The 56,102-nt window shown below is 70.1% G+C and carries 55 protein-coding genes (2 of these 55 running past the window's edge); 27 read left to right on the forward strand and 28 right to left on the reverse strand.

Going from position 1 to position 56,102, the window contains the following annotated elements; all coding sequences use genetic code 11:
* Positions 1-171 carry the start of an MFS transporter gene (locus N1032_RS08190; protein WP_259538534.1) on the reverse strand. 1,302 nt of this gene lie to the left of the window's left edge, so the window shows 171 of its 1,473 coding nt (coding positions 1-171); its start codon is at positions 169-171; its stop codon lies beyond the left edge, outside the window.
* 2 nt (positions 172-173) lie between these two features.
* Positions 174-905: a helix-turn-helix domain-containing protein gene (locus tag N1032_RS08195; RefSeq protein ID WP_259538535.1), complete on the reverse strand. Its 732-nt coding sequence runs from the start codon at positions 903-905 to the stop codon at positions 174-176.
* A gap of 161 nt (positions 906-1,066) precedes the next feature.
* On the opposite strand from N1032_RS08195, the gene N1032_RS08200 reads away from it, so the two are divergent.
* On the forward strand, positions 1,067-2,482 hold the full coding sequence (locus N1032_RS08200) for a dihydrolipoyl dehydrogenase family protein (protein WP_259538536.1): 1,416 nt from the start codon (positions 1,067-1,069) through the stop codon (positions 2,480-2,482).
* 6 nt (positions 2,483-2,488) lie between these two features.
* Here the strand turns inward: N1032_RS08200 and N1032_RS08205 are convergent, their stop codons facing one another.
* Positions 2,489-2,977: a hypothetical protein gene (locus N1032_RS08205; RefSeq protein ID WP_407933015.1), complete on the reverse strand. Its 489-nt coding sequence runs from the start codon at positions 2,975-2,977 to the stop codon at positions 2,489-2,491.
* A 146-nt stretch (positions 2,978-3,123) separates the two neighbouring features.
* Between N1032_RS08205 and N1032_RS08210 the strand changes: the two genes are divergently transcribed.
* The gene (locus tag N1032_RS08210; protein WP_259538537.1) at positions 3,124-3,342 is read left to right on the forward strand and encodes a hypothetical protein; all 219 of its coding nucleotides are present in this window, start codon (positions 3,124-3,126) and stop codon (positions 3,340-3,342) included.
* A gap of 99 nt (positions 3,343-3,441) precedes the next feature.
* Here the strand turns inward: N1032_RS08210 and N1032_RS08215 are convergent, their stop codons facing one another.
* Entirely contained in the window at positions 3,442-4,479 is a 1,038-nt protein-coding gene (locus N1032_RS08215; protein WP_259538538.1) for a cell wall-binding repeat-containing protein, read from the reverse strand.
* A 169-nt stretch (positions 4,480-4,648) separates the two neighbouring features.
* A complete protein-coding gene (locus N1032_RS08220; RefSeq protein ID WP_259538539.1) occupies positions 4,649-5,464 on the reverse strand; it encodes an AraC family transcriptional regulator in 816 nt (271 codons plus the stop codon).
* 157 nt (positions 5,465-5,621) lie between these two features.
* Here N1032_RS08220 and N1032_RS08225 point away from each other — a divergent pair, with 157 nt between their 5' ends.
* The 8 genes from N1032_RS08225 to N1032_RS08260 all read left to right on the forward strand — a co-directional run bounded on the left by N1032_RS08225 (position 5,622) and on the right by N1032_RS08260 (position 16,251).
* A complete protein-coding gene (locus N1032_RS08225) occupies positions 5,622-6,692 on the forward strand; it encodes an ABC transporter substrate-binding protein (RefSeq protein ID WP_259538540.1) in 1,071 nt (356 codons plus the stop codon).
* Positions 6,693-6,721: 29 nt separating this feature from the next.
* A complete protein-coding gene (locus N1032_RS08230; RefSeq protein ID WP_259538541.1) occupies positions 6,722-7,813 on the forward strand; it encodes a FecCD family ABC transporter permease in 1,092 nt (363 codons plus the stop codon).
* On the forward strand, positions 7,810-8,865 hold the full coding sequence (locus tag N1032_RS08235) for a FecCD family ABC transporter permease (RefSeq protein ID WP_259538542.1): 1,056 nt from the start codon (positions 7,810-7,812) through the stop codon (positions 8,863-8,865). Before N1032_RS08230 ends, N1032_RS08235 begins: the two co-directional genes overlap by 4 nt.
* Positions 8,866-8,939: 74 nt before the next feature.
* Positions 8,940-9,869, forward strand: a complete 930-nt coding sequence (locus N1032_RS08240; RefSeq protein WP_259538685.1) for an ABC transporter ATP-binding protein — start codon at positions 8,940-8,942, stop codon at positions 9,867-9,869.
* Positions 9,866-11,725 carry an ABC transporter transmembrane domain-containing protein gene (locus N1032_RS08245; RefSeq protein WP_259538543.1) on the forward strand — a complete coding sequence of 620 codons (1,860 nt, stop codon included), beginning with the start codon at positions 9,866-9,868 and terminating at the stop codon, positions 11,723-11,725. The genes N1032_RS08240 and N1032_RS08245 overlap by 4 nt, the downstream gene beginning before the upstream one ends.
* Positions 11,722-13,464, forward strand: a complete 1,743-nt coding sequence (locus tag N1032_RS08250; RefSeq protein ID WP_259538544.1) for an ABC transporter ATP-binding protein — start codon at positions 11,722-11,724, stop codon at positions 13,462-13,464. The genes N1032_RS08245 and N1032_RS08250 overlap by 4 nt, the downstream gene beginning before the upstream one ends.
* Positions 13,465-13,557: 93 nt before the next feature.
* On the forward strand, positions 13,558-14,898 hold the full coding sequence (locus tag N1032_RS08255; RefSeq protein WP_259538545.1) for a cell wall-binding repeat-containing protein: 1,341 nt from the start codon (positions 13,558-13,560) through the stop codon (positions 14,896-14,898).
* Positions 14,899-15,468: 570 nt separating this feature from the next.
* Positions 15,469-16,251, forward strand: coding sequence for a hypothetical protein (locus N1032_RS08260; protein ID WP_259538546.1), 783 nt, complete (start codon positions 15,469-15,471; stop codon positions 16,249-16,251).
* Between the two features lie 37 nt (positions 16,252-16,288).
* On the opposite strand, the gene N1032_RS08265 is transcribed toward N1032_RS08260, so the two are convergent.
* The 4 genes from N1032_RS08265 to N1032_RS08280 all read right to left on the reverse strand — a co-directional run bounded on the left by N1032_RS08265 (position 16,289) and on the right by N1032_RS08280 (position 20,505).
* Entirely contained in the window at positions 16,289-17,290 is a 1,002-nt protein-coding gene (locus tag N1032_RS08265; protein WP_259538547.1) for a LacI family DNA-binding transcriptional regulator, read from the reverse strand.
* Between the two features lie 4 nt (positions 17,291-17,294).
* Positions 17,295-18,185: a carbohydrate ABC transporter permease gene (locus N1032_RS08270; protein ID WP_259538548.1), complete on the reverse strand. Its 891-nt coding sequence runs from the start codon at positions 18,183-18,185 to the stop codon at positions 17,295-17,297.
* Positions 18,185-19,114 carry a carbohydrate ABC transporter permease gene (locus N1032_RS08275; protein ID WP_259538549.1) on the reverse strand — a complete coding sequence of 310 codons (930 nt, stop codon included), beginning with the start codon at positions 19,112-19,114 and terminating at the stop codon, positions 18,185-18,187. The genes N1032_RS08270 and N1032_RS08275 overlap by 1 nt, the downstream gene beginning before the upstream one ends.
* Before the next feature lie 92 nt (positions 19,115-19,206).
* The gene (locus tag N1032_RS08280) at positions 19,207-20,505 is read right to left on the reverse strand and encodes an extracellular solute-binding protein (protein ID WP_259538550.1); all 1,299 of its coding nucleotides are present in this window, start codon (positions 20,503-20,505) and stop codon (positions 19,207-19,209) included.
* A gap of 207 nt (positions 20,506-20,712) precedes the next feature.
* Here N1032_RS08280 and N1032_RS08285 point away from each other — a divergent pair, with 207 nt between their 5' ends.
* On the forward strand, positions 20,713-22,737 hold the full coding sequence (locus N1032_RS08285) for a beta-galactosidase (protein ID WP_259538551.1): 2,025 nt from the start codon (positions 20,713-20,715) through the stop codon (positions 22,735-22,737).
* 118 nt (positions 22,738-22,855) lie between these two features.
* Positions 22,856-23,884, forward strand: coding sequence for an aldo/keto reductase (locus N1032_RS08290; RefSeq protein ID WP_259538552.1), 1,029 nt, complete (start codon positions 22,856-22,858; stop codon positions 23,882-23,884).
* A 30-nt stretch (positions 23,885-23,914) separates the two neighbouring features.
* Here the strand turns inward: N1032_RS08290 and N1032_RS08295 are convergent, their stop codons facing one another.
* On the reverse strand, positions 23,915-24,925 hold the full coding sequence (locus N1032_RS08295) for a LacI family DNA-binding transcriptional regulator (RefSeq protein WP_259538553.1): 1,011 nt from the start codon (positions 24,923-24,925) through the stop codon (positions 23,915-23,917).
* A 67-nt stretch (positions 24,926-24,992) separates the two neighbouring features.
* On the opposite strand from N1032_RS08295, the gene N1032_RS28285 reads away from it, so the two are divergent.
* Positions 24,993-26,186 (forward strand): epoxide hydrolase family protein, encoded by a 1,194-nt coding sequence (locus tag N1032_RS28285; RefSeq protein ID WP_310795932.1) that lies wholly within the window; start codon positions 24,993-24,995, stop codon positions 26,184-26,186.
* 288 nt (positions 26,187-26,474) lie between these two features.
* Positions 26,475-26,771, forward strand: coding sequence for a hypothetical protein (locus N1032_RS08305; protein ID WP_259538554.1), 297 nt, complete (start codon positions 26,475-26,477; stop codon positions 26,769-26,771).
* 30 nt (positions 26,772-26,801) lie between these two features.
* Here N1032_RS08305 and N1032_RS08310 read toward each other — a convergent pair whose 3' ends face one another.
* The 6 genes from N1032_RS08310 to N1032_RS08335 all read right to left on the reverse strand — a co-directional run bounded on the left by N1032_RS08310 (position 26,802) and on the right by N1032_RS08335 (position 34,541).
* On the reverse strand, positions 26,802-27,491 hold the full coding sequence (locus N1032_RS08310) for a DUF4190 domain-containing protein (RefSeq protein ID WP_259538555.1): 690 nt from the start codon (positions 27,489-27,491) through the stop codon (positions 26,802-26,804).
* A gap of 90 nt (positions 27,492-27,581) precedes the next feature.
* Positions 27,582-29,237 carry an ABC-F family ATP-binding cassette domain-containing protein gene (locus N1032_RS08315; RefSeq protein ID WP_259538556.1) on the reverse strand — a complete coding sequence of 552 codons (1,656 nt, stop codon included), beginning with the start codon at positions 29,235-29,237 and terminating at the stop codon, positions 27,582-27,584.
* A gap of 94 nt (positions 29,238-29,331) precedes the next feature.
* Positions 29,332-30,141, reverse strand: coding sequence for a methyltransferase domain-containing protein (locus tag N1032_RS08320; RefSeq protein ID WP_259538557.1), 810 nt, complete (start codon positions 30,139-30,141; stop codon positions 29,332-29,334).
* Positions 30,138-32,096, reverse strand: a complete 1,959-nt coding sequence (locus tag N1032_RS08325; protein WP_259538558.1) for a hypothetical protein — start codon at positions 32,094-32,096, stop codon at positions 30,138-30,140. The genes N1032_RS08320 and N1032_RS08325 overlap by 4 nt, the downstream gene beginning before the upstream one ends.
* Positions 32,097-32,184: 88 nt before the next feature.
* Positions 32,185-33,936: an ABC1 kinase family protein gene (locus N1032_RS08330; protein ID WP_259538559.1), complete on the reverse strand. Its 1,752-nt coding sequence runs from the start codon at positions 33,934-33,936 to the stop codon at positions 32,185-32,187.
* A gap of 5 nt (positions 33,937-33,941) precedes the next feature.
* Positions 33,942-34,541: a PadR family transcriptional regulator gene (locus N1032_RS08335; RefSeq protein WP_259538560.1), complete on the reverse strand. Its 600-nt coding sequence runs from the start codon at positions 34,539-34,541 to the stop codon at positions 33,942-33,944.
* Between the two features lie 172 nt (positions 34,542-34,713).
* Between N1032_RS08335 and N1032_RS08340 the strand changes: the two genes are divergently transcribed.
* Complete coding sequence (locus tag N1032_RS08340; RefSeq protein WP_259538561.1) at positions 34,714-36,474, forward strand: MFS transporter; 1,761 nt, start codon at positions 34,714-34,716, stop codon at positions 36,472-36,474.
* Here N1032_RS08340 and N1032_RS08345 read toward each other — a convergent pair.
* Together N1032_RS08345 and N1032_RS08350 are read right to left on the reverse strand one after the other, a co-directional pair.
* Positions 36,461-36,946 (reverse strand): 6,7-dimethyl-8-ribityllumazine synthase, encoded by a 486-nt coding sequence (locus tag N1032_RS08345; protein WP_259538562.1) that lies wholly within the window; start codon positions 36,944-36,946, stop codon positions 36,461-36,463. The two genes, N1032_RS08340 and N1032_RS08345, sit on opposite strands and share 14 nt — an antisense overlap.
* 97 nt (positions 36,947-37,043) lie before the next feature.
* The gene (locus tag N1032_RS08350; protein WP_259538563.1) at positions 37,044-38,696 is read right to left on the reverse strand and encodes a DUF4407 domain-containing protein; all 1,653 of its coding nucleotides are present in this window, start codon (positions 38,694-38,696) and stop codon (positions 37,044-37,046) included.
* Between the two features lie 139 nt (positions 38,697-38,835).
* Here N1032_RS08350 and N1032_RS08355 point away from each other — a divergent pair, with 139 nt between their 5' ends.
* A complete protein-coding gene (locus tag N1032_RS08355; protein ID WP_259538564.1) occupies positions 38,836-39,408 on the forward strand; it encodes a TetR/AcrR family transcriptional regulator in 573 nt (190 codons plus the stop codon).
* A gap of 90 nt (positions 39,409-39,498) precedes the next feature.
* Positions 39,499-39,909 carry a VOC family protein gene (locus tag N1032_RS08360; protein WP_259538565.1) on the forward strand — a complete coding sequence of 137 codons (411 nt, stop codon included), beginning with the start codon at positions 39,499-39,501 and terminating at the stop codon, positions 39,907-39,909.
* Between the two features lie 43 nt (positions 39,910-39,952).
* Here N1032_RS08360 and N1032_RS08365 read toward each other — a convergent pair whose 3' ends face one another.
* Positions 39,953-40,432 (reverse strand): MarR family winged helix-turn-helix transcriptional regulator, encoded by a 480-nt coding sequence (locus N1032_RS08365; RefSeq protein ID WP_259538566.1) that lies wholly within the window; start codon positions 40,430-40,432, stop codon positions 39,953-39,955.
* A gap of 114 nt (positions 40,433-40,546) precedes the next feature.
* Between N1032_RS08365 and N1032_RS08370 the strand changes: the two genes are divergently transcribed.
* Complete coding sequence (locus N1032_RS08370; protein WP_259538567.1) at positions 40,547-41,509, forward strand: alpha/beta fold hydrolase; 963 nt, start codon at positions 40,547-40,549, stop codon at positions 41,507-41,509.
* On the opposite strand, the gene N1032_RS08375 is transcribed toward N1032_RS08370, so the two are convergent.
* Positions 41,506-42,141 (reverse strand): MBL fold metallo-hydrolase, encoded by a 636-nt coding sequence (locus tag N1032_RS08375; protein ID WP_259538568.1) that lies wholly within the window; start codon positions 42,139-42,141, stop codon positions 41,506-41,508. The genes N1032_RS08370 and N1032_RS08375 overlap by 4 nt on opposite strands.
* Positions 42,142-42,198: 57 nt before the next feature.
* Here N1032_RS08375 and N1032_RS08380 point away from each other — a divergent pair, with 57 nt between their 5' ends.
* Positions 42,199-42,630 carry a MarR family winged helix-turn-helix transcriptional regulator gene (locus tag N1032_RS08380; RefSeq protein WP_259538569.1) on the forward strand — a complete coding sequence of 144 codons (432 nt, stop codon included), beginning with the start codon at positions 42,199-42,201 and terminating at the stop codon, positions 42,628-42,630.
* 132 nt (positions 42,631-42,762) lie between these two features.
* Here the strand turns inward: N1032_RS08380 and N1032_RS08385 are convergent, their stop codons facing one another.
* Positions 42,763-43,197 carry an Hsp20/alpha crystallin family protein gene (locus N1032_RS08385; protein WP_259538570.1) on the reverse strand — a complete coding sequence of 145 codons (435 nt, stop codon included), beginning with the start codon at positions 43,195-43,197 and terminating at the stop codon, positions 42,763-42,765.
* Positions 43,198-43,331: 134 nt separating this feature from the next.
* Entirely contained in the window at positions 43,332-43,832 is a 501-nt protein-coding gene (locus N1032_RS08390) for a MarR family winged helix-turn-helix transcriptional regulator (protein ID WP_259538571.1), read from the reverse strand.
* Positions 43,833-43,955: 123 nt separating this feature from the next.
* Here N1032_RS08390 and N1032_RS08395 point away from each other — a divergent pair, with 123 nt between their 5' ends.
* Positions 43,956-44,894: an NADP-dependent oxidoreductase gene (locus tag N1032_RS08395; protein ID WP_259538572.1), complete on the forward strand. Its 939-nt coding sequence runs from the start codon at positions 43,956-43,958 to the stop codon at positions 44,892-44,894.
* 98 nt (positions 44,895-44,992) lie between these two features.
* Here the strand turns inward: N1032_RS08395 and N1032_RS08400 are convergent, their stop codons facing one another.
* Positions 44,993-45,658: an FMN-dependent NADH-azoreductase gene (locus N1032_RS08400; RefSeq protein WP_259538573.1), complete on the reverse strand. Its 666-nt coding sequence runs from the start codon at positions 45,656-45,658 to the stop codon at positions 44,993-44,995.
* A gap of 75 nt (positions 45,659-45,733) precedes the next feature.
* Between N1032_RS08400 and N1032_RS08405 the strand changes: the two genes are divergently transcribed.
* Positions 45,734-46,069, forward strand: coding sequence for a winged helix-turn-helix transcriptional regulator (locus N1032_RS08405; RefSeq protein ID WP_259538574.1), 336 nt, complete (start codon positions 45,734-45,736; stop codon positions 46,067-46,069).
* A gap of 56 nt (positions 46,070-46,125) precedes the next feature.
* Here N1032_RS08405 and N1032_RS08410 read toward each other — a convergent pair whose 3' ends face one another.
* Positions 46,126-47,769, reverse strand: a complete 1,644-nt coding sequence (locus N1032_RS08410; protein ID WP_259538575.1) for a hypothetical protein — start codon at positions 47,767-47,769, stop codon at positions 46,126-46,128.
* A 124-nt stretch (positions 47,770-47,893) separates the two neighbouring features.
* On the opposite strand from N1032_RS08410, the gene N1032_RS08415 reads away from it, so the two are divergent.
* From N1032_RS08415 to N1032_RS08425, 3 genes are read left to right on the forward strand one after another with little or no spacing between them, the layout of a single operon-like run.
* Complete coding sequence (locus N1032_RS08415; protein WP_259538576.1) at positions 47,894-49,036, forward strand: LLM class flavin-dependent oxidoreductase; 1,143 nt, start codon at positions 47,894-47,896, stop codon at positions 49,034-49,036.
* Complete coding sequence (locus N1032_RS08420) at positions 49,029-49,772, forward strand: NADPH-dependent F420 reductase (RefSeq protein WP_259538577.1); 744 nt, start codon at positions 49,029-49,031, stop codon at positions 49,770-49,772. The genes N1032_RS08415 and N1032_RS08420 overlap by 8 nt, the downstream gene beginning before the upstream one ends.
* Complete coding sequence (locus N1032_RS08425) at positions 49,769-50,242, forward strand: hypothetical protein (RefSeq protein ID WP_259538578.1); 474 nt, start codon at positions 49,769-49,771, stop codon at positions 50,240-50,242. Before N1032_RS08420 ends, N1032_RS08425 begins: the two co-directional genes overlap by 4 nt.
* 52 nt (positions 50,243-50,294) lie before the next feature.
* Here N1032_RS08425 and N1032_RS08430 read toward each other — a convergent pair whose 3' ends face one another.
* Entirely contained in the window at positions 50,295-51,062 is a 768-nt protein-coding gene (locus tag N1032_RS08430) for an SDR family NAD(P)-dependent oxidoreductase (protein ID WP_259538579.1), read from the reverse strand.
* Complete coding sequence (locus N1032_RS08435; RefSeq protein WP_259538580.1) at positions 51,059-51,493, reverse strand: nitroreductase/quinone reductase family protein; 435 nt, start codon at positions 51,491-51,493, stop codon at positions 51,059-51,061. Before N1032_RS08435 ends, N1032_RS08430 begins: the two co-directional genes overlap by 4 nt.
* A gap of 85 nt (positions 51,494-51,578) precedes the next feature.
* On the opposite strand from N1032_RS08435, the gene N1032_RS08440 reads away from it, so the two are divergent.
* Together N1032_RS08440 and N1032_RS08445 are read left to right on the forward strand one after the other, a co-directional pair.
* Positions 51,579-52,133: a TetR family transcriptional regulator gene (locus N1032_RS08440; protein WP_259538581.1), complete on the forward strand. Its 555-nt coding sequence runs from the start codon at positions 51,579-51,581 to the stop codon at positions 52,131-52,133.
* Between the two features lie 97 nt (positions 52,134-52,230).
* On the forward strand, positions 52,231-52,449 hold the full coding sequence (locus N1032_RS08445) for a hypothetical protein (RefSeq protein WP_259538582.1): 219 nt from the start codon (positions 52,231-52,233) through the stop codon (positions 52,447-52,449).
* 36 nt (positions 52,450-52,485) lie between these two features.
* Here the strand turns inward: N1032_RS08445 and N1032_RS08450 are convergent, their stop codons facing one another.
* Positions 52,486-52,686: a hypothetical protein gene (locus N1032_RS08450; RefSeq protein WP_259538583.1), complete on the reverse strand. Its 201-nt coding sequence runs from the start codon at positions 52,684-52,686 to the stop codon at positions 52,486-52,488.
* A 13-nt stretch (positions 52,687-52,699) separates the two neighbouring features.
* Entirely contained in the window at positions 52,700-53,290 is a 591-nt protein-coding gene (locus tag N1032_RS08455) for a hypothetical protein (RefSeq protein ID WP_259538584.1), read from the reverse strand.
* Positions 53,291-53,455: 165 nt separating this feature from the next.
* On the opposite strand from N1032_RS08455, the gene N1032_RS08460 reads away from it, so the two are divergent.
* Positions 53,456-56,102, forward strand: the start of a protein-coding gene (locus N1032_RS08460; RefSeq protein ID WP_259538585.1) for a DUF4011 domain-containing protein. It continues 3,503 nt past the right edge of the window; only the first 2,647 of its 6,150 coding nucleotides appear in the window; the start codon lies at positions 53,456-53,458; its stop codon lies off the right edge, out of view.

Genomic DNA, 56,102 nt, shown 5'->3' on the forward strand with positions numbered 1-56,102 from the left:
GCGCTCGAGCGGCAGCAGCACGGTCAGCCCGAACACCACCCCGACGGGCAACCACCGGGTGGCGGTGAGGAGCGTCAGCCGCCGGCCGGCCTGTGCTGCCGAGAGCGGTCGGGGCGAGGAGCCGGTCGGGGGCGCCGCCCGGGAGCGCAGTGGCGGCATCCGGTCGCTCATCGTCAGTCACCGGCGTCAGCGCCGGAGAGGCCAGGGTCGCCCTCGCTGACTGCCGGCCCGGTCGACTCAAGCGGGGTCGACTCGGGCGGGGTCGGGTCGAGGGGGCTGGTGTGCGTGGTGACATGCAGCCGACGGGCTGCAGGCTCGCCCTCACCGATCGTGCGATAGCGCGCCAGCAGCGCGTCGAGCTCGTCGCGCAGGCGCAAGGCCTGCTGAGGCGTGACCGTCACGAACGTGTCGTTGAGGCCGACCGCGTCGACCCACTCGACGGGCCATTGGTCGACAACGTCTTGCCACCGTTCGGCGCGGGCGGCGAACTGGCGGATGTAGTCGCGCTGCAGCCAGTCCAGCGCCGTTCGGGCGTCGTCGTCGCCCGCGAAGTCGGAGTTGGTCCACGAGTGGTAGTCGCTCGACGCGCGCCACAGCCGCCGCTTTCCGACGCCGTCTCCGGTGTCGGTCACGAGACCCACCGACTCGAGCGCCCGCAGGTGATAGCTCGTGGCGCCGGTATTGGTGCTCAGGCGGGCGGCGAGCTCGGTGGCCGTCGCCGGCCCCATCACGCGCAACTGTCCGAGCAACCGCGACCGCAGCGGATGCGCCAGCACCCGCACCGCCCGATCGTCGAGGCGGATGCCGACGTAGCGATGGTGCGCGTCGGTCACGTCGCCTGCAGCGCCTATGTCGCTCGCGTCGACCCTGTCCTTCGAGTCGTCCTTCTCCCGTGATTCGCCCATGTGCCCATCGTGCCATGCACGCTTTCTATGCACAACTACTGTGCACACGAACTGTGCACCCTTCCGGCCGTACGCGCCCCGGAGTACCCTGCAAGCAGACGCTGCGGTGAGCATCCGGTGACGACGGGCGCCCCGCGAACCTCCCGAAGGGCCCCTACGCCGTGACCGATGCCTCCCCCACCCACTACGACGTCGCCGTGATCGGCGCCGGGCCCGCCGGAACCGCCGCCGCCCTTCGAGCCGCCGAACTCGGCGCGAAGGTCGTCGTGCTCGAGGCCGGCCGCGTCGGCGGCACCTGCGTGAACACCGGATGCGTGCCCACCCGCGTGCTGGCGAAGACCGCCCGCCTCATGCGCGAGTCACGGCTCGCCGGCGACTACGGCGTGGAGGTGGCGCGACCGTCGATCGACTGGCCCGCCACCGTCGCCCGGGTGAACGAACGCGTCGATCGGGTGCGCTCGATCAAGCGCGAGACCGAGCGGTTCGCCGAGGCCGGCGTCGACCTGATCCAGGAGGGCCGGGCCCGGTTCGCCGACGAGTCCACGCTCGTTCTCGACAGCGGCCGTCGCGTGTCGGCCACGTCGATCATCGTGTGCGTCGGCGGGCACTCCCGGCGCCTGCCGATCCCGGGCAATGAGCTCGCGACCGTGCCCGAAGACGTGCTCGGCCTGCCGTCGCTCCCCCGCCGGGTGGCCGTGATCGGCGCCGGGAACACCGGGGCCCAGCTGGTCACCGTGTTCAGTTCGTTCGGCTCGCAGGTCACGCTGCTCGATGTGGCGCCGCGGGTGCTGATGGCGTCGGACGAGCAGATCGCCGAGGTCGTGTCCGCCGCGTTCACCGAGCAGGGCGTGGACGTGCGCACCGGCATCGAGATGGTGCAGAGCCTGGAGCGCGGGCCGGACGGCGCGATCACGCTGCGGTGGATCGCCGACGGAGCCGAGCAGTCGCGCGAGGTCGACGCCGTGATCATGGCGACGGGCTGGCCGGCCGATGTCGACGATCTCGGACTCGAGAACGCCGGGGTCGACGTGGTGCGCTCGGCCATCCCGGCCGATCAGTACTTCCGCACCGCCGTGCCGCACATCTTCGCGGTCGGCGACGCGAACGGCCGGGACATGCTCGTTCAGGCCGCCCAGTTCGAGGGCGAGGCCGCGGCCGAGAACGCCGTGCTCGGCGCCAACCGGCGCACGCCGCACCATCTTCTGCCCGCGGGTGGGTTCACCGATCCCGACTATGCGGGAGTCGGCTTGACCGAGGCCCAGGCGCGCGACCGCGACCCGTCGTGCGTCGTGGCATCCGTCGCCTACGCGGCACTCGACCGGGCGGTGATCGACGATCGCGAGACCGGGTTCCTCAAACTCATCGCCGACCGGCGCCGCGAACTCATCCTCGGCGCGCACGCGGTGGGTGAGAACGCGATCGAGGTGATCCAGTCGGTGACCACGGCGATGGCGGCCGGGGTCGACGTGTCGACGCTCGCGAACGTGCGGTTCGCCTACCCCACCTACAGCGCCGTCATCGGGCTGGCCGCCCGGGCGTTGCTCGCCGAGAGCCGCGACCCGACCGAGCTGGAGTGACCGGCGTCACGGCCAGACGTGCCGCTCGTCGGGCCTGATCGGTCGCAACTCAGGCGGCGCCGGCCAGTCGAGCGTGTACTCGAGCAGCGGTGCGTCGATCGCTCCGAAGTCGTCTTTCTTCACCCGGATGCGCGTGGTGTCGACCTCGGTGATGCGCACGCGCAAGGGGCGGGCGCCGGCCTCGGAGCCGCCGTGCGTGCGCGCGCCCTCGAGCATGAACGGCTCGGCCAGGTAGCCCAGCCCCCGCTCCTCGAGCAGCTCTTCGGCGGCCAGCCAGTCGACCACGTCGCTCATCGGCCGCCCCAGCAGATCGATCACGACGAAGCCGTCGCCCTCGGGGCGCATCCAGCCGACGAGCTCGCCGTCGCCGCGGCGGTGCTCGATCCAGTCGCGGCGGTCGGCGGCGCCTGGCTCGCAGGCGGTGTCGGGCCCGGCGCTGCCTGCCCTGTCCGCGTCGTCCAACCCGTCGCTCGTGCCGTCGGTGCTCCGTTCCATGCCGCCGACGTTACCAAGTCGGATGCCGCGGCAGCCGCTTCGTGACGTGCTCGCCGGGCCCGCGCCCAGCCGCGACCGATAGTCTCCGAGCCACAACGATCCGAGCCACAACGATGCGGAGACCAGCGATGGACAGCAACTACAAGATGTCTCAGACCGATGTGCACGAGTTCGAGATCCGCGAGAAGCCGGGCGGGGTGTTGCGCGCCACCATCGCGCGCCAGCCCGACGGCAGTTGGACGACCCACCCCGAAGACTCCCCCGCCGGCGACCGGCCTCCCGCATTCGACGACCGCCCCACCCCGCAAGCCGCCTTCAACGCCTTCATCGAGTGGGCGAACGGCGGCCCCGCCGCGGACGAGTAGGCCTGGTCGCGGCGCGCACCGCACCGCGCTAGTCCGCGGTCGCCGTCGCTCGCGCTGCCACCCCACGAGGGCGTGAGACGCGCCGCAGCCGCCCGTGCTTTAGGGCGCACCCGGGAGCGACTCGCACGGAATCCCGTCCTTGTCGTTGCCGTCGAGCCCGGCGATGTCGCCGTAGTACGGGAAGTAGGTGTCGTACCACGCTTTCGCGGCCGCCCAGTTCGGAAAGTCGGAGCAGTTCTTCGAGTCACCCGGGTTCGCCGGAGGCCCAGGCGGCTGGGGCGGGTCAGGCACCACGACCACGGGAGGCGGAGGCGGGGGCGGGCACACGAACAACGACGCCACGGCGTCAGACACGGAGTTCGGTCCTCCCAGGATGACCCGTTGGGTCGAGCCGTACGAATTCACCCGGTCGGCGATTCCCTGCGTCACACAGGTTCCCGGCACGACGAACAGCGGGGCCGCGAGGGTGCCGGCGAGCACACCACCCGCCAGCGCGTCGGCGAAGGTCGAGCCGGTCGCGAGAAACACCTGGGTCGCGGTCGGAAAGGCTTCCGCGTTGATGTTGACCGATGCCTCATACCGATCCGCGCCTCCGATGCGGCTGGTGGGAACGAGGCTGCTCAAAGACGACTCCACACTGGGCGAGACGGAGTTCGGGCCACCCGCGACGATGGCCCGCTGCGGGTGCAGCAACTCGATGAGAGGGGGCACCGCGGAGTCAAGCCCGGATGCGCCGCCGTTCACGAGCAGCACCGCGCCGCCTAAGGCGCCGGCCGCCGAACTCGCCGACAGCGCATCGGGGAATTTCGCCCCCGTCGCGACGTAGAGCCGTGTCACACCCGATGGGAACGCGTATTGCACGAGGTTCCGCGACACCTCATAGCGATCGGCACCTCCCACGCGAACGACTTCCGCCTCGGGCAGGATCGCGGAGATCGTGTCGGCGACCGCGTCGCTCACCGAGTTCACGCCCCCGACGATCACGACCTTCTGGGGGTGCAGCCGCCCGAGTTCATCGGCGACGCCCTGCGGCATCTGGGCGGTCAGGGTCAGCAGAAGCGGCCCACCCTCCCTTGCCGCGGCCGGACCGGCACTCAACGCGTCGGGATAGTCGGTGCCTTTTGCGACATAGACCACCGGCACAACCGGCTGGGTCGTTTCGCCAGGTGCGGCGGCGGCGGGTCCACCGTCGTCGCGTGCGCTGGAGCGGCAAGACCGATCAGGGTGCCACTGATCAAAAGGGGAAGAGCAGCGGCGAGAAGCTTCGACAACCGTCGGCCCGGGACATCCCCCGTTCGGGGCGGCACTACGATCCGCTCGACACGACTCCATGCGCGTAGCGCGCGGGGGTGACGCCGAAGCGCGCCTTGAAGGCGGCGATGAAGCTGCTGACCGACTCGTAGCCGACCGCGCCCGCGACGTTCTGCACGGCCTGACCGCGGGCGAGCAGACCCGCCGCCGCATGCAGCCGAGCCTGGACGCGCCACTCACGGAAGGTGTTCCCCGTGTCGGCCACGAAGGCCCGCGCGATGGTCTTCGCACTTACTCCGAGGCCACCGGCCCACTCACGCAGGTCCCGGGAGTCGGCCGGATTCTCCAGCAGCGTCGTCGCGATCGCCCGGGCTCGCGGGTCGCGCGGCAGGGCCACCACGTCGTGCTGCACGGGCGACTCCTGCAGCAGATCGACCAGCAGCGCCCGGCAGGCCCGCCGCCTGGCGAGGTCGGGCACACCCTGGCAGAGGTGCAGCATGAGCGACGCGGCCAGGTCATCGGCGCGCAGGGTGCGCGGGCGGCCCCAGCGGTCGCCCTCGGGTCGCAGCGCCGGGTCGGCATAGACGCTGATCAGTTCGCCCGGCTCGCCGAAGCCCATCTCGTGCATCATGCCGGCGGGGATCCACGCGAAGTGCTCCCGGCGCAGGTGCCACCGCTCGCCGGCCACGATCAGCTCCATCGATCCGCTGCTCATCCAGGCCAGCTGATCCTCCTGGTGCTGGTGCAGGTCGAAGACCGTGCCCGAGTCGACCCGCGATCGCGAGGCGCTGAAATTCTCGGATGTCGCCTCAGCGGCATTCCCGGCCCATGAGGGCATCGCTACCAGGCCGGAATGTTCGGCACGGGACATGTCGGTGTCCTTCTCGAGTGATCGGTGTCCGCTCGCGGTGATGGCGCCGGAGTTTAGGCAAGGCTAACCTGACTGCGTCCTGCGCGCCACTCTCCGGGCGTGGCCCGCCACCCCCGCCTCCCACTCCGCGATCACCCACCAGCTCGACGAAGGAACCATGAACGTCACCTCTTCCGGCCGGCGCGGCGCAGCATCCGTCGCCGCCCGCCTGCTCGCCGTCACCGCCACCCTCGCCCTCGCGGGCGGAGCCCTCGCCGGCTGCAGCAGCTCGAGCGAGGCCGCCGCCGCCAACCCGGACTACACCACCGAACCCTCCGACAGCTTTCCCGTGACCGTCGAGCACCAGTTCGGTGAGACCACGATTCCGGCCGAGCCCCAGCGGGTCGTGGTGGTGGGCCTGACCGAGCAGGACATCCTGCTCGAACTCGGCGTGACCCCGATCGCCACCACCGAGTGGTATGGCGAGCAGCCCTACGCGGTGTGGCCCTGGGCGGCCGACCTGCTGGGCGACGCCGAGCCGACCGTGCTCGACCAGACCGACGGCCTCGAGTTCGAGAAGATCGCCTCGCTGAAGCCCGACCTGATCGTGGGCACCAATGCCGGCCTGAGCGAGGAGGACTACGAGAAGCTCAGCGACATCGCTCCCACCGTGACGAGCGTGGAGGGCTCCGGCCTCTACTTCTCGAGCTGGCAGGACCAGACCCGCCAGGTGGCCAAGGCCGTCGGCCGCTCGGCCGAGGGCGAAGAGCTGATCGAGGGCGTCGAGACGGCCTACGCCGAAGCCGCGGCCGCGCATCCGGAGTTCGCCGGGCTCACCGCGAGCTTCTCGCAGGGCACACCCTATGACGGCAACATGTACGTCTACCCCGACGGCCTCAACACCGACTTCCTCACCGACCTGGGCTTCGTGATGACTCCCGGCCTCGAGGAGTACGCCGTCGACGAGGGTCAACAGGCCCTCATCTCGCCCGAGAACATGGGCCTGATCGACGCGGACGTCATCGTGTTCGCCACCGAGACCGCCGAGGGCGTCGACGAGGTGCTGAACTTCGGCACCACCTCGAGCCTCGAGGCCGTGACCGGCGGCCACGCCGTCTTCACCGACCCCGAGCTGTCGGGCGCGATCTACTTCCTCACCCCGCTGAGCCAGAAGTTCGTGCTCGAGAAGCTGGTTCCGCGCCTGGTCGACGCCGTGAACGGCGACGCGCCGCAGAGCATCGAGGGCTGACCCTGCCTGACACCACGCCGCGAACGCCCGTGCCGCCGACCGCGCCGCACGGGCGTTCCGGGCTGTCCGCCGGCGACGCCGAAGCCGCCGCAGCCGAGGCGCTCGCGAGATCGACCACGCCCCGCTCCGCGAACCGCAGGCGGCTGGTGGGTCTCGTGATCGCGGTGGCCGCGCTCCTGGCCGCCATCGTGCTCAGCATCCTCGTGGGCTCGAACCACCTGGGCCCGGCCGAGCTCTGGCACGCCCTCACCGCCTATTCGGGCACGCTCGGCGACCAAGTGGTGATCGACCTACGGGTTCCGCGCACGGTGGCGGCCGTGGTCGTAGGAACGGGCCTCGGGGTGTCGGGGGCCGTCATCCAGGGCCTCACCCGCAACCCGCTCGGCGACCCCGGCATCCTCGGCGTCGACGCCGGCGCCGGGCTGTTCGTCGCGATCGGTGTGCTGCTCGGCGCGAGCACGCCCGTGCAGTACCTGCCGTTCGCGTTCCTCGGCGCGCTCGTGCTGACCGTGCTGGTCTACGTCGTGGGGTCGGCGGGCCGCGGCGCCCCCGATCCCGTGCGGCTCACCCTCGCCGGCGTCGCTCTGGCCGCCGTGCTGACGGGCATCACCACGGCGATGACCCTGCTCGACCCGGTGACGTTCAACAAGCTGCGGGCCTGGAACGCCGGCTCGTTCGTCGAGCGCGGTTTCGACGTCATCCTGCCGGCCCTGCCGTTCGTGGTGATCGGCGTCGTGCTGGCACTCCTCTGCGCCCGCTCGCTGAACGCGATGGGCCTCGGCGACGACCTCGCCTCGTCGCTCGGCACCCACATCCTGCGCACCCGGGTTCTCGCGGTGGCGGCCATCACGCTGCTCGCGGGCGCCGCCACGGCCATCGCCGGTCCGGTGGCGTTCGTCGGACTGATGGTGCCCCACCTCGCGAGATGGATCGTCGGGCCCGACCAGCGCTGGATCATCCCCTACTCCGTCGTCATCGCCCCGACGGTGCTGCTGGTGTCGGATGTCATCGGCCGCGTCATCCTGTGGCCGAGCGAGGTGCCGGTGGGCGTGGTGACGGCCTTCGTGGGCGCGCCCGTGCTGATCTACCTGGTGCGGCGCCGGAAGGCGAGCTCGCTGTGAGCGCCGCCGTCGACTTCGGCACTCGCACCGTGGTGCTGCGTCGCGGGCCGTTCTCGGTGCGGTTCCGGATTCGCACCCTCGTCATGTGCGCCGCCCTCGCGGTCGTGACCCTGGCCGTGGCGGTGCTCGCGCTGTGCCTCGGTGATCTGCCGCTGACCGTACCGGAGGTGGTGTCGGCGTTCGCCGGGCAGCAGAGCGGAATCGTCGAAACGGTCGTGCTCGAGTGGCGCCTGCCCCGGGTGCTCGCGTCGGTGGTGTTCGGCGCCGCGCTGGGCGTCTCGGGCGCGATCTTCCAGTCGCTCACCCGCAACCCGCTGGCGAGCCCCGACATCATCGGGCTCTCGGCGGGATCGTATGCCGGTGGGCTGGTCGTGATCATCCTCGCCGGAGCCGCGGGCGGTTCGCTGCCGGTCGCGGGCGGTGCGATCGTCGGAGGGCTGGTCGCGGCCGCGCTGGTGTATCTGCTGGCCTACCGGCGAGGGGTGCAGGGGTTCCGGCTGATCGTCGTGGGCATCGGCATCTCGGCGATGCTCGAGGCGCTCAGCATCTACCTGGTGCTGCGAGCGAAGCTCGAGGTGGCGATGGCCGCCGCCATCTGGGGCGCCGGTTCGCTCAACTCGGTGGGGTGGTCGCAGTTCGTGCCCGCGTTCGCCGTGATCGCCGTGACCTTCGTCGCCCTGGGCGCGCTCAGCCGCCCGATGCGGCAGCTCGAACTCGGCGACGACGCCGCGAGGTCGCTCGGCTCGCGGGTCGAGCCCGCGCGCCTCGGTCTCGTCGTGTGCGCGGTCGCCCTCACGGCGCTCGTCACCGCCGCCGCCGGACCGATCGCGTTCGTCGCCCTCGCGGCACCTCAGATCGCGCAGCGGCTCACCCGCACCGCCGGCATCGCGCTCGTGCCGTCGGCCTTTCTGGGGGCGCTCGTGCTGGCGGTGTCCGACATCCTCGCCCAGCACGCACTGCCCGCCCCACTGCCGGTGGGCCTCGTGACCGTCGTCATCGGCGGCGCCTACCTCACCTGGCTCCTCATCCACGAAGCACGGAGACGACCATGACCAGCCTCGACGCAATGAGCACAGGCGCGATGAGCACCGGCGCGACGAGCATCGACGCGAAGAGTGCCGGCGCGATGAGCACTGGAGCGACGAGCACCGGAGCCGCGCGGCTTTCGGCCGAGGGCGTCACCATCGGCTACGACCGGCGGGTGATCTCGCGCGAGCTCTCGGTCGAGATTCCCGCCGGATCGTTCACCGTCATCGTCGGGCCGAACGCGTGCGGCAAGTCGACCCTGCTGCGCGCGCTGTCGAAGCTCATCGCGCCGAGTGCCGGCCGGGTGGTGCTCGACGGCCGGTCGATCGCGTCGTACAAGGCGAAGGAGGTCGCACGCGTGCTCGGGCTGCTGCCGCAGACATCGCTCGCGCCCGACGGCATCACGGTGGCCGACCTGGTGGCGCGGGGGCGGCATCCGCACCAGCGATTCCTGCAGCAGTGGTCGCCCGCCGACGAGCAGGCCGTGGTCGCGGCGATGGAAGCGACCGGCGTCACGGCGTTGTCGGGCCAGCAGGTCGACGAACTGTCGGGAGGCCAGCGGCAGCGGGTGTGGGTGGCCATGGTGCTGGCGCAGCAGACGCCGCTGATGCTGCTCGACGAGCCGACGACGTTTCTCGACATCGCGCACCAGATCGAGCTGATGGAACTGTTCACCGACCTCAACGAGCAGGGAACGACGGTGGTGGCGGTGCTGCACGACCTGAACCAGGCGGCGCGCTACGGCACGCATCTGATCGCGATGAAAGACGGGGCCGTCGTGGCGCAGGGCGCTCCGGCCGAGATCGTGACAGCCGAGCTGGTGGAGGAGGTGTTCGGGTTGCGGTGCGTGGTGGTGCCCGACCCGGTGACGGGCACGCCGTCGGTGGCGCCGATCGGGCGCGACCGCGGGGAGCGGAGTCGGCGGCGCACGGCGGGCGCTGGTGCTGGTGCTGGCGCTGGTGCTGGTGCTGGTGCTCTGGCGCCGGTGACGGTTCCGGATGCCGCCGACTCACCGGCTCGCGCTCGATGACGTCATCGCGGCGGCGCTGGGTCGTGCCGATGCTGCTGCAGGCGCCGGCCGATCCCATCCGCACCCGGCCGCTGCCGTTCGACTCCCGCACCTCGCCCGCGCGCTTCACCCTGCGGGTGATGGCCGGGGCGCCGCGCTTCACGATTCCGTCGGTGCTGCTGACGATCGTGCACGAGATCGGCGAGGCACTCGTGCCGGTGCTGATGGGGCTCGCCATCGAGCGGGCGGTCAGCACGGGCGACCCCGGGCAGCTCGTGCTGTGGCTCGGAGTGCTCGCCGTCGACTTCGCGGTGCTCTCGTTCTCGTGGCGGTTCGGGTCGCGCATCGGGGAGCTCGGCATGCTCGCGGTGCAGCATCGGCTGCGCAGCACCGTGACCGAGCACCTGCTCGGCGACCGGCCGGGTCGCCAGGCGGCGGGCGCCGCCGGCGGCGGAGGGGGCGGCAGGGCAGGCGGACACGCGGGCGGCGGAGCGGCATCCGGCGTGCGCCGCGATCGGCCGGCCGATCAGCCGGGCGTGGCGCTGTCGCTCGCGACCTCCGATGTGAATCGGTTGTCGTATGCGGTCGAGATCGCCATCTATCCGGTGGGCGAATTCGCGGCGGCGGTGTTCGGCGGCGCGGTGCTGCTCTGGATCTCGTGGCCGCTCGGCCTCGCCGTGCTGCTCGGGGCTCCCCTCATCCTGTGGCTCACCGATCGCGCGGGTCGTGCCCTGCGCCGGCGCAGCGGCGACGAGCAGGAGGCGGCGGCCGCGGCCGCCGGTGAGGCGTCCGACCTGATGGCGGGTTACCGGGTGGTGCGCGGCATCGGGGCCGAGGCGGAAGCGTCGGTGCGCTATCGACGGGCGAGCCGGGCGGCCCTGGTCAGCACCCTGCACGCCCGTCGCGCCGAGGGCGTCTTCGGCGGAACGATGGAGGTGGTGACGGGCCTCTTCCTCACCGCGATCGCCATCGCGGCCGGGCTGAGCGCCCTGTCGGGGGCGCTGGGGCTCGGCGAACTGATCACGGTGATCGGCCTGACCCAGTTCTTGATCGCGCCGCTGCGAAACTTCGCCACCTACGCCGGCAGCGTCTGGGCGTCGGCGGTCGCGTCGGCGGCGCGGCTGCTCGCGCTGCTGCGCGAGGAGGGTGGCGTGGGCGCGGAGGGCGGCGTCGGCGATGTGGGCGATGAAGGCGGCGTGGGCGAGAGCCCGTTCGTGCGCCAGGAGGCAGCCGATCACGCCTCGGTTCCGCCGGAGCTGGGCGGTGACGGACCGAGCGTCATCGACTCGCTCGCGCCCGGCGAGATCGTCGTGGTGGCCACCGACGGGGTGACGGCCGACGCGGTGCTCGGCGCCCTGCGCCGGCGGCATCCGGCGGTTCTGTCGGCTCCTCACGCCGCCCACCTCTTCGCCGGGAGCGTGTTCGACAACGTCGCCCTACCCGGCATCGAGGCGTCGCGGGCGCACGCGGCCCTCGTCGCGGCTGGCTGTGACGAGCTCGTCGCGATGCTGCCACGGGGCTACGACAGCGGCGTGGGCGAGAACGGTTCGGCACTCTCGGGCGGGCAGCGGCAGCGGGTCGCGCTCGCGCGATCGTTGGCCCAGGATGCCCCGGTGCTCGTGCTGCACGACCCCACCACCGCGGTCGACGCCGTCACCGAGGCGGCGATCGCCGCCCGTCTGCGCGAGATCCGTGGAGTGGGCCGCACCCTGATCGTGACGCGCTCCCCCGCGCTCATCGCGGTCGCCGACCGCGTCGTGCACGTCGAGGCCGCGCCGCGACCGGCCGCCGCGTCCGCCGCGGTGGCCGAGGCTGGCGACACCGACGGTGCGACGACGGAGCCTCACGCGCCCGCGCGAGCGGATGCCGCCCGATGAGCACCTCGACGGCGGGCGCCGATCGACTGCCGATCGCCGACGGGCGCACGGTGCTGCGCGAGGCGCAGCGGGCCATCGGGCGACGGTGGCGGCAGCTCGCGCTGCTCGTGGTCGTGCTCGTGGCGGCGGCGACGGCCGGCCTCGTGTCGCCGCTCGCGCTCGGGTCGATCGTCGATGCGGTCGGCTCGGGGCTCCGCTCGGGCGACGCCTCGTTCGTCTGGCGGCTGGGCGCGGTGATGGCGGGGGCGATCGTGGTGGGGGCGGTGCTCACGGCCGCGGGGGTGGTGGCGGCATCCGTTCTGTTCGAGCGCATGCTGGCCGTGTTGCGCGAGCGGATGGTCGAGGCGGCGTTCGCGCTGCCGCAATCGAGAGTGGAGCGTGCCGGAACCGGCGACCTCATCTCGCGCGCGGGCGACGATGTGGCCGAGGTGTCGCGGGCCATTCCGAGTGTGGTGCCGGCCGTCGCCGGGTCGCTGTTCACCATCGCGGTGACGGTGGTGGGCATGGCCGTGATCGACGTCTGGTATGCCGTGGCGCTGCTGGTCGTGGTGCCCGTGCACATCGTGTCGCTGCGCTGGTATCTGCGTCAGGCGCCCGGCGTCTACGCCGCCGAGCGGGCCGCCATGGCCGATCGCGCTCAGCACCTGCTCGACTCGTTGCGGGGGCTCGAGTCGGTGCGCGCGTTCGGGCTCGGCCCTCATCACGTGAGCCGGATCGCGGCGGTGTCGTGGTCGGTGGTGCGGTGGACGATGCGGGCCCGCGGCATCCAGAACGCCCTCTATGCCCGGCTGAATCTCGGCGAGTTGCTGGGCATGGCGGGGGTGCTCGTGGTGGGCTTCGTGCTCGTCGCCCAGGGAGCGGGGTCGATCGGCGGCACGACGGCCGCGATGCTGCTCTTTCTGCGGCTGTTCGGGCCGATCAACCAGCTGCTGTTCGTCGTCGACGAGCTGCAGTCGGCGCTGGCGTCGCTCGGCCGCATCGTGGGTGTGATCACGGCGGCGCCTTCCGGAGGTCTGGCGGCAGCGCCTCCCGGGTCGCCGTCGCCCGCGCAGGTGGGCCTGCACCTGGAGGCCGTCTCGCACTCCTACGTCGACGGCCATCCGGTGCTGACCGGCATCGACCTCGCGGTGCGGCCCGGCGAGACGGTGGCGATCGTGGGTGCCTCGGGCGCGGGCAAGAGCACGCTCGCGGCGATCGCGGCGGGCGTGCACGAGCCGGCATCCGGCGCGGTGCGGCGCTCGGGCGCCGTGGTGCTCGTCACCCAAGAGGTGCACGTGTTCGACAGCACGCTGCGCGAGAATCTCACCCTCACCCGTCCGGGCGCGACCGACGCCGAGCTGCTGACCGCGCTGCACCGGGTGGGCGCCGAGCGGCTCGTGTCACGCCTCACACGGGGATTGAGCGAGCCGATCGGGGCGTCGGGCGCGACGCTCACCCCGGCCGAGGCGCAGCAGCTCGCGCTGGCACGAGTGCTGCTCGCCGACCCGCCGATCGTCATCCTCGACGAGGCCACGGCCGAGGCCGGATCAGCGGATGCCGGCCGGCTCGAGCACGCGGCGGCGGTCGTCGGCTCGGGTCGCACGGTGCTCGTGATCGCCCACAGGCTGAGCCAGGCGGCGGCCGCCGACCGCGTCATCCTGATGGAGCGCGGGCGCATCGAGGAACAAGGCACCCACGCCGACCTGCTCGCGGCCGGCCACCGCTACGCGCGCCTGTGGGCGGCCTGGAGTCGCGCCTGACGGGCGCGTGCCGGTGGGTAGAAAGTACTCATAACGTCACGACCCGGATCGCTGGCACGATCGAGCTTCGCCGTTCACGAGAAAGCTCATTCCATGCCCTCTGGCCGATCCCGCCTGTTGTCGAGTTGCATCGCCGCTGCCGCGCTCGTCGCGGGAGCCGTGGCTCCCGCCGCCGTCACGTCGGCGTCGGCCGCAGCCGCAGCCGTAGCCGTAGCCGCAGCCGCAGCCGCAGAGGGGCTTGTTCCCGCTCCCGTCTGCCCGCAAGAACAGGCGATCGTCGGGTTCCCCATCACCCCGAAGAATTTCATCGAGCGCCCACCCGTGGGGCTGCCTTACACGATCTCCCTCTCCGGCGCGCTGCCCGACGGCCTGCGCGTCGTCTCCCAACCGAACGCCCCTGTCGCGCTCGGCGTGCCCACGACGTCGCAGAGATCGACCTTCACCGTCGTCGCGGTGTTCCGGAAGGGCGACGGCACGACCGAGACGTCGTCGACGGATTGCACGACGGTCGTCCAGCCGTCTCCGGTTGTGAACCGCATCGCGGGCATCGATCGTTACGACCAGAGCGTCGAGGTCTCGCGGGCCGGATTCTCGGCGGCATCCGTGGTCTACCTCGCCAGCGGCGAGAAATTCGCCGACGCGCTCAGTGCGTCGGCGGTGGCCGCCGAGCATCACGCGCCGCTGCTGCTGACTCCGGCCGCCGGCATCTCCTCGGGAGTGATCGGCGAGATCGCGCGACTGAAGCCCGCCGATGTCGTCGTCGTCGGCGGTCCCGCTTCCGTGTCCCCGGCGGCGCTCAGCCAGCTCGGCACGGCGACCGCGGCGACGATCACCCGCATCGACGGAGCGGATCGTTACGCGGTCTCGCGCAACCTCATCGCCCATCCGGCGTTCGGCATCCCTCGTGCCGACGACGTCTACCTGGCCACGGGGGCGAACTTCCCCGACGCCTTGACCGCGTCGCCCGCGGCCGCGCAGTCCGGTGCTCCGGTGCTGCTCGTGAACGGCGCCGAGAGCAGCCTGACCGGGGAGGAGTCGTCGACACTCGCGCGTCTGGGGGCCGAGAACGCCTTCATCGTCGGCGGTGAGAACTCCGTCAGCAAAGCGCTCCAGACGCAGCTCGAGACCTCGTACACGACGACCCGATTCGGCGGTGCCGATCGGTTCGAGGTCAGCCACACCGTGAACGACGCCGTGTTCCCGGCAGCAGACGACGTCTATCTCGCCAGCGGCACGGCGTTCGCCGACGCGCTCAGCGGCGGGGTGGTCGCGGGGCTGGCGGGCGATCCGCTCTACCTGACGCGCCAGACCTGCATCGACGCCGGGGCTGCCTCCGGTATCGGCCGACTGCTGCCGCATTCGTTGTTCGTCTTGGGAGGCACTGCGACCCTCGACGGCGAGATCGACGCGCTCACGATCTGTCCGGCCGAGTAGTGCCGGTGACCGCTTCATACGACGTCGTCGCCTTCCACCGCACCACGGAGCCGGTCGGCTCGCTGCGCGTGATCGCCGACTCCTCCGGTGTGCTGGCGCTCGTGCGCGCCGAGGCGCGATTCGGCGGCAACTTCGACGACCCCGACGATCACACCCGGTCGTGGTACTCCTACAGCGTCGAGTGGTGCCGATCGGGCACCATCTACCCCGGAGGCCTGCGCTCGAGCGACCTCGAAGCGACGTGTGCCGCCGTCGCCGCCTGGGAGAACAGCGTCGATGCCGATCGACGAGCGCTGATCGACGACTACCGGATCGCTGCGGAAGCGTGCCGAGCTGGCCGCGGCGGAGGCGGTTCGAGACGACCCCGATGGGGACTACGACCGTGCAACGGTCTCGCAGAAGCGTGCGCTGCACTTCCTGGCCGAGAAGCAACATCTCGCCGGTCGCCTTCGCGACGCCCTCGACGCGGCAGGACTGCCCCAGACGCATCGAGTCGCCGACACCGGCGTCGCGCACGCCCGGGATGTTCCGCCACCGGCGCCGGATCGTCATGCGGCAGATCGTCAGGCGGTGGATCGTCAGGCGGTGGATCGCCGGGCGGTGCTCGACGAGGCTGTCGACGTGATCAACCGCAACGGGGTGCTGCTCGGCATCCGGCCGTCACTGCTCTCGACGGTGGCGGCCAAACTGCATCGCTCCGAACGCGAGGTGTCGTCGCTCTGGCCCAGCTCCGAGGCCATGCGCGGTGACATCCTGCTCGCGCTGGCACGGGAGGGCCTCTACAATCGCGCCGACGATGCGACGCTGATCTCCACCTGGAACTTCCTCGCGTCGCACGCATCCGACCTGGCGACCGGCGACGGTCGCCGCGACGTGCTGACGAGACTCATCGCTCTGGTCGCCCAACACAATTTCGAAGCGGTCACCACCTCGATGCCCTGGCGCAATTACGTGGTCTGCTCCGTCGGCGCTGCGGAGAGCGAGGCGCTCAGCGAGACGCTGACAGCTGAACTCCGGCGGTCGGAGAACTCCTTCCTCACCCACATGGCTCATTTCTACGAGAACGTGCTCGGTCAGATCGGGTTCCGGCTCAACGACCGTCTGCGACACAACCACCGGGCGTTCGCCGTCAGCATGGCCGCCGTGATCGAGGGCCTGGGAATCGTGCGGCGAAGTGTTCCCGACATCCTCGCGGCGACCTACGGCGGAGCCGATGACGCCGATCTCTCGATCGCCTCCCTTCTCGTCACCGTGCTGCTCGACGGCCTGATCGAAGAAGACCCGCATTACGACGCAGAAGCGGCGATCCGCCGGCTGACCGAGGGACTCGAATTCGAGAGCGTCGAGCCCTGACGCTCGAGCCGATGGCCTGCTACGAGCCCGGTCGCGATCACGCACTCCCCCGCACCACGAGCGACGTCGGCAGCGTGATGGCCGACGGCTCCTCACCGCCGATGAGTTCCATCAGCACTCGCACCATTTCCGAACTGATGCGCGGAAACGGCTGCCGCACGGTCGTGAGCTCCGGGGTCGAGCGCGTCGCGAAGTCGTTGTCGTCGAAACCGGCGACCGCGACATCCGTCGGCACCTGGCGGCCGGCCGCCTGGAGCGCCTCGATGGCTCCGACGGCCATCGCGTCGTTGGCGGCGAAGACCGCGTCGATCGCCGGCTCACGGGCGAGCAACGTTCGCAACGCCGCCGCCCCGCCCGCGACCGTGTAGTCGCCCTCCACCACGAGCGCCGGGTCGAACCGCGAGGCCAGCACGCGCCGGTAGCCCTCGAGGCGCGCGATCCCGCCCGGGGTGTCGGGCGGCCCCGCGATGGTCGCGATGCGTCGACGGCCCTGCGCCACGAGGTACTGCACCACCGACACCGCACCGTGCGCGTCGTCGGCCGAGACGCTGCCGATGCGGCCCTCGAAGCCGCCCACCGGCATGCCGCACGACACGATCGGCACCTGCGCGTCGAGCAGCCGCCGCACGAGCGGGTTGCCGCCCGACGAGGTGAACGCGAGCAGCACCCCGTCGACGTGGCCTGCCGAGATGTAGGACATCGCCCGCGCCTGCTCCGCGGCATCCCCCGCCATGATCAGCACACTCGACACGTCGCGATCGGCGAGCGCCTGCGTCGTGCCGCGCACGAGCGCCGCGAAGTTGGGGTCTTCGAACAGCACCTGTTGCGTCTCGGTGAGCAGGAAGGCGACCGAGTTCGACTTGCTCATGGCGAGGTTGCGGGCGTGCGGGTTCACCCGGTAGCCGGTCGACCGGATGGCGGCCTCCACCGCGACCCGGGCCTCGGGGCTGACCCAGTTCTTGCCGTTGAGCACCCGCGACACCGTGCCGCTCGAGACACCCGCCACCACGGCGACGTCGCGGATGGTGGGGCGCTTCACACCCTCACGCCTTCACGGCGCCGGCGCCCAGGTCGACCTTCCAGAAACGCTGCAGCACGAGGAACAACGCCACCAGCGGGATGATCGACAGCAGCGCCCCCGTCACCACGAGCGAGTAGAGCGCGGGCACGCTCGACCCCTGGTTGAGCAGTCCGTTGAGGCCCACCGTGATGGGGTAGAGCGAGTCGTTGCCCAGCATGATGTAGGGCAGCATGAAGTTGTTCCAGATGCCGACGAACTGGAACAGAAAGATCGTCACCAGCGCGGGCGACATCATCGGGATGGCGATGCGCCAGAAGATGCGGAAGTCGCCGGCCCCGTCGGTGCGGGCCGCCTCGATCACATCGGTCGGCACCGAGGCCGACGTGTAGATGCGGGCGAGGTAGATGCCGTAGGGGCTCACGATCTGCGGCAGCAGCACGGCCCAGTAGGTGTTGGTGAGCCCGATCTGCGCGAGCAGGAAGTACTGCGGGATGGCCAGGATGACGCCAGGCACGAGCACGCCGGCGAGCAGCACGGTGAACACCGTCGCCTTGCCCTTGAACTCGTACTTGGCGAGCGCGAATCCGGCGAGCGACGACACGACGGTCGAGAGCAGGGCGCCGACACCGGCATACAACGCGGTGTTGAGCATCCAGCGCCAGTAGAGACCGCCGCGGTACTGCGTGAGCTCGACGATGTTGTCCCACAGGTGGGTGCTCGGCACGAAGGTGTTCGTGGTGAAGAGCTCGCCGCCGTCTTTGGTGCTCGCGAAGAGCACCCACACGATCGGCAGCAGGCAGTAGAGCGCGCCGATCAGCAGCACCGCGGTCGAGAAGAAGCTCGACCGCTCGCGCGGCGAGACGGTGATCGCTCGCGAGGGGCGGGTACGGGCGCTGACGAGCGTGGCGGCCATCAGTTCTCACCTCCGAAGGCGCGGCGCTGAACGACGCGAAGGAACAGGAAGGACAGGGCGAAGATGGCGACCGCGATGATGATGCTCGTCGCCGACGCCGAATAGACGTCGTTGCGGGTGAAGGCGTCGCGGTAGACCGTCATCAACGGCGTGAAGGTCGACGAGATCGAGTTGCTGAGCGGCTTCAGGGTCACCGGCTCGGCGAACACCTGCAGCGTGGCGATGATCGAGAAGATCGCGGTCATGATGAGCGACGGCATGATGATCGGGATCTTGATGCGCAGAGCGACCTGCACCTCGCTGGCCCCGTCGAGCTTGGCCGCCTCGTAGATGTCGGTGGGAATCGCCTTGAGCGACGTGTACATCACCACCATGTTGAAGCCGACGCCGCCCCAGAGCGCGATGTTCGCGATGGCCACGATCACCGCGTCACCCGACAGCAGGTCGGGCAGCGTGATGCCGAACCGGTTCGCGATGTCGAAGAACGGGCTCACCGACGGCAGGAACAGAAAGCCCCACAGCAGCGACGAGATGACCGCCGGCACGGCATAGGGAAGGAAGATCGTGACCCGCGAGAAGCCCTTGGCCCTCGTGCGCTTCGAGTCGAGCAGAAGCGCGAACAGCAGGGCGAGGCCGAGCATGGTGGGGATGAGGATGAGGCCGTAGACACCGACCCGGGCGACGCTGGCGAGGAAGTCGGCGTCGGTGAGGGCCGAGACGTAGTTCTCGAGGCCGGCGAACACGGTCGAGCGGCCGCCCGAACCAAGGCCGAGCCCCTTCACCTGCGACTTCTGAAAGCTCAGCACGAGCGTGTAGACGATCGGCGCGGCGAAGAAGAGCACGAACAGCACGATCGCAGGAAAGAGCATCAGCCACGGTGTGGCGAGGCCCCGGCGCGCTCCGGGCCGGCGGGTGGTGACTGTGGTCATGGATCGTCTCCTCAGGACGTCGAACGAGTGGGAGGTCACGCGGCGGCGTCACGGATGCGAGGGGCCGGGCGAACCCGGCCCCTCGGCTACCGCTACTTCGTGGTGAAGCCGCTGTCTTCGAGGTCAGCGAGCGTGACCTTCTGCATCTGCTCGACCGCCGCGGCGAACTGGGCCGCGGACTTCGACTCGGCCGCCTTGCCGAACTCGTCGTTGAACGCGCTGTAGGCGACGTTCACGTTCGGTCCGTAGGTGAAGGGCTGCACCGTGTCGGCGATCTCGGCCGCGGTCTCGTAGAAGTCGGGCTGGTTGCTGAAGAACTCGAACGGGGTCTTCAGGGCATCCGCCGACTCGACGGTGTCGGCCGGGTAGAGGCCGCTGACGCTGACCAGCTGGTCGACCGCGTCTTTCGACGTGTTCAGCCAGGTCGAGAACTCCACCGCGGCGTCGACGTTCTTCGACTGCGACGACACGGCGAGCGCCGAACCGCCCCAGTTGCCGGTGGCGGGAGCCGAGGCATCCCACTGCGGCAGCGGTGCCATGCGCCACTTGCCCGCGGTGTCGGGGGCGTTGCCGGCGAGCACGCCGGGCGCCCAGACCGAGCTGACCCAGCCGATCTGGCTGCCGTCGTTCAGGGCGGCGTTCCATTCCGGGGTGTACTGCGGCTTGTTGTCGATCACTCCCGACTCCACCAGGCCGCCCCAGTAGTCGGCGACCTTCTTCACCGGGTCGGAGTCGATGTCGACGCTCCAGGCGCCGTCGTCCGACGACCACCAGGATGCGCCGGCCTGCTGCGTGAGGCCCGCGAACTGTCCCGGGTCGATCGACGAGAAGGTGCCGAGGTATTTCGTGGGGTCGGAGTCGTGCACGGTCTTGGCGACCTGGGCGTATTCGTCCCACGTGGTGGGAACCGACAGGCCCATCTGGTCGAAGATGTCTTCGCGGTAGTAGAACATCATCGGCCCGGAGTCCTGCGGGATGGCGTAGACACCGTCGGTGCCGAGGGTGACCGACGACCAGACGCCGTCGCTGAACTTCGACTTCGTGTCATCCGCGACCTTGTCGGAGATGTCGATGATGGCGTCGGAGGCGAGCAGCGTCGGGATCTTCTGGTATTCGGCCTGCATGAGGTCGGGAGCGCCGTTGCCGGCCTGGATGGCGGTCAGGAACTTCGTGACCGCGGGCTCACCGGCGTCGGTCTTGACGTAGGTGACGTGGATGTCGGGGTGGCTCTCGTTCCACGAGTCCACGACCTTCTCCATGTTGGGCGCCCAGCCCCAGTAGGTGAGCTCGACCGGGCCGCTGGAGCCCGACGACGAGCCTGAGCATCCCGTGAGTGCGAGCGCGGTGATCGCGATCGTGGCCGCGATTCCCGCGCGGGTTGTGCTGCGCATGTTCCTCCTCGTTGAGTGCCGACGCGGGTGCGCCGGTGAACTGTTGGTGCTCGGTCCGCGGTGAAAATCTGCGGCACGGCGAATGTAACCGGTTTTAGTCGGTATTGCAATCATGCACCTGCAATGCCCAGGCCGGCTTGCAATTCCGGTCGTGGTGCCGTCAATATGACCTGTAACCGCAAACAGTTCTTGTGCCAGGAGTAGCCCATGACGTCCATTCCCGTTCGCGTCGCCGACGAGACGACCCCTTCGCCGCACGCCTCGGGGGCGAGCGCTTCGGGCTGGATCCCCGGCACCACGCGCATCGCCTTCGGCGGCGACTACAACCCCGAGCAGTGGCCTCGCGAGGTGTGGCTCGAGGATGTCGCGTTGATGCGCGAGATCGGGGTCGACCTGGTGAGCATCGGCATCTTCTCGTGGGCCCTGCTCGAGCCGCGCGAGGGCGAGTTCGACTTCGGCTGGCTCGACGACGTGATCGAGCTGCTGCACGAGAACGGCATCGGCGTCGACCTCGGCACCCCCACGGCCTCACCCCCGGCCTGGTTCTTCGCGAAGCATCCGGAGGCCCACCCCGTGACGCGCGACGGCATCCGGCTCGGCTTCGGCTCGCGGGGCATGGCGAGCCCCAGCTCCCCCGCCTACGCGGCCGCCTGCGAGCGCATCGCGTCGGCACTCGGCGAGCGCTACGGCACGCATCCCGCGGTGAAGTTGTGGCACGTGCACAACGAATACGGCGCTCCGATCTCGGAGAGCTACGACGACGACTCGGTGGCGGCGTTCCGGGTGTGGCTCGAGGAGCGCTACGGCTCGCTCGACGCGCTCAACGCGGCGTGGGGCACCACGTTCTGGGGCCAGCACTACGGCGAGTGGAGCGAGATCGACGCCCCGCGCACGACGCCGGCGGTGGTGAATCCGGCGCAGCGGCTCGACTTCGCGCGATTCTCGAACGCCGCCATCCTCGCGTGCTTCGTGCGGGAGCGCGACATCCTGCACCGGCTCTCGCCCGGCATCCCGGTGACCACCAATTTCATGGCGACGAACTGCCTCGCCATGGACTACTGGAGCTGGGCCCGCGAGGTCGACATCGTGTCGAACGACCACTACCTGGTGGCCGAGCGCGACGACCGGCACATCCATCTCGCGCTCGACGCCGACCTCGTGCGATCGCTCGCCGGCGGCAAGCCGTGGCTGCTGATGGAGCACTCGACCTCGGCGGTCAACTGGCAGCCGCGCAATCTGCGCAAGCAGCCCGGCGAGCTGGTGCGCAACAGCATGCAGCACTTCGCGCGCGGTGCCGACGGCATCCTGTTCTTCCAGTGGCGGGCCTCGCGGTTCGGTGCCGAGAAGTTCCATTCGGCGATGCTGCCGCACGCGGGGGCGCAGTCGAGGGTGTTCGAAGAACTCGCCTCGCTCGGCGGCACGCTCGACGGTGTGGCCGACGCCCTGGGCAGCACCGTCACGGCTCGGGTCGCGATTCTCTGGGACTGGGAGTCGTTCTGGGCGCAGGACGCCGAGATGCTGCCGAGCATCGAGCTCAACCACCGCCGTCAGATCGAGACCTACTACTCGCGTCTCTGGCACGACGGCGTGACGGTGGACTTCGCGCATCCGTCGCACGACCTCTCGGGCTACGACCTCGTGATCGCCCCGTCGCTCTATGCGCTGTCGCTGACGGATGCCGCCCGGCTCGAGTCGTTCGTCGAGGCCGGTGGCGTGTTCGTGGCCGGGTACTTCTCGGGCATCGTCGACGGCACGGGCACCGTGCACGAGGGCCCGATGCCCGGTGCCCTGCGCAGGCTGCTCGGCGCCTCGGTGCAGGAATTCGCGCCGCTCCGCGCCGACGAGCAGGTGTCGCTGTCGAACGGCGTGCGCGGCTCGCGCTGGACCGACGACGTGCGACTCGAAGGAGCCGACGCGGTGGCCGTCTACGAGACCGGCCCGGTCGCCGGCGGCCCCGCGATCACGCGGAATCGCGTGGGGCTGGGGTCGGCCTGGTATGTGTCGACGGATGTCTCGGTCGACGACCTGCGCTCCGTGCTCGCCGGGGCCTACGCCGATGCCGGCATCGTTCCGGCGCCGGCCGACCTCGACGGCGTCGAAGGGGTCACCCGGCACGCGGCCGACGGCCGCACGTTCACGACCTGGATCAATCACACGGCGCACGACGCGACCCTGCCGTCGGGCGCGGAGCTGGCCGCGGGCGCCGTGACGGTCGAGCGGGGGCAGGAGTAATTCGGGCCGGGCGACCCGGGCCGGGGGCGAGCGGGGCTGGGTGCTGGGACCGCGACTGGGTTGACCGAGCCGAGTCCGGCGAGAGCCGACCCGCGTCGCGCGCGCTAGCGTGGGAGCCATGACAGATCTTCGCCAGGCCAAGCCCTTCGGGCGCACCGGATTCGACGTCACCCCGCTCGCCCTCGGTACCTCGTCGTGGGGTCAGCTGCGGCCCGGTGAGTCGGGCGACGAGCGCGACGCCCGCATCCTCGAGGTCGCCGATGCGTTCTTCGCGGGGGCGCTCGAGACCGACCTGCTCGACACCTCGAACATGTACGGACCGACGGATTCCGGGCACCTCTCCGAGCTCTTCGTCGGGCGAGCGCTCGCCACGACGCGGGCCTCGGTCGGTGGCGAGGGCGCGGCATCCGGAGCGTCATCGGCAACCGGCTCGGCGCTCGATCGGCTCGTGGTGCAGACCAAGCTCGACCGGGACGTCGAGACCGACGACTTCAGCGGCGCCCGCATGTGGCGCTCGATCGAGGAGTCGTTGCCGCGCCTGGGCGTCGACCGGGTCGACGTGCTCTACCTGCACGACCCCGAAGTGGCGGGCTTCGAGGCCGTGATGGAGCCGGGTGGGGCCGTCGAGGCACTGGTGGCGATGAAGCAACAGGGCATCGCGGCATCCATCGGCATCTCGGGCGGGCCGGTCGGCATGCTGCAGCGTTTCGTCGAGACCGACATCTTCGACGCGCTCGTCACGCACAACCGCTGGACCGTGCTCGACCGTTCGGCGAGCGACCTGTTCGATGCGGCGGCGGCGCGATCGGTGGGCGTGTCGAACGCGGCGCCCTACGGCGGTGGCGTGCTCACCGGGCGGGCGGAGTCGGCCGGGAGCTACGGTTACCGGCCCATCCGGCCCGAGATGGCGGCCGCGCTCGAGCGGTTGCGCGCGATCTGCGACCGCTACGGCATCGCGATGAGCGCGGCGGCGCTCGGGTTCAGCCTGCGCGAGCCGCGCGTGCACACCACCATCGTCGGCGCCTCGTCGATGAGCAGCTGGACGCGGGCGGTGGCGGATGCGACGGCGGCGGCTGCGATCCCCGAGGAGGCGTGGGCCGAGATCGACGCCCTCACCGAGGGCGTTCCGGCGCACGACGCGGAGTAGCGGCGGCGGGCTGCACGGGCGAGCCCGCGGTCAGGCCGAGCCGCGCACCACGAGCGAGGTCGGCAGAGTGATGTTCGCGGGCTCCTCGCCGCCGATTATGTCGGTGAGAAGGCGCACCATCTCCGAGCTGATGCGCTCGAACGGCTGGTGCACGGTGGTCAGCTGTGGGTCGGTCTGCAGGGCGATGACGTTGTCGTCGAAGCCGGCGACGGCGACCTGCCCCGGAACATCCACCCCGGCCGCCTCGAGGGCGTCGATGGCACCGGCGGCCATGGCGTCGTTGCCGGCGAAGACCGCGTCGAACGGGATGCCGCGGGCCAGCAGTTCGCGGGCGGCCCGAGCGCCGCTCGCACGCGAGTAGTCGCCGTGCACGACGAGCCGTTCGTCGGCCTCGCCACCGAGGGCGCTGCGGTAGCCGTCGAGCCGGCTCGACCCGCCGTAGAGGTCGAGCGGACCGGTGATGGTGGCGATGTGCTTGCGCCCGGCGTCGCGCAGATAGCGCACCATCGCGACCGTGCCGGAGCGGTCGTCGGCCGAGACGCTGCCGAGTCGGCCCTCGAACCCGGTCGGCAGGCCGCAGGCGACGATCGGCACGTGGCTCTGCACCAGCGCTTCGATCAGCGGCTCGCCGGCGGTCGACGAGAACCCGAGTAGCACGCCGTCGACGTGGCCGGCCGAGATGTAGGCGAGCGCGCGGTCCTGCTCGGCGGCGTCGCCCGCCATGATCAGCACCGAATACATGTCGCGGGCGGCGAGCGCCTCACTCGTGCCCCGCACGAGGCGGGCGAAGTTGGGGTCTTCGAAGAGCACCTGCTGCGTCTCGGTGAGCAGGAACGCCACGGTGTTCGACTTGCTCATCGCGAGATTGCGGGCGTGTGGGTTCACTCGGTAGCCGGTGCGCTTGATGGCCGCGTCGACGGCTGCCCGCGCCTCGGGACTCACCCAGTTCTTGCCGTTGAGCACTCGCGAGACGGTGCCGCTCGAGACCTTGGCGGCCGTCGCGACGTCGCGAATCGTGGGCCTCTTGGGCGCGGGATCCATGGCCACAGTGTAGCGACGCCCCCGACACCGCCCGGCGCGCCGCGGCCGACGATCGTAGGCTGGGGGCATGCCGGATGCCGCGTTCCGCCCCGAACCCTTCACAGCGCGTGCCGATCCGGCGGCGCTCGACGACCTGCGGCGCCGCCTGCGCGCGACCCGGTGGCCCGACGTGCTCGACGCTGCCGCCACGGGCGACGCCGGCGGCTGGGCGCTCGGCGCCGACGTCGCCTACCTGCGCGAACTCGTCGACTACTGGGCGAACGAGTTCGACTGGCCGGCGCAGGAGGCGGCACTCGCGCGACTACCGAGGTTCCGGGCCGTCGTCGGTGGCCGCGGCATCCATTTCGTTCAGGCCAAGGCGGCCGCAGGGTCGCACCGGCCACTGCCGTTGCTGCTCAGCCACGGCTGGCCCGACTCGTTCTGGCGCTATTCGAAGGTCGTGCCGCTGCTGACCGACCCGGCTGCGCACGGCGCCGACCCGGCCGACGCCTTCGATGTGATCGTGCCCGACATGCCGGGCTTCGGCTACTCCGATCGCCCCACCGACCACGCGCTCAACTCGATCGAGGTGGCGGCGCTCTGGGCCGAGCTGATGACCGGGCTCGGCCACGACCGGTTCTTCGCCGCCGGTGGTGACATCGGCAGCCACGTCAGCCGCTACCTCGCGCTCGACCACCCCGACCGGGTGATCGCCGTGCACCGAATGGATGCCGGCATTCCGACCTTCTCCGGCGACCCGTCCGGTCTCGCTCCGGCCGAACGCGCGGCCCTCGACGCGGCCGCCGCCTGGGGCGCGACGGAGGGCGCCTACGCGGCCATGCACCGCACCAAACCGCAGACCGCCGCGGTCGGGCTCACCGACTCCCCCGCCGGGCTTGCGGCCTGGATCGTCGAGAAGCTGCGCTCGTGGAGCGACCTCGGGCCCTCGGGCGACCTCGAGAGCGTCTACGCGCGCGACGAGGTGCTGACCGATGTCACCCTCTACTGGCTCACCGAGACGATCGGCTCGTCGATGCGCATGTACAACGCCAACGCCGCCATCCCGCCCGCCCAGCTCGCGCGCCGGGTGGAGGTGCCGAGCGGATTCTCGCTGTTCCCCGGCGACCTGCTGCAGCCACCGCGCGAATGGCTCGACCGCACAGCGAACACCGTGAGCGTCACGCATCCCGCCCGCGGCGGCCACTTCGCGCCGTTCGAGCAGCCCGAGCTCTACGCCGAGGAGTTGCGCGCGTTCTTCCGCCCGTTCCGCGCGGCGGCCTGACCGCGGGTCACTCGCCCGGATGAGCCCGCGACTTCCCTGAGGCCCCACCTCGGGCGGCGCGTATCTTCGGTGCTGCGCAGCCCTTGCGTGGTAGGCGATTACTCATAACGGTCACCGCGCCTCACGCCCGAACATGGCCTAATGAGTAACTGCTCGTCGCGATGAGAAAGGACACGTTGAGATGACCTACACCGCCAGGGTCACGCGCGAGGGCAAGTGGTGGATGATCTCCATTCCCGAGATCGATGGGCTCACGCAGGCACGCAGGCTCAGAGCGAGGCGCACCTCATGGCGCAGGAGTACATCGCGGTCGCCCTCGGCACTCCTCGCGATCGGGTGGAAGTCGATCTCGTGATCGATGCGGTCGGCGATGTCGACGTCGAGGCGCGACTCTCCCAGATCGCCCGAACCAAAGATGAAGCGGCAGCGCTCGAGCAGCAGGCCAGGGCGGAGACCGTGGCTCTTGCGCGCTCACTCGCCGCCGAACACGTGCCGGTGCGCGATATCGGCGCGATGCTTAAGGTGTCATTCCAACGCGCCCATCAGCTTCTGCATGACGGCGAGCACACCAAACGCGCGTCGTGAGCTCAGGCTCGAGCCCGCGACATCCTGGCCCTACTCGAGCAGCTCGGTGCCACTGGCCGTGCAGCTCGCGGTGGCATAGGCGCCCGTGCTCGTCTGCTCGATGAGGAGCTTGCCGTCGAGGATGATGCGGCAGGTCACGTCGCCGCCCTCGGGGCCGCTGGTGGCGGTGAGCGTGTAGCTGTTGTACGTCGAAGCGCCGCCGATCGTGACATCGAGGTCTTGTTCGAAGGGCAGGCGTTCGCTCGCGTGCTCCTGCGTGGCCGAGATGCCGCCGGTGTAGGTGGTGTAGCTGATGGTCGCCGACGGGGCCGTGCCCTCGACCTGGTAGATCAGGTCGACCTCGGCGTTCTCGTCGAGCTGCTGGTCGATGGTCTGCGCGAGACCGCCGAAGAACACGAACGTGTAGACGATCGCCAGCACGACCGAGAGGATGAGCGCCAGCACGCTGAGCACCAGGCCGGTGATCGCGGCACCCTTCGGCCGCCTCGCGAGCACGAGTGCGATGATGCCGAGCACGATTCCCACCACCGCGATGAACCCCGCCGCGTAGTTGAAGAGCGGGATGAACGCACCGACGAACGCGACGATGCCCACGATCAGGGCGGCCAGTCCGAGCCCGTTGCGAGGCTTCGAGGAGGGCTGCGCCAGCGGGGGCGGGGGCCGGTAACCGGGAGGAGGTGGCGGGGGCTGGTATCCAGGAGGCGGCGGCGAACTGCTCATACTCGATGATGGCAGAACCCGAGGGGTCAGACCGAGGGGTCAGACCGAGGGCCCAGCCCGAGCGGTCAGACCGACCGCTCAGCCGACACCTCAGATCTCGACAACGCGCCCGCCCGCCACCTGCCACTGCCGATTCAGCCGCACCGTCGACAGCATGCGCCGATCGTGGGTGACGAGCAGCAGCGTGCCCTCGTAGGACTCCAGCGCCTGCTCGAGCTGCTCGATCGCCACCAGGTCGAGGTGGTTCGTCGGCTCGTCGAGCACCAGCAGGTTCACACCCCGCGCCTGCAGCAGCGCGAGACCGGCCCGCGTGCGCTCCCCCGGCGACAGCTCGTCGACCGGGCGCCCCACGTGATCGGCCTTGAGCCCGAACTTCGCCAGCAGCGTGCGCACCTCGGCCACCGGCCACGTCGGCACCTGCGCCTCGAAACTGGCCGCGAGCGTCGCCGTGCCCGCCAGCACCGCCCGCGCCTGATCGATCTCGCCGATCGCCACCGACGTTCCCACCGACGCCGTGCCCGACGACGGCGTCACCCGCCCGAGCAGCAGCCGCAGCAACGTCGACTTGCCCGCGCCGTTCGGGCCCGTGATGCCGATGCGATCGCCCTGGTTCACCTGCAGCGACACCGGCCCGAGCGTGAACGATCCCTGCGTCACCACGGCGGCCGACAGCGTCGACACCACCGACGACGACCGCGGCGCCGCACCGATCGTGAACTGCAGCTGCCACTCCTTGCGCGGCTCCTCGACCTCGTCGAGCCGTGCGATGCGGCTCTCCATCTGCCGCACCTTCTGCGCCTGCTTCTCGCTCGACTCCGCCGAGGCCTTGCGCCGGATCTTGTCGTTGTCGGGCGCCTTCTTCATCGCGTTGCGCACCCCCTGGCTCGACCACTCGCGCTGCGTGCGCGCCCGAGCCACGAGGTCGGCCTTCTTGTCCGCGAACTCGTCGTACTCCTCGCGAGCGTGCCGCCGAGCGGTCTCGCGCTCCTCGAGAAAGGCGTCATAGCCCCCGCCGTAGACGCGATTCGTACCCTGGGCGAGGTCGAGTTCGAGCACCCGCGTGACGCTCCGCGCCAAGAACTCGCGGTCATGACTGACGAGCACGACCCCACCGCGCAGACCCCGGATGAACCCCTCCAACCGCTCGAGCCCATCGAGATCGAGGTCGTTGGTGGGCTCGTCGAGCAGCACGATGTCGAACCGCGACAGCAGCAGCGCCGCCAGTCCGACGCGCGCCGCCTGCCCACCCGAGAGCGAGGTCATCAGAGCATCGGATGCCACCCCCAACCCGAGCTCGGCGAGCACCACCGGCAGTCGTTCCTCCAGATCCGCGGCGCCGCTCGCCAGCCACCGCTCGAGCGCCGCCGAGTAGACGTCGGCCGGGTCGGGGGCTCCGGATGCCACGGGTGAGGTGTCGCCGAGCGCCGCGGCCGCGGCATCCATGTCGATCGTGGCGAGGGTGGTGCCGGTGCGTCGCCCGACGTAGTCGGCCACCGTCTCGCCCGGCACCCGCTCGTGCTCCTGCGGCAGCCAGCCGATGAACGCGTCGGCGGGGGCGAGCGCGACACTTCCGTCGAGCGGCGCGTCGATGCCGGCCAGGATGCGCAGCAGCGTCGACTTGCCGGCCCCGTTGGCGCCCACCACGCCCACGACGTCACCCGGCGCGACGACGAGATCGAGATCGCTGAACAGGGTGCGGTGGTCGTGGCCCCCGGCGAGGCCCTTGGCGACGAGTGTTGCGGTCATGCCTCAATGCTCTCGCATCGCCGGCGGGCTCTCACGCACCGAGCCGAGCGCCCGCAGCCTGCAAGATAGGTCGCGGGTGGTCAGTCACGGGCGGTCAGCGCGGCCGATGCGCGCCGAGCCGCAGCTGCAGAAAGCGCAGCACGTGGTCCGACCCCGTGACGCGCCCGTACGCATCCGTCACCCGGGCCAGGAACTCGTCGCGACGCTCCGCCGGCAGCCGGTCGGTGTAGGCGGTGAAGCCCAGCGCGCACCAGGCGCGGAAGGCGTCGGCACTGCCGAAGTCCCAGGCGAGGTCGCGCTCGGTCAGATCGTCGACCTCGAGCCCGGCGGCCCCCGCGATGTCGCGCCACTCACCCCGCGTGCGATGCACGTGCGGCGGCTCGAACCCCTCGAAGAACGCCGCGAACCCGCCGGCGTCTCGGCCCTCGGCCCCTGTGCCGACACCGGTGGAGACACCGGTGGCGACTCCGAAGGCCACGTCCTCGATCGACGGCCGCTCCCCCTCGGGCACGAACTGGCACACCACCCCGGCGCCCGGCCGCACGGCGTCGTGCAGCCGGGTGAGCGCGGCGACCGAGTCGGGCACCCAGTGCAGCGCGTTGAGCGACACGGCGAGGTCGAACGGGTCGTCGGCGACGAACGTGGTGACATCGCCCTCGACGAAGTCGACCCCCGGATGCCGCCCCTCCCGCGCCCGGGCGATCATCAACGGCGACGGATCGAACCCCACCACCGCCGCCACGGGCGGCAGCTCGGCGATCAGCCGTGTGACGAACCCCTCACCGCACCCCGCGTCGACCACCCGCGCCCCGGCGGGCGGCGTGAGTTCGGCGACGAACCGCCGCCCGACGTCGTGCTGCAGGGTGGCGATCTCGGCGTACTTCGCGCCGTCCCAGTCGGTCATCGCGCCCGCCCGGGACGCCGGCGAGCGCCTCGCGGCAGCAGCAGCGCGCCCCCGAGCGCAAGCATCAGTGCGCTCACTGCGGCGATGGGGAGGGTGACGACGCCCGTTGCCGCGAGCGTTCGCCCGCCCTGGCCGGTCGACCCGGCGGCTCCGGCGCCGGTACCCGCGGCGGGATCGATCGGCACCACCCCCGGTGGGGTCGACTCACCGGGGTCCGAGTAGGCGACCGGGCGGATCGGCACGAGGATGACGAACCCGTCGGCCTCCGCTCCGGCGCTCGTCGAGCCGGAGTACTCGAGCGCGATGGCCGACGAGGTCGAATCACCGGCGCCGCCACCTCCGCCTCCCGCCGAACCACTGCTGTGCCGACCGCCTTGACCGCCGTGCGTGATTCCGGCTCCCCCGCCTCCGCCGCCCGACTCGAAGGTGATCGGATCATCGGCCCTCTGCCCATCGGCGCCGTCGGCGTCGCTGTTGGACGCCGCCGCCCCGCCGGCACCACCCGCCGCGAGATCGAAGTCGACGGATCGGCCGGTTCCGCCGGCCGTCGCGGTGGGCGCACCCGCGCCGCGACTCGTCGTTCCGCCGGCACCCCCGGCGTCGGCCACCGAGCCGCCACCGGCGCCTCCGCCACCCGCCGCACCGAGCAGCGGTGTGCCGCCGGTCTCCTGCAGGATCGTCGATCCGCCGCCGCCCCCGCCGTCGCCGGCTCCCGGGGTGGTCGTCACGGCACCGTCGCCGCCTTTGGTCCAGCCGACCGACCCGCCCAGGCCGGTGGCCGTGCACGCCACGATCATCTGGAGCTGCGAGTTCGGGGTCACCGGTACGATGCCGGTGACGATCGCGCCGCCGCCTCCCTGGCCGCCTTCGGAAGCGTTCGCGCCCCCGCCACCCTGAACGATGGCGAAGAGGGAGGTGGTCTCGCCGTCGGTGTCGAAGTCCTGCGTGCCGGTCTGGCAGCCGTAGAGCGAGGCGCGGGAGAGGAAGAACCACACCGCACCGGGCGAATCGACGACGGGTGCCTGGCTGAACCTCCAGCCCAGCACGGTGGTGTGCTGCTGCGACGTGTCGACGAATGACGTGCCACCTCCGCCGCCACCGGCCGGCGAGTAGGTCGTCGATCCGGAATCGCCGGTCAAGCCGCCCGCCGTGCCGGCGCTGCCACCCAGCACGCCCCCGCCACCACCACCGCTGCCCGGCAGATACACGGTGCCGGCGTCGGTGCTGTCGTAGTCGACCGACGTCGCGGTCTCGCCGAACGACGAGGTCCAGCTGCTGCCGGCCGACCCGGCGGCACCGCCCGACCCCGCTGAACCCTCCAGGTTCGCCACACCGACATAACCGGACTCTCCGCCACTCGCCGGCAACCCGCCGTCGCCGCCGTCGCCCGGGCTGACGGGAGGATCTCCGGAGCCGTCGTCGTTGAAGGAGCTCGCGCCGGCTCCACCCCCACCACCGGCCTGAGCGAGGATGTTGCCGTGGTCGTCGATCAACGCGGTCGAACCGCCGCCCCCTCCTCCGGGTAGGGCGCTCTGGCCGCCTCCTTCTGCGGGCGACCATCCGCCGTTCCCGCCCCCGGATTCTCCGGCCCCGCCCACACCCGACGACGCTCCGGCGGAGCCGATCGTCATGCCGAACGGCGAGTCGGAGGACACGAAGGTCACGACCGTCATTCCGCCGGCTCCGCCCTGCCCGTCGGCAGTGCTCGCGCCTGACCCTCCGAGCAGCACGGCGGTGACCTCGCCGCTCGGAAGCACGATACTTGCGCCGTCCTGCGGTCCCTGCACGCACCATCCGGCCGTGTTCAGATCGTCGCAGGAGCCCGAGCCGACGTCGGCGGCCGCCACGCCGGCTACTGCACGGGCGCCTGGGGCTGCCACCGCACTTTGGGGCATCACCGTCACCAGCGCGCAGCCCATCAGCACTGCGCCCGTCACCATCGACAACCGACTCATCGCGTCTCCCCCGTGATCACCGCTCGGGCTCAGCTTACGATCGCCGACCTGTCGGCCGGGAGGGTGGGAAGCACCCCAGATCGGGGGTTCAGCGCGGGCGGCGCCCCGAGAACAGCGCGTGCAGCAGCGGCACCGCCGAGGCGATCATCAGCACCGTGCCGAACACGGTGTCGTCGGCCCGCAGCACCGCGCCGGCCACGAGCAGCGCCCCGAACAGCAGCGCCGACACCACGCGCCGCGCCACCCGTTCGAGCGACGACACCCGCCGCTCGAGCTCGGGGTTGCGGAAGCCGACCGACCCCTCCTCGATGCGCGTCACGAGGGCATCCAGCCGTTTCGGCAGACGCCAGGCGATGCCCACGTTCTCGATCGCCTGCGTGCCGAGATCCTGCACCACGTTGCCGCGTTCCTCGCGGATCAGCTGCTGCGCATACGGCTCCACCGAGTCCCAGAGGTTGAACGCCGGGTCGAGGGCACTGCACACCCCCGACGTGAGCGACAGCGCACGGATGACGAGCAAGAAGTTCTCGGGCAGCTGGAACGGCAACGACCGCACCACGTCGCCGAACTCCACCGCGAACTCGCGGAACTCCCGCGGATCCACCTCGCGCAGCTCGGCGAAACCCATGCCTCCGAAGCGGGCGAACAGCTGGGTCATGGCGCGCTCGAGCTCGCTCGTGTCGGCGGTCGGCAGCAGCACGCCCACCTCGCGTGCGGCCTCGACGAGCCCCTTGCCGTCGCGCGAGGCGGCGGCGATGAGCATCTTGCGCAGACCGCTGCGGGTCGATGCGCCCACTTCGCCCATCATGCCGAAGTCGATGAAGGTGAGTTTCCAGGGGCGGGCGACGGATGCCTCGGCGGCGTCCTCCCCGAGCGCGGCGGCCGCGGCATCCGGAGCCGACGGCGTCACGAAGATGTTGCCCGGATGCGGGTCGGCGTGGAAGAACCCGTTCGTGAAGAGCTGGTCGAACATGACGGCGGCGAACACCGGGGCCACGTCGACCGGGTCGATGCCGGCCGCGAGCAGGGCTGCGGCATCGGTGATCTTGATCGCCGTGACGTCTTCGAGCGTGAGCACGCGGCGGGTGGTGCGCTCCCACACCACCTCGGGCACGGCCACACGGTCGTCGCCCGCGAAGTCGCCGGCGAAGCGCACCGAGCTCGCGGCCTCGTGCAGGTAGTCGATCTCTTCGAGGCTCGTCACCGCGAACTCCTCGACGAGCGCGGGGGCGTCGACCCGGGAGTAGACGAGCCGCACGTGGCTGAGCCATCCGCCCACCCGGCGAAGCGCGGCGAGGTCGACCGACACGATCGCGTCGATGCCGGGCCGCTGCACCTTGATCACCACACCCTCGAGACCGGTGTCGGCCGCATCGCCGGGTGAGAGCCGCGCCCGATGCGCCTGACCCAGGGATGCCGCGGCAACCGGCGTCTCGTCGACCCACGCGAACGCCCGCGAGAGCGGCATGCCCAGCTCGGCCTCGGCGAGCGCCCGGATCAACGGGAACGGCACCGCGGGCACCTCGTCTTGCAGCCCCTCGAGCTCTTTGGTGATCTCCGGCGGCAGCACGTCGAGGCGCGACGACATGAACTGCCCGACCTTGATCATCAGACCGCCGAGGTCGACGGCCAGAACGTGGAAACGGCGGGCGAAGCGCTGCATCCGCTTCGATCGCGTGCGCTCGGCCACCCGGGTGAGCCCGATGCGCGGCAGCAGCAGTTCATACCACCACGTGACCGCGAGGTTCCAGGCGGCGAACCGCAGAATGCGGCGGTAGCGCCCCCGGGCCTCGCGGTCGCTCGGAACCGAGTCGCCGCGATCAGGGCGAACGGATGTCACCCGGCTCAGTCCTGGGCGAGGATCGCGTAGAGCCGGCGGCGCGCGTCTTCGAGCTCGGCGACGGCCTGCTTGACCTGCTCGGGCGTGCCGGTGCGGCCCACCTGGGCCGCCGCCTGGGCGAGCTCGAAGCCGGCCTTGGGCAGGGCGGTGTGATCGCGCCGGTCGCCGTCGCCCGAACCGGAGCCCGCGCCCGTGCTGCTGCCGGTGCCGGTGCCGTTGCCGCCGAAATCGGATGCCCACGGCGCCGACGCCACCGCACTCGCCGCTTCGACGCGGCCGGTCTCGGTGAGCGCGTAGGTCTTGCGTCCGTTCGACTCCTCGGCACTCACGAGGCCCTCGTCGGCGAGCAGCTGCAGGGTCGGGTAAACCGAACCGGCGCTGGGCTTCCAGCTGCCGCCGCTGCGCTCCTCGATCTCGTGGATGATCTGGTAGCCGTGCATCGGCTGCTCGGCGAGCAGGGCGAGCACCGCGGCCCGCACGTCTCCGCGGCCCACACGGCTGCCCACCTTCTTCTCGAACCGGGCGCGGAACTGCTCCATCGCCTGCCAGATGCTGTCGGTGTTCATGCCGGTGCCGAATCCTCCGGCTGGGAATGAGTTGCCCATGATGCCCTCCGTTGTGAGTCGCGAACGATACTCAACGATATGGTGACGCGGCCGAGATCGGGGGCCCTCGATCGAGGTTGCAGCGAATCATCAGCAAGTGACGAGGGATATAGTTAGCAAAGGACAACTATGTGACCAGGTGCTCAACGGCGAGCCGGCATTGGAGGGAACAATGACGGAGAAAGCCGTGCGCGAACGCACCGGAATGTTCAACAAAGACCACCCGCGCTACAAGTGGATCGCGCTCAGCAACACCACCCTCGGCATCCTGATGGCCACCATCAACGGGTCGATCGTGCTGATCTCGCTGCCGGCGATCTTCACCGGCATCCAGCTCAACCCGCTCGAGCCGAGCAACGTGAGCTACCTGCTGTGGATGCTCATGGGCTACATCCTCGTCACCGCCGTGCTGGTGATGACCTTCGGGCGGCTCGGCGACATCTACGGCCGGGTGAGGATCTACAACCTCGGCTTCGTCATCTTCACGGTGTCGGCCATCGCCCTGGTCTTCGACCCCTTCCTCTCCGGTGCGGGCGCGCTCTGGTTGATCGCCTGGCGCGTCGTGCAGGCCGTCGGCGGGTCGATGATCGTCGCCAACTCGACCGCGATCCTCACCGACGCCTTCCCGGCGAACAAGCGCGGCATGGCGATCGGCATCAACCAGATCGCGGCGATCGCGGGCACGTTCCTCGGCCTCATCGTGGGAGGCCTTCTCGCCGCGCTGGACTGGCGTGCCATCTTCCTCGTGAGCGTGCCGTTCGGCATCCTCGGCACCATCTGGTCGTACAAGTCGCTGCATGAGGTAGGCACCACCAGCAAGGGCCGCATCGACTGGCCGGGCAACATCCTCTTCGCCGTCGGGCTCATCGCGCTGCTCACCGGCATCACCTACGGCATCCAGCCCTACGGCGACAGCTCGACCGGCTGGCTGAACCCGTGGGTTCTCGGCGCGATCATCGGCGGTCTGGTGGTGCTGGTGCTGTTCGTGCTGCTCGAACTGCGGGTGAAGGATCCGCTCTTCAACGTGCGGCTGTTCGCCAACCGCACCTTCGCCTGGGGCAACGTGGCGGGCCTGCTGGCCTCGATCAGTCGCGGCGGCCTGCAGTTCATGCTCATCATCTGGCTGCAGGGCATCTGGTTGCCGCTGCACGGCTACTCCTACGAGAGCACGCCGTTCTGGGCGGGCATCTACCTGCTGCCGCTCACCATCGGATTCCTCGTCTCGGGCCCCCTCTCGGGAACGCTCTCCGACCGCATCGGTGCCCGCACGCTCTCCACCATCGGCCTGCTTCTGGTGGCCGCCACCTTCGTGGCCCTGCTGCTCATCCCCGTGAACTTCGCCTACTGGGTCTTCGCCGTCATCACCTTCCTCAACGGCATCGGCTCGGGCATGTTCGCGGCGCCGAACCGCACCGCCATCATGAACTCGGTGCCCGCCACCGAGCGCGGCGCGGCCTCGGGCATGACCGGCACCTTCCAGAACGCGGGCAACTCGCTGTCGATCGGCATCTTCTTCTCACTGATGATCGCGGGCCTCGCATCCACCCTGCCGAACGCGCTGTTCTCGGGGCTCACCTCACACGGGGTGACCGCGGATGTCGCGGCTCAGGTGGCGGCGACGCCACCGGTCGGCAGCCTGTTCGCCGCCTTCCTCGGCTACAACCCGATCGAATCGATCCTCGGCCCCACCGGCGCGCTCGATGCGCTCCCCGCGGCCGACTCGGCGGCGCTCACCGGGCAGAGCTTCTTTCCGCAGCTCATCTCGGAGCCGTTCCATTCCGGCCTCGTGATCGTGTTCATCGCGGCGGCGGTGATGTCGGTCATCGGCGCGGTCGCGTCGATGCTGATGGGCGCGAAATACGTCTACACCGAGAGCACGCCGGCCGCGCCGCGGCCCGTGCCCGCGGTGGAGGGCGAGCTCAGCGACGTGTGAGCTGCGGGCCCGCCGGCACGCCCTTGGCCCGCTCGGCCAGGATGGCGGCGCATGACTGCGCGGCCTCACGGCCTTTGATCACGAAGTGGTCTTCGAAGAAGCGGACGTGCGCCTCGCTCTCCTGGAACTGGTGCGGCGTGAGAACGCCCGAGAGCACCGGCACGTCGTGGTCGAGTTGCACCCGCATCAGCCCGTCGAGCACGGTCGAGGCGACGAAATCGTGCCGGTAGATGCCCCCGTCGACCACGAAGGCGCAGCCCACGACCGCGGCGAAGTCACCTGAGCGGGCGAATCGCTGGGCCTGGAGCGGGATCTCGAGCGCCCCGGGCACCTCGGAGAGGTGAAGCAGCGCGGGGTCTCCCCCGAGTTCTGCCCAGGTGCCGGTGAACGAGTCGACGAACCTGTCGACGATGTTCGCGTGCCAACGCGCCACGACCAGGGCGACTCGTGCGTTCTCGGGTACCTGTGCCATGCGTTTCATCCCCATCGTTTCGACCCCCCGATTCTAGTCGGCTGGGTCAGTGTCAGGAGTGTCGGGGTCGGCGCTGTCGGCGTCAGAGTGGTCGGCGTCAGAACTGGTCGGGCAGGCCGGCCCGGCGCAGGAAGGCCTCGCGATCGGAGTTGCGCGGCACCGGGCGCGCGGGCACGCGTGGCGCACCCGTCGAGCCGGCGCTCGAGCCGGCACCGGAATCCGTCGCCACGGCATCGGCCGCGTCATCCGGGGTTCCGAACAGGGCGGCGAGCTCGTCGGTGGCATCGGTGTCGCTCGTGCCGGCGCGGGGGCCACGCGAGCCGGGCAGCCCCGCGATCGGTTCCGTGACCGCTGCATCCCGCGATGCCGCAAGCCCCGCGGGCACCCGGCCGACACCCGTGGCGGTCTCCGAAGCCTCGAGCGAGCTCTCCCACTCCTCCATCCGCGCCGACGCGCGCTCGGAGGCGTAGCCGCCCCACACCTCCAGCGCCCGCGCGATCACGGCCTCCTGCTGTTCGAGCACGGCCTTGTTGACCTTCTTGCCGAACTTCAGCTGGCGAGCAGCCCGGTCCTCCGCCACCGCGACCTGCACTCCCGCCTCGACCTCGATGGCCTTGGCGCGCTGCGCAGCCCAGATGGCGCCGCCCGACACCTCGCCGTCTTCGCGCACATCGATGATGCGGTCATAGGCCGTCGGAACACCCAGGTTCGACAGCACCTTCACGATCACGGGCAGCAGCTCGATGCAGATGAACAGCAGCGCGATCATGATGTGCGCGACGTTCAGCAGCGCATTCGTCTCGCCCAGCCGGAACAGCGCTTGCAACCGCGACAGCAGACCCGCGCTGTTGTCGACGGCGCTCTCATAGGCGGCCTGCTCGGTCGCCCGCTGATCCTGCGCCGTGGCGAGCGTCTGCTTATCGGCCGCCAGCTGCTCCTTCGCCGCGTCGAGCCGGCTCTGCGCCGAGGTCTCGAGGGTCGCCTCCGCGGCGGTCTTCGCGGCCGCCTCGGCATCCTGAGCCGCGGTCAATCGCGCCTCGGCGGCCTGCATGGCTACCAGTTTTGACTGCGTCACCGCGCCGTCGCCCCGGATGCCGGTTCCTCCGGTTCCGTCGATCTCTGCGAGGTAGGCGGCCTGCGCCGCGTCATACGCGGTCTGCGCCGCTGCCGTCGCGGCCACGGCCGCCGCGTAGTTGGGGTCGGAGCCGAGGTCGGTCTGCAGGCCCTCGTCGACGATCGCCTGGTTGGCCGCGATCGAGTCCTGCAGGTCGGGGATGGCCGCGAACCGCGGGTCGGAGGCGATCTGCTGCTCGAACGCCGCCTTCTCCTCGGCCTGCATCACCTGGATCTCGGAGTTGATCTCGGCCGAGAAGATCTGCAGCGTGAGCGGCGTCGAGATGACCGTGCCGATGATGAGGGCGAGCGCCACGCGTGGCAGGGCGAGCGCGATGTTACGCCACACGCCCTTCTGCTTCGCCATGCCGATGATGAGCAGCCGGTCGAGATTGAGGATGATCACCCCCCAGAACACGCCCACGATCACGGCGACGGCGATGGGCGCGCCCACGGCCATCACCAGGGCGAACGTCGCCGACACCGCCGACAGGAACGCGGTGCTGAGGATGACGCCGCCCATCGCCACGAAGCGCGCGCGGTCGCCCGGGGCATCCGCCAGCACGTCGAGGCGGGCACCGCCCAGCCAGGCCATGAAGTTCGACACGGGGTTCGAGTTGTAACGACGTTCCGACACGAGGAGCGAAGCTACCGCACCGGCATCCGTGTTCCCTGGCACCGCTCTGTGTGCGGGCTATCACCGGCGTAGTCTCATGTGCGAGCCGCACCGCGGCGACTCACGTGCCCTCCCCTCCGTTCGAAAGGCTGAACGTCGCATGGCCGGACGCCCGACGTCGCATGACCCTCGCTCGCGCCGCTCGCGCGAGCAGATCCTGGCGGCCCTGCATCGTCTCGCCCGCGCCGGGGAACTCGACACCATCTCGTCGCTCAGCTCGGCCGCCGGGGTGACCCGGGCCACCTTCTACAACCACTTCGACACCATCGAAGAAGCCGCGTGGTTCGCCCTGGTCGACAGCTTCGATCACTACCTCGCGCACGATCTCGACGAGCGACGGAGCGGCGTCGCGCCCGAGGTCGTGGGCATCGATTCGCTGCGCCGCATCATCGTGCTGCTGCGTGCCGAGCAGCAACTCGTGCGGCTCGGCGAGAACTACGACGACGAGTCGGGACTGCCCGGGCTCGCCGGAATCGTGCTGACCCTCACCCGCCGGTTCCGCGCCGACGCCGGCGTCGCTTCGACCGAGACGACGGATGCCGAGGACATCTACGTCTCGGCCGGGCTCTACGCCGTCATGGCGATCGGTGCGAAGGGCGTCGACGACCCGGGGCAGGTCGCAGCCACGGCGTATTCGTTCCTGCCGGATTGGATGCGGCATCCGCCTCTTTGACAGTTGTCAAAGAAGTGGTGATGATAGGCATGCCCCACGTCGTAGGGCGCGGCCGACCCGGCTGCAACGACATCGACGGAAAGAGCCCGCATGCTCGACCACGTGTACATCTCGGTCACCGATCCGGAGCGGTCGCTCGCGTTCTACGCCGCGGCCCTCGAACCCCTGGGGTTCGCACCGTTCGGCACCTACGAATCCGCCTCGGGCCCCGACACCGTGCCCGATCTGTGGGGCCTCAGCGATGGCGGCCACGGCCGAGGAATCGCCTCGAGCATCTGGCTGCGTCAGCGCCGGCCGGGCGAGACCGGCCTCTATCTCGGCCTCGTGGCCGACGACACGGCGACCGTCGACGCCACCTACGCCGCGGCGCTGGCGGCCGGCGCGACCGACGACGGAGTGCCGGCCATGCGCACCTATTTCGCCGACGGCTACTACGCCGCCAACATCATCGACCTCGACGACAACCGCCTCGAGATCGTGAACAAGGCCTGGAACACCTGAGCGGCGGGCTCACCCGGCCGGTGGTACCGACTGCGTCATCCGGTCAGGCGCCGCCGTCGACTTCGGCAGCGGCCCAGCCGGGAGCGTCGAGGCGGATGGCCTTGTCGCCGACCAGGGTTCGCAGCACCTCTTCCGCCGTCGCGAGCGACTCGGAGCCGACCTGGCTCGCCAGCTGGTCGCGCATCTCGTCGAACACCGCCTCACCCTCGCGCAGCAGCGCCTCGCCACGATCGGTGACCTTGAGGCGCATCACCCGGCGATCGGATGCGTCGGGCTCGCGCATCACGTAGCCCCGCTGTTCGAGCACCGTGATGGTTCTGGCTGCAGCCTGCTTGGTGACGGACATCGCGCGACCGAGCTCCGACGCGTTCACGGCGCCGGACAGGATCGAGTGCAACGCGAAGTCGTGCACCGGCCGCACGTCGTCGTAGCCGCGCCGCGCCAGCTCGGCGGTCGCCCGATCGGCCAGCGTGCGGAACCCGGCGAGCATCAGCAGCGCTAGGTCGCCACCCTCTCGAGACACATCTGCATTCTAGGTGGGCTCGCATGACGGGCGTATGGCATCCGGTCGGTCTTGATTTCGACAACAAGATTGTCTACTCTAGAAAGACAACATGATTGTCGATTAGGAGATCGCATGACCCCCATCACTCCCGCCGGCGCGACCATCGCCGGGGTCACCCACCACCGCGCCGAGGTCAACGGCACCGACCTGCACGTCGTCTCGGCCGGCACCTCCGGCTCCCCCATCCTGTTAGTGCACGGGTGGCCCGAGACTTGGTGGGCCTTCCGCTCACTCATCCCGCTGCTCGCCGAGACGCATCGCGTCTACGCCCTCGATCTGCGCGGTTTCGGAGACTCCAGCAACTCGGGCTCCGACTTCACGCAGCAGGTTCTCGCCGACGACCTCCACTCCCTGGTCGAGCACATCGGCGCCGGTGCGGTTCACCTCGTCAGTCAAGACATCAGCGGAGGCGTGGCCTTCGAGTTCGCGACATCCCACCCCGGCGACGTGCTCAGCTTCACGGCGATCGAGTCCTCGCTCGCGGGCTTCGGCCTCGAGCTGCTCGCCGACGTGAACGCCTTCGGCTCGTGGCACGTCGGCTTCCTCGGCACCCCCGGAATCCCCTCGATGCTGCTGCCGGGACACGAGCGCGAGCTGCTCGAAGGATGGGCCTTCCCCGCCATGAGCGCGACCGACGGTGCCATCAGCCAGGCCGACCTCGACGAGTTCGTGCGCACCTACTCTCGGCCGAACGCCTGGCGAGGCACCGAAGGTCTCTACCGCGCGCTGTTCACCGACAAGGGCGCCACTCGAGCACGGGCCGAGACGCATCCGCTTTCTGTGCCCGTGCTCGCCGTCGACGGCGCCAACCACCCGTTCACCGCGGAGTCGTTCCGCCCGGTGGCGGCGGGCTCGTTCGGGACGGCCCACATCGAGGGTGTCGGTCACCTCGTCGCACAGGAAGCACCCGGCGCGCTGGCCTCCGTCGTGCTCGACTTCGTCGGGCGGGTCGACGGACGCGCTGACGAGACCGGCGCAGGCGACCGCCCGGCGACCAGCACTGACGAGACCGGCGCAGGCGACCGCACCGCCTAGAGAGTGACCGTCTGGCCCACCTCGAGGGTCTCCACCGGCATGCCGATCAGCTGACCGATCGTCGGGGCGAAGGCCTGCCGACCCGCCTCGCTCAGCATCAGGTCGTGAATCTGGATGACGCGCGACGGCGCCACGGCCCGCACGAAGTCGACCGCCTCGCCGAGCTTCACCCAGGGGCCGCTCGTGGGCAGCAGCAACACCGGCACCGCGACATCCGGAACCAGGTAGGAATCGCCGGGGTGGAACACCGTGTGGTCGACGAGGTAGCCGACGTTCTCGCTCACGGGAACGTCGGGGTGGATCTGCGCGTGCCGCTCGCCGATGACGGTCAGGTCGAAGCCCGCGGCCTCGAACGTGTCGCCCGCCGCGACGACGATCACGCGACCGTCGTGCGACTCGAGCGACGTCGCCACCGACGCGGGCGCCCACACGCGCAGGTCGGGCTGCGCATCGAGCGCGGCGTTCAGGATGCCGGCGTCGAAGTGATCGGGGTGGTCGTGGGTCACGAGCACGGCGGTGGTTGCGGCGATGAGCTCTGCCGAGTTCGGCGTGTAGGCGCCGGGATCGATGACGAGCGAGGTGTCGTTCTTCGCCAGCACGATGGTGGCGTGGGTCTGCTTGGTGAGTTCCATAGGGTCAACTATACAGGCAGACTGCATATTTCTGCAGTCTGCCTGTAGATTGATGGCATGTCCGAATTCACGCTCGAGACCGCTGACCGGCTGAGACGCTCGGTGGGCGACCTGGTGCGGGCCGTGCAGCAGATCGAGGGCATCCCGGGAGGTCAGATCGAGACGCTCGGGTTCCTCTTCCGCGACGGGCCGCAGAGCATCGCGCAGCTCGCGCGGCGGCGGCGCATCCGGCATCAGAGCATGAGCAGCACGGTCGCCGAGCTCGAGACGCAGGGGCTGGTGACGAGGTCGCCCGACCCTGCCGACGGCCGCGGCGTGCTGATCGAACTCACCGGGCCCGGTTCGGAGGCGATCCGGGAGTCGCGTCGCCGGCGCTCGACCCTGCTGCTCGACGCGGCCGAGAAGGCGCTCACCGCTGACGAACGCTCACACCTCGCCCAGACGGCCGAGCTCTTCGAGAAGCTGCGCGAAGCCCTGCCGTCGACGTGATCGACGTCAGACGGCGATCGGCCGACCCACGGATGCCCCGGGGCCGGCCGATCGAATGACCGACGACGACGCCGATCAACAGCGCGTCAGCGCCACAACGCCTCAGCGCCGCAGCGCCTCAGGCCGTCTGCGTCAGCTCGTCAGCGTCTTCTGCGCGTCGGCCGACGTCGAGGCATTGTGCACCTGGATCTTGCGCGGCTTCGCCCGCTCGCTGACCGGGATGATCACGCTCAGCACGCCGTTGTCATAGCTGGCCGAGATGGCCGACGTGTCGACGCCCTCGCCGATGCTGAACTGCCGCAGGTAGGTGCCGGCCGGGCGCTCCTGCGCCAGCCACTTCGCGCCCTCCACGGTGCCCGCCGTGCGCTGGGCGCGAATGGTGAGCAACTGACCGTCGACGTCGATGTCGACCGACCCCGGGTCGACGCCCGGCAGGTCGGCGTTGAGCACGTAGCGATCGGCGTCACGGTAGAGGTCGACGGGCATCACGCGCGGCCCCGGCCTGGACTGCAGCAGGGTGCTCGCGACGCGGTCGAGCTCGCTGAAAGGGTCAAAAGTCATAGCCATGATGAATGAATCTCCTTCCGGGTTCTGAGGCTGAGTGCCCTTGACTCAACTACTCAGAATTTAGCACTCGACCCCCTCGAGTGCCAGATCGATCCACCTCAAAAAACGCTGAAAATCGGATGCCGCGGCAGCGCTCATCGGCCACGCCGACGCCGTGGGGCCGCCGACCGTGGCGGGGTCGCGCGCATGTGGTCGCGCACGAGCGAGAGTGATCGGCCGAGCGACTCCACGTCGTCGTGCCGGAGCGGCGCCAGGAACATCTTCTTGAGCACCTCGATGTGCCCGGGGAACACCGCCGCGAGCCGCGCTCGCCCGGCATCCGTGATCGTCACCGTCACGCTGCGCTCGTCGTCGACCGAGGGCGCGCGGGTGACGAGGCCGGCCGCCTCGAGCAGTCCGGCCTGGTGCGTGAGCCCGCTGCGGCTGTAGACCACCCCATCGGCCAGATCGGTCATGCGCTTGCTGCCCGCGGGCGAGTCGCCGAGCGTCGCCAGCAACTGGAACTGCACATAACTCAGGTCGCCGGCGTCTTTCAACTGCAGCTCGACGGCGTGCCGCAGCAGGCTACTCACCTCGATGAGCGCGAAATAGGCGCCGAGCTCGTCGGGGTCGAGCGACGCGGATTCTTCGGTCATGTGCTCATTCTAACTTGCTTCGATATCGAAGCAGTGCTAGCGTCATCTCCAGTTGCTTCGACATCGAAGCACTTCGCCCCTCAGAGCACCGGCGACCGATCGCCCGAACGAAAGAAGACCACCATGAAGGCACTCCGATTCCACCAGCACGGCACGCCCGGCGTTCTGCAGATCGACGACGTCGACCTGCCCCAGCCCGGCCCCGGCGAGGTGCGCCTGCGGGTCGCCGCGGCCGCGTTCAACCCGGCCGACAACGGCATCCGTGCGGGCAGCCTGCCCATTCCCGTGACCCTGCCGCACACCCCCGGCTACGACGTCTCGGGAACCGTCGACGCCCTCGGCGACGGCGTCTCGACCCTCGCCGAGGGCGACGCCGTGATCGGCTTCCTGCCCATGACCGCCCCGGGTGGCGCCGCGGACTACGTCATCGCGCCGGCGAACGTGCTGGTCGCCGCACCGACCGGCATTCCGCTGACGGATGCCGCGGCCATTCCCTCGGTCGCCCTCACCGCCTGGCAGGCCCTGTTCGATGAGGCCGCCCTCCAGGCCGGTCAGCGCGCGCTCATCGTCGGCGCGGGCGGCACCGTCGGCGGCTACGCGGTGCGCCTCGCCAAGCACGCCGGCGCTCACGTCATCGCCACCGCCAGCCCGCGCAGCAGTGCGAATGTGCGTGCGGCGGGTGCCGACGAGATCGTCGACCACACGGCATCCACCGTGCTCGACGCGGTGACCGAGCCGGTCGACGTGCTGCTCAATCTGGCCCCGATCGAGCCCGAGGAGTTCACGGCACTAGTCGCCCTGGTGCGCGACGGCGGTGTGGTCGTGAGCACCACGGCCTGGATGCCGGCGCCGAGCGACGACGAGCGCGGGGTGCGCTCGGTGGTCGTGTTCGTGCGGAGCGACGCCGAGCAGCTCGCCGAGATCGTGGCGCTCGTGCAAAGCGGCGACCTGACGGTCGAGATCGCCCGTCGGGTCGGGCTCGCCGAGGTGGCCGGCATCCACGAGCAGTCAGCCGCGGGCACCCTGCGCGGCAAGGTCATCATGGTGCCGAGCATCGCGTGAGAGCGGCGGGGCGGCCGCCTGCCGACGCAAGCGGCCGCCCGACGCGGCTCAGTCCAGCGTTGCCCAGGCCAGCCGTGCCCAGCCCAGCCCTGCCGAACTCAGCGCGACGCGCCGACGAGGCGGGCCGCCTCCGAGATCGCGCGCCCGGCCTCGTGGGCCTGCTGCTCGGCGTTCACACGCAGCTCGGCCGCCATGTCGGCGAACGAGTCGAGCGCCGGATTCACACCGACGAGGGTGAACGGCCGCTGCACGACGTGCAGGTCGAGCTGCCAGACATCACCGAGCACCCGGCGCAGCCAGTCGGTCGAGTGGTCCCAGCCGTGGCGGGGGGTGCCGGGCGAGTAGTTGCCGCCGAGGGTGGTGTTGAGCACGGCGGGCTTGCCGGCGAGCGCCGAGGTTCCGCCGGGGCCGATCTCGGGCACCGTGTAGGCGAGGTCGAACCACAGCTTGAAGTGCTGCGAGACGCCGAAGTTGTAGAGCGGCACGTTGAACACCAGCGCGTCGGCGGTCAGCATCTCATCGGCCAGGGTGCGGGCCAGCGCCGTCACGGCGTGCTGCGACGGGGTGCGCACGTCGTCGGGGATGAAACCGGCCGAGACGGCCTCTTGCCACGCGGTCGCGGCGATCGGGTCGGCGGCCAGGTCGCGCTTCACGACGGTGTCGCCCGGCGTCGCGGCCAGCCACTCGCCCTCGACGATGTCACCGAGGGCCGAACTTGCAGACGAGCCCGGCATGATGCTCGCGTCGAGTCGGAAGAGGGTCATCCGTTGTACTCCAATTCTCATACCAACTCTGTATTTCAGAGCGGGTAGCAAAAACCTAGCATGTACACTGGGCGAATGGAGAACCAGACGGCGCACCGCTGCGACGCAGCGGTCACGCTCGCGTTCTCCATTCTCGGCAAGCGCTGGACGGGCATGATCGTCGACTCCCTCGGCGCCGGCGAGATGTCGTTCACCGACGTGCGCCGCGCGGTGTCGGGCATCAGCGACGCCGTGTTGAGCGATCGGCTGGCCGAACTCACCCACAGCGGCCTCGTCGAGCGCCGCGTCAACGAGGGCCCGCCCGTCTCGGTGGTCTACCGCCTCACCTCGAGCGGCGAAGAGCTCGTGCCGCTGCTCGGCCAGCTCGGCCAGTGGGCACAGGCGAACCTGCGGTCCGTTCCGCAGCACTAGCCCAACGGATGCCGCCACGAGCCCGTCCTCGGCGGCGCTAGGCGCTTCCGCTCGGCTCAGCGACGCCGCTTCGGGTCGGTGACCCCGTCCAGGAACTCCTCGAACGACGGGAAGATCTGCTCCCGACTCACCCGCTCGGCCTCGACGCCGATGCGGAGCACGTCGTGGAGCGGCAGCGCGTCGGCGTCGAGCCGATCCCGCAGCGCCGCGACCCGGTCGAAGGGTGAGCCGAAGGCCGAGTCGGATGCCGCGTCGTCGCCGGCCGCCGCACCCGTCGACGCTCCCTCTGCCGCCCCCGACCGTGGCGGCGTCGAGATGCCCAACGCGGCCTCGAGTGACGCGAGATCGGGCAGCACGCGCAACCCCTCGGGCACCTGCGGCGTCACGACCGGCAGCTGCGCCGGCGCCGGAACCGGCAGCACCCGCACCGGGTTCGACAACGCCACCACCTCGCCGTGCTCGTTCGACGCCCGCACGCCCACCCGCCCGGTCTGACGGGCGGTGAACCGCTCGAGAACGACGCGCGAACCGACATCGCGGGTGATGTCGGCGCGACCCGGCATCTCGATCGTGAGTCGCCGGGCTCCGGTGAGCTCCACCTCGAGGCGCACTTCGTCACCCTCGGCGACCAGCGCCGGGGTCACCTCGAGGCGCCGGATGACGGGAGCCTCGAGGTTCTCGACGATCATCCCACGCAGGTAGGCATACCACTCGGCGGCCGTCGGCCGCGCTTCGGGGTCGTCGCCCAGCGCATCGTGCATCATGCGCTGTCCGACCTCGTCGAGCACGCTCCCGATACGGTCGGCGTCGCGACTGCGCTCCAGCCCGTCGCCGGCCGGCGCGAGCACCCGCAGAATCAGCAGCGCGAGCTTGTAGTGATCGGTCGCGACCGTCTGCACCGACGGGGCTCGGGATGCCGCGGCATCCGTCTGGGCGTCGCCACCTGCCGCGCTGCTCGCGTCGCCACTCTCGAACGAGCTCTCCACCGGGACCTCGAACGATTCGGGCGCCGCCCACCCCGCGCTGTTGCGCTGCGGAGTCTGCTCGCCCGCGAAGGCCGCACCCTCGCAGCCGACGACGAACGCCTCGGCGATGTCGTCTTGGCCGAACAGCACCGATCGGTCGGAGAGGTCGCCGTAGACCACGCCCTGCCGGTGCAGCAGCTCGAGCAGCAAGCAGACGCGCGCCAGCACGGTGCCGCGGGCGACCAGATCGCGCTCCCCCACGGTGACCGCGCCGGCTCGCCGGGCGCGCTTCGGCGCGATCACGAGCCACTTGACCTGCTGCGGCACCTTGGTCTGGCTCTTCTGCTCCGCGGGCAGGTAGTAGAAGGGATGCGCGGCGAGCGGCACTAGGCATCCGACGATCTCGCCGTCGTCGCCCTCCACCACGGCCAGGGGCCAGGCGGCCAGACCGTCGAGCGTCGTGCGCGCGGGGGCGTCGAGCTGCCAGCGCAGGGCGACGAGGCGCGAGAGAACGGCGGAGTCCCAATGGTCGGCGGCGCCGTCGCGCACGCGCACGAACGCGAGGCCGCCGTGGTGGCCGGGCACGGTGAAGGTCTCGAGTCGATGAACGTCGGTGGCGGCGCCGTTGCCGATCAGGGCTCTGGCGCCGAGGTCGGCCTCGCGCACGCGGATGCCCGCCGCGCGCGACACGAACTGCTGCTCGCCCTGTTTCTCGTCATCCTGCTTTTCCGACACGAGCAGCGAAGCTACCGCATCCGACTCCGCGTTGCCTGGAGCGCGGGAATAATCGGGGCGGGCATCCAGTTGACATGTCAATCAAGTAGACGTCAGACCAGGCGTCGACAAGAAGGAGATTCCCGTGACCACAGGTTCGATCGAATTCGGACTCAACTCTTTCGGCGACGTTCCGACCGACGGCGACCGCACTCTTTCCGACGCCGAGACCGTGCGCCTGCTGGTGCAGGAGGCGAAGCACGCCGAGAAGGTGGGTCTCGACGTGTTCAGCATCGGCGAGCACTACCGCGAGGGCTACGTCGACTCGGCCGGCCCCGTGCTGCTGGCGGGCATCGCCACGGCGACCGAGAGCATCCGCCTGGGCACCTCCGTCACCGTGCTCAGCACGAACGACCCGGTGCGCCTCTACAACGAGTTCTCGACCCTCGACGCCCTCTCGAACGGGCGGGCGCAGCTGGTGCTGGGTCGTGCGTCGCAGACCCAGTCGTTCCCGTTGTTCGGCTACAACCTCGAAGACTACGAGACGCTGTTCGAAGAGAAGCTCGAGCTGTTCATGAAGCTGCAGCGCGAGGAGTCGGTCACGTGGTCGGGCACGGTGCGCGCACCGCTGACCAATCAGACGCTGCATCCCACGATGCGCCCGGGCGGCATCCCCACCTGGATCGGTGTCGGCGGAAGCCCGAACTCGGTCATTCGAGCGGCGCGTTACGGACTGCCGCTCATGTTGGCGATCATCGGTGGTGAGCCGCACCGGTTCGCCGGACACGTCGACCTCTACTTCCGCGCGCTCGAGCAGTTCGGTCTGCCTCGGCAGCCGGTCGGGCAGCACGCCCTGGGCCTGATCGCCGACACCGACGACGAGGCGGCGGAGACCTGGTGGCAGGCGTGGCAGCCGCTCGTCACGCAGATGGGTCGGGAGCGCGGCTTCTATCCCCCGACGCGGGAGCGGTATGACCTCGAGCTCGCGACGGGTGCGCTCTTCGTGGGGTCGCCCGAGACGGTGGCGCAGAAGATCGTGCGCATGACCGATGAGCTGCAGATCAGCCGCTTCGACCTCAAGTACGACATCGGCGGCCTGCCGGTCGACGCCCGGGCGCGCACGATCGAGCTGTTCGGCACGAAGGTGGCGCCGCGGGTGCGCGAGCTGCTCGCCGAGCGGGAGGCGGCGGCGGATGCGTCGGACCCGGGCGCATCGGACCCGGACGCGTCGGATGCGCCTCAGCCCGGTGGCCACGACCTCTACCCGATCGGATCGACCCATGCCTGACACCCAGCCCACCGCCCTCGTCGACGCGGCCCAGCCCACCCTCCCCACCATCGGCATCCTCGGCGCCGGCAAGGTCGGCACGGTTCTCAGCCGCCTGCTGCTGGCGGCCGGCTACCGCGTGCTGATAGCCGGGTCGGGCAGCCCCGCCAAGATCTCCCTCATCATCGACGTGCTGGCCCCCGGTGCGGTGGCGATGACGGCGTCGGAGGTGGCTCGCGACTCCGACATCGTCATCCTGGCCCTCCCCCTGGGCAAGTACCGCTCGATCCCCGCCGACCTCCTCGAGGGCAAGCTCGTCATCGACGCCATGAACTACTGGTGGGAGGTCGACGGCATCCGCGACGACCTCAACGACCCCCGCCTGTCGACGAGCGAGCTGATCCAGTCGTTCCTCCCCGCGTCCCGCGTCGTGAAGGCCTACAACCACATGGGCTACCACGACCTCGACGAGGGCCCGGCCCCTCTCGGCACGCCCGACCGCAAGGCCATCGGCATCGCCGGCGGCGACGAGCTAGCCCTGGCTGATGTGGCGGCACTGGTGAACGCCTCGGGCTTCGACCCGGTGCTCGTCGGAACCCTCCGCGACAGCATCAACCTCCAGCCCGGCAGCGAACTCTTCGGCGCCAACTTCACCGCCTCCGGCGTGCAGGACGCCGTGGCCCGCTTCCCGAGCACCGAGCGCGGCCTCGAGGTGGCGGCCGCCCGCGCCGGAGATGAGCTACTGTCGGCCACATGACGGATGGCGTGGCCTCGCCCATCGCGCGGCCGCGCTGGCGTGCCTGGGTTCGCCCGATTTCCATCGGGGTCGTGTTCGGTATCGGGATGGTCGTGTTGACGATCGCACTCTGGCCACCGCCTGCCCGGTCGGAGACGGTGTCGGTGGCGATCACCCCGTCCGGAGCCAGTCCCAGCTATGCGATCGGCGATTCGGGCACGCTGCGGAGTGCCGTGGGCGCCGACTACAAGGGTCGCGCGTTCTCGCAGACGACTCTCGACATCCCGCTCCGCCGCGTGACCGACGGCGGCTCGCTCACCCCGCGCCTCGCGGCGACGCTGAGCGGGCCCGATGGGGGGACCGTCACCTGCTCGTCCGGTATGCCCCGATGGTCGATGGACGACGAGGTCACCGAGACCCTGGACTGCGACCGTTTCGTCGAGTTCGATGACCTCAGCGGCATCACGAACATCGACGTGGCCGTCGAGTAACTCATCTCCAGAGGGGACGTCACCGCGGCGCCGGGCCGGCAGAGGGGCCACCTCAGAGCTGGCTGCCGCCCGACACCTCGATCCGCTCGGCCGTCACCCAGCGCAGCCCGTCTGACGCCAGCGCCACGATCGCATCCGCGATCTCGCGGGGCTCGCCGACCCGCCCGAGTGCGGTGCTCCGGGCGAGGGTGCGGCGCAGCTCGGGGTCGTCGCGCATCGCGCCGCCGTTGAAGTCGGTGGCCGTCGGGCCGGGGGCGATGCTGTTGACCCGGATGCCGCGGGGCCCGAGCTCGACGGCGAGGCTGCGGGCAAGTGACTCCACCGCCGACTTCGACGCCGAATAGATCGACGTGCCTGCGCTCACGTGACGGGTGAGCGAGGTGGACACGTTGATGATGCGGCCGCCGTCGGCGATGTGCGGCGCAAAGGCTTGGATGAGAAAGAACGTGCCGCGAAGGTTCGTGCCCACGACGGTGTCGAAGTCGTCGACCGACACGCTCTCGAGCGCGCCGAACACCCCGACACCGGCATTGTTGACGAGCACATCGACGTCTGACCGTCCCCATCGCTCGTCGACGCGGCGTAGCACGCCAGCACGGAAGGCGTCGAACGACGATTTGTCGCCCAGATCGAGTCGCTCGGCGATGGCCTCTCCCCCGGCATCCTGAATCTCCTGTACGACGCGCTCCGCTTCGTCAGCATCCCCGCGATACGTGAGCACGACCCGGATGTCTCGCGCAGCCAGGGCGACAGCCGTCGCGCGCCCGAGTCCCCGGTTCGCGCCGGTCACGATCGCGACTCGTGGTTGCGCGCCGTTCATCGGGCCGCCGGCGCTGCAGGCTCGCCGAACTCGACGCTGATCAGCGGACTCCCCTGCATCCATTCGGCGAGCGGTTCGACGGGCTGAGGGATGCCGGCCGGGTTCCACGGCTGGTTGAGGTCGGCGATGATCGCCGTGAACACGGCCTCGCGGCGGTCGGGCTCGAGCACGGGGGTGCCGGTGGCGGCGAGATCGGCGCGCACCCCGTTCTTGAGGTGGAAGGTGAAGTCGGGGTTCGCCACGATGTTGGCATACCAGTCGCGGCGAGCCGGCGAGCTGGAGAGGTAGATCTGGCCGTCGACCCGGTAGAACCACACCTCGATGCGTCGCGGACGCCCGGTGCGCGCGCCCGTGGTGGTGATGTCGATCGTGCGCTCGCCCGCCCGGCTCGCCGGTGTGATGGCGAGCGCCTGTTCGATCCGCGAATCCATGTCGCTCCTTAGTAAGTATTTATTTACTTATAAGCTAGGCGCGGCACCACACCCTGTCAATTCCGACCCGAGGAGAACGCCGATCATGGCCCAGCGAGACGCCGAGGCGACCCGCGCGAAGATCCTCGCCGCGGCACGCGAGGAGTTCGCGGCGCACGGCCAGGCCGGCGGGCGCATCGATCGCATCGCCCGCGAGGCCGACAGCAACGTGCGCATGATCTACGCCTACTTCGGCAACAAGAGCGGCCTCTTCGACGCGGCCCTGTCCGACGCGATCACCCGGATGGCCGAGGCCGTCCCCCCGATCCCGACCGACCTGCCGCGCTGGGTCGGCGAGCTCTACGACTTCCACCGCGATCACCCCGAGGTGCTGCGCATCTGCTTGTGGGCCCAGCTCGAGCGCCCCGAGGCGGCGTCCGAGCCCCTTGCCGCGTATGCCGCCAAGGCCGCCGCGATTCATCCGCAAGCCACGCCCCCGTTCAGCGCGGTCGACCTCTTGGTCATCATTTACGCCATCGCCCAGGCCTGGCAGACGGCCCCGATCGGCCTCCTCTCGGCCGACACCGGGGCGACGGATGCCTCGCGCCGCGCGGCAGCGATCGCGGCGGTCGCGCGCATCGTCACACCCGGCACGGCGTGACATAGTCGGCAGGCGTCACCGATCTGCGTGGAATCGCCTGCCCCGAGTTCTCGGTCGAGCCCATGCCCGGACTCCGAATCCGAGTAGCGTGACGACCATGAGAAGCAGAGCCGGGCGCACGACGCTCATCATCGTCGGTATGGTCGCCCTGCTCGTCGGCGTCGTCTTCGCCGGGCAAGGCGCGAACCTGATCCCGGGAAGCTCGATGACCGGCGACCGCACCTGGCTCTACATCGGGCTCGGGCTGGCAATCGTGGGCATCATCCTTCTGGTGCTTGGCATTCGCCGGGGCGGCGCCAACCGTCGGGACCTGTAGCACCAGGAGCTACCACCTGGGCGTGTAGCACCGCCGCTAGGACGCCTTCGGCACCGTGATGTCGTCGAGCGCGAACGTCGTGCGGATCGGATCCGCGTCCTCGACCTTGATCTCGACCTCGACGCGTCCGTTGCGCTTCTGAACCACGGTCGCCGGGAGCAGGGCGTCGCCGAACGGAACGAGCACCAGGGTGCCGAACTTCGGCACGCGGAGAGCATCGCTCTTCTTCTCGTTCACAGCGATCCTCCTCTCACCATGGTTGGACACCGGTCTTTCCCCTCAAGTATGTCTCCACGACCGCGTCCATTCCAGAAGCGAACTGGTTGAGCACTCCGCGGGCCGTGCGAAATGTCGCCAACGTGAGTGGGTGTGCCGCCGACGCTTGCCCGAGCTTCACCGGGTCGTTGTGCGCTATCCCATTTCTCGCGAGATTGAGCCACTCCACCCAGTCGTGCCAGCGCACGCCGCGAACGGGGTGAGCCGCATGGATGTTGGGCCACAGTCGGAGCCCGATTCGCAAAAAGTCATTGCCGAGATTTCCGGCGTTGGCGTTGCCGGAATCGAGCTTGCGGCCATCCTCGAGGCGCGCTCGCAGAATCTGCCGGATCCCCGGATCGGGAACAGTCAACGATGTAAGGAATCCGTCGGATGCTTGGTCGTGTAGATCTCGCGAAAAGCCTTGAAGCTCCGAAGCCAACCGGGCGATGAGCGCGTGGTTCAACTCCGTCGTCAGGCTCGGCCGGCCAGGCAGACCCCGGGTGACGGCCTGGTGGGCTCCGACCAACGCATCGAGGTTGGTGGAGCGTGAATCGCGCCACGAACTCAGTGCCTCGGAAACCATAAGATGACGATACGTCACCCATTCGCCTCGTGCGTGTTGTCCACAGGATGAATCGCCTTCGTCACGCGGAGCCGTGTCAGCGCCCGCTACTAAGCTCGACACACGCAGTGACTACGTGCCCGTGCGCTGCGAGTTCGATCGCCATGAAGCGCCGGGAGCAACTCGATGGAGTCCAGCAAGAATGATGAAGCCGTCGTCGATGCGCGGCACCTCGAGCCGACCGCATCCGCCCGCGTCACGCTGAACCTCACCACGGCCGGCGTCGTCAGCTACGCCCTGGCGAACGCCCGCCTCTCCGCCCTCGAATCGGTCACCATCACGAACCCGGGCCCGATGCTCCGCGCCGCCTCCCTCGAGATCGAAGCAACGGATGCCTTCGGCTCCCTCGGATCCCCCAGCACCACCCTCATCGACCTCGCCGAGCAGGCGACCGTCACCCTCTCCGAGCTCAGCCTCTACCTCGACCCGGCGAAGATGCTCGCCGTCGATGAACAGCGTCCCGGACGCATCACCGCCCGCCTCACCGACGCCGACGGCACCACGCGAGCCGAAGCATCCGCCGACGTCGACGTGCTGGCCGCGTCCCAATGGCGCACCAACCCGGTGCAGCTCGGCATGGAGCTGCTCCCCGCCTACGTGCAGCCCAATGCCGCCGCCATCCAGCCCCTCCTCCACGAGGCAGGCGAACTCCTCGAGAAGCGCACCGGCGACCGCAGCATGACCGGCTACCAGCTCGAAGATCCAAACCGGGTGGATGCGACGGTCGAGGCGATCTACGAGGCGATGCGTGAACGGCGAATCCGCTATGCCGAGCCGCCCGCCAGCTGGTCGAGCACCGGCCAGAAGGTGCGCACCCCGGCCGAGGTGCTCGAGGGCCGGGTCGGCACCTGCCTCGACACCACGGTCGTTCTCGCCGCAGCCCTCGAGCAGGCGGGTATCAACTCGACCCTGTGGATCTTCGAAGGCCACGCCTTCCTCGGCTACTGGCGGCACAACAGCGAGATGGGCTCGGTGGTCGACTTCGAACCCGCCGACCTGATCAACCGCACCGCGCTCGGCCAGATCGTGCTGCTCGAGACCACGGCCGTCACCGACTCCCGAGACGGCGACTTCGAGGCCGCCAAGCGCGCAGCACGAGCCCGCATGGAGGGAGCGCCGAGCACGTTCATCGGCGCGATCGACGTGGGGGCTGCCCGTTCGGCGAGCATCTTCCCCCTGCCGTCCCGCTCCGTGGATGCCGACGGCACCGTCGTCGTCACCGAGTACCGGGTCGCGGCGAGGGTCGCGCTGCGCGACGGCCGGGAAACCACCAAAGCCACAAACGACGAGACCAACAGACGAGCCGCCCCGCCTCGTGTAGCCCAGTGGAAGAACTCCCTCCTCGACCTGAGCCTCCGCAACCGCCTGATCAACTTCACCGACCGCGCCGGATACTCCCTCTCCGTGCCGAGCGCATCCCTCGCCCACCTCGAAGACCAGATCAACGCCGGCATCCAGCTGTCCCTCCGCCCTTCCAACGCGATCAGCGCCGTCGATCGCGAGCGCAAGATCCAGTTCGGCCGCGACCTCCCCGATGACACCCGCGCCCAGCTGCTCGCCGACCGCAAGGAGGCGTACATCGACATCACCGAGGAGTCGTACGCCACCAAGCTCCGCTACCTCGCCTACAAGGCGAAGACGATCGTGGAGGAGACCGGCGCGAACAACCTCTACCTCGCGTTCGGCATGCTGCACTGGACGTTCAACGACCGCGAGCTCCGATCGCCCCTCATCCTGATCCCCGTGAAGCTGACCACGGCGAACCGCGGATCGCTCTACCGCTTGACCCTCGACGAGTCCGGCGCATCCACTCCCAACTACTGCCTGCTCGAGAAGCTCTCGCAGGCCTACGACCTCACGATTCCCGGCCTGGCCGATCCGGTTCAGGATGGCGCGGGCATCGACCTGCAGGCCGCCTTCACCGCCACCCGTCAGGCCATGCTCGATGCGCACCTCCCCTTCCGGGTCGACGACACCGTCAACCTGGGTATCCTGCAGTTCGCCAAGTACCGCCTCTGGAAAGACCTCGACGAGAACTGGGAGTCGCTCGCGGGCAACCCCCTGGTGAAGCACCTCATCGAGACGCCGACGGCGCCGTTCATCGACCCCGTGCCCGAGGCGACGGCCGAGAACGCCGTCGACCTCGACGCCCTGAGCGCCCAGTGCCCGGTGCCCGCCGACTCCTCGCAGCTCGAAGCGGTGGCCGAGGCCGCGCAGGGCCGCACCTTCGTGCTCGAGGGACCTCCCGGCACCGGCAAGTCGCAAACCATCACGAACCTGCTCGCGAAAGCACTCACCGACGGTAAGCGCGTGCTCTTCGTGGCCGAGAAGCGCGCCGCCCTGTCCGTGGTGCAGCGCCGCTTCGAAGAGATCGGCCTCGGCCCGTTCTCGCTCGACCTCCACGACAAGGGCGCTCGCCCCGCAGCCGTGCGGTCGCAGATCAAGGCCGCCCTCGAGCATCGCGTCACGACGGATGGCGCCGCCCTCAGCACCAACCTCGAGATCGCGAACTCCAACCGCCGTACGCTCTCGCGCTACGCCGAGCGCCTGCACGAGAAGAACTCGGCCGGCCTCTCGCTCTATTCCGCCCGCACGAGCGAGCTGGCGGCGGATGCGTTCGTGCCCGAGATGCCCGTTCCGTCGGGTCTGGTCTCCGGCGGCTCGTCCGACGACTTCGAGGCGATCCGGGTGGCCCTCCGCGACCTCCCCGAGACGGCCGACTACGTGCGCCCGCAGCGGGTGAACCCCTGGGGCCTCGTTGTCGACCGACCGG

This window comes from Herbiconiux daphne (assembly GCF_024979295.1).
GTDB lineage: Bacteria > Actinomycetota > Actinomycetes > Actinomycetales > Microbacteriaceae > Herbiconiux > Herbiconiux daphnes.

Bases quoted from the DNA above. Each gene is read 5' to 3' on its own strand.
- N1032_RS08315 (WP_259538556.1), bottom strand. From the start codon at position 29,237: ATGACCGCAACACTCGTCGCCAAGGGCCTCGCCGGGGGCCACGACCAC.
- N1032_RS08280 (WP_259538550.1), bottom strand. From the start codon at position 20,505: ATGCGCAGCACAACCCGCGCGGGAATCGCGGCCACGATCGCGATCACC.
- N1032_RS08440 (WP_259538581.1), top strand. From the start codon at position 51,579: ATGGCCCAGCGAGACGCCGAGGCGACCCGCGCGAAGATCCTCGCCGCG.
- N1032_RS08435 (WP_259538580.1), bottom strand. From the start codon at position 51,493: ATGGATTCGCGGATCGAACAGGCGCTCGCCATCACACCGGCGAGCCGG.
- N1032_RS08360 (WP_259538565.1), top strand. From the start codon at position 39,499: ATGCTCGACCACGTGTACATCTCGGTCACCGATCCGGAGCGGTCGCTC.
- N1032_RS08370 (WP_259538567.1), top strand. From the start codon at position 40,547: ATGACCCCCATCACTCCCGCCGGCGCGACCATCGCCGGGGTCACCCAC.
- N1032_RS08250 (WP_259538544.1), top strand. From the start codon at position 11,722: ATGAGCACCTCGACGGCGGGCGCCGATCGACTGCCGATCGCCGACGGG.
- N1032_RS08225 (WP_259538540.1), top strand. From the start codon at position 5,622: ATGAACGTCACCTCTTCCGGCCGGCGCGGCGCAGCATCCGTCGCCGCC.
- N1032_RS08210 (WP_259538537.1), top strand. From the start codon at position 3,124: ATGTCTCAGACCGATGTGCACGAGTTCGAGATCCGCGAGAAGCCGGGC.
- N1032_RS08325 (WP_259538558.1), bottom strand. From the start codon at position 32,096: ATGAGTCGGTTGTCGATGGTGACGGGCGCAGTGCTGATGGGCTGCGCG.
- N1032_RS08335 (WP_259538560.1), bottom strand. From the start codon at position 34,541: ATGGGCAACTCATTCCCAGCCGGAGGATTCGGCACCGGCATGAACACC.
- N1032_RS08195 (WP_259538535.1), bottom strand. From the start codon at position 905: ATGGGCGAATCACGGGAGAAGGACGACTCGAAGGACAGGGTCGACGCG.
- N1032_RS08295 (WP_259538553.1), bottom strand. From the start codon at position 24,925: ATGGATCCCGCGCCCAAGAGGCCCACGATTCGCGACGTCGCGACGGCC.
- N1032_RS08375 (WP_259538568.1), bottom strand. From the start codon at position 42,141: ATGGAACTCACCAAGCAGACCCACGCCACCATCGTGCTGGCGAAGAAC.
- N1032_RS08445 (WP_259538582.1), top strand. From the start codon at position 52,231: ATGAGAAGCAGAGCCGGGCGCACGACGCTCATCATCGTCGGTATGGTC.
- N1032_RS08285 (WP_259538551.1), top strand. From the start codon at position 20,713: ATGACGTCCATTCCCGTTCGCGTCGCCGACGAGACGACCCCTTCGCCG.
- N1032_RS08380 (WP_259538569.1), top strand. From the start codon at position 42,199: ATGTCCGAATTCACGCTCGAGACCGCTGACCGGCTGAGACGCTCGGTG.
- N1032_RS08385 (WP_259538570.1), bottom strand. From the start codon at position 43,197: ATGGCTATGACTTTTGACCCTTTCAGCGAGCTCGACCGCGTCGCGAGC.
- N1032_RS08405 (WP_259538574.1), top strand. From the start codon at position 45,734: ATGGAGAACCAGACGGCGCACCGCTGCGACGCAGCGGTCACGCTCGCG.
- N1032_RS08390 (WP_259538571.1), bottom strand. From the start codon at position 43,832: ATGACCGAAGAATCCGCGTCGCTCGACCCCGACGAGCTCGGCGCCTAT.
- N1032_RS08320 (WP_259538557.1), bottom strand. From the start codon at position 30,141: ATGACCGACTGGGACGGCGCGAAGTACGCCGAGATCGCCACCCTGCAG.
- N1032_RS08430 (WP_259538579.1), bottom strand. From the start codon at position 51,062: ATGAACGGCGCGCAACCACGAGTCGCGATCGTGACCGGCGCGAACCGG.
- N1032_RS08455 (WP_259538584.1), bottom strand. From the start codon at position 53,290: ATGGTTTCCGAGGCACTGAGTTCGTGGCGCGATTCACGCTCCACCAAC.
- N1032_RS08305 (WP_259538554.1), top strand. From the start codon at position 26,475: ATGGCGCAGGAGTACATCGCGGTCGCCCTCGGCACTCCTCGCGATCGG.
- N1032_RS08275 (WP_259538549.1), bottom strand. From the start codon at position 19,114: ATGACCACAGTCACCACCCGCCGGCCCGGAGCGCGCCGGGGCCTCGCC.
- N1032_RS08345 (WP_259538562.1), bottom strand. From the start codon at position 36,946: ATGGCACAGGTACCCGAGAACGCACGAGTCGCCCTGGTCGTGGCGCGT.
- N1032_RS08340 (WP_259538561.1), top strand. From the start codon at position 34,714: ATGACGGAGAAAGCCGTGCGCGAACGCACCGGAATGTTCAACAAAGAC.
- N1032_RS08425 (WP_259538578.1), top strand. From the start codon at position 49,769: ATGACGGATGGCGTGGCCTCGCCCATCGCGCGGCCGCGCTGGCGTGCC.
- N1032_RS08400 (WP_259538573.1), bottom strand. From the start codon at position 45,658: ATGACCCTCTTCCGACTCGACGCGAGCATCATGCCGGGCTCGTCTGCA.
- N1032_RS08220 (WP_259538539.1), bottom strand. From the start codon at position 5,464: ATGTCCCGTGCCGAACATTCCGGCCTGGTAGCGATGCCCTCATGGGCC.
- N1032_RS08240 (WP_259538685.1), top strand. From the start codon at position 8,940: ATGAGCACTGGAGCGACGAGCACCGGAGCCGCGCGGCTTTCGGCCGAG.
- N1032_RS08290 (WP_259538552.1), top strand. From the start codon at position 22,856: ATGACAGATCTTCGCCAGGCCAAGCCCTTCGGGCGCACCGGATTCGAC.
- N1032_RS08245 (WP_259538543.1), top strand. From the start codon at position 9,866: ATGACGTCATCGCGGCGGCGCTGGGTCGTGCCGATGCTGCTGCAGGCG.
- N1032_RS08310 (WP_259538555.1), bottom strand. From the start codon at position 27,491: ATGAGCAGTTCGCCGCCGCCTCCTGGATACCAGCCCCCGCCACCTCCT.
- N1032_RS08395 (WP_259538572.1), top strand. From the start codon at position 43,956: ATGAAGGCACTCCGATTCCACCAGCACGGCACGCCCGGCGTTCTGCAG.
- N1032_RS08355 (WP_259538564.1), top strand. From the start codon at position 38,836: ATGGCCGGACGCCCGACGTCGCATGACCCTCGCTCGCGCCGCTCGCGC.
- N1032_RS08205 (WP_407933015.1), bottom strand. From the start codon at position 2,977: ATGGAACGGAGCACCGACGGCACGAGCGACGGGTTGGACGACGCGGAC.
- N1032_RS28285 (WP_310795932.1), top strand. From the start codon at position 24,993: ATGCCGGATGCCGCGTTCCGCCCCGAACCCTTCACAGCGCGTGCCGAT.
- N1032_RS08420 (WP_259538577.1), top strand. From the start codon at position 49,029: ATGCCTGACACCCAGCCCACCGCCCTCGTCGACGCGGCCCAGCCCACC.
- N1032_RS08270 (WP_259538548.1), bottom strand. From the start codon at position 18,185: ATGGCCGCCACGCTCGTCAGCGCCCGTACCCGCCCCTCGCGAGCGATC.
- N1032_RS08255 (WP_259538545.1), top strand. From the start codon at position 13,558: ATGCCCTCTGGCCGATCCCGCCTGTTGTCGAGTTGCATCGCCGCTGCC.